We start from the raw sequence: 50,775 nt of genomic DNA on the forward strand, positions 1-50,775 counted from the left end.
GTCGGGGTTCGCCCGGGCCAGGGCGCGGCGGATGGCAACGGCCTCCTCGATGGCGGTCAGGCCCTCCGCCCGCCGGCCCACCTCACCGAGGTCGACGGAGAGGTTGTTGAGGGACATGGCGAGGTCGGGCAGGTAGGTGTCGGGGTTGGCCCGGGCCAGGGTGCGGTAGTGGCCGGTGGCCTCCTCGATGGCGGTCAGGCCCTCGGCGCGTCGGCCTGCCTCGCCCAACCGGATGGAGAGGTTGTTGAGGGCCGTGGCGAGGTCGGGCAGAAAGGCGTCCGGGTCGGCCTCGGCCAGGGCGCGGTAGCGGTCGGTGATGGTGCGGGTGAGGCGGGCCGCGGTGGCGGTGAGGCGGTGGCTGGTGTGGGGGAAGCGACCGTAGAGCGTGTTGAGGGTGTCGAGCGGGGTGGTGGGGTCGGTGGCAAGGGTGTCGAGGGCGGTGGTGAGAGGGGCCGGGTGGTCGGTGCGGGTGGCGGTGGTGATGATGTGCGCGGCCAGGGCCTCGTGGTGGCGGATGCAGAGGCTGGTGAGTTGGGTGTCGAGGTTGCCCCGGAAGACGGGATGGGTGGCGGCGCGGCTGTAGACGGTGAGGAGTTGCTCGGCCTGGGTGTCGTCGGCGCCGTCGAGGAGCTGGTCGGCGAGGCTGGGATCGGCTTCGAGGGCGCGGCCGGTGTGGCGTTCGGCGAGGCGGTCGGGCTGCAGGGCACCCCACGGCGCTCCGCCGCCCCGTCGCGACGCTGCGGGGTAGAGGGCGGCGAGCCAGGCGGTGATCCGGTCGCGGCGGTCGCGGGGCTGGTCCGCCAGTGCAGGCACACGCCGCCACAGGAGGTCGGCGTGTTCGCGATCGACGGCACCGGTGAGGTGGGCCGCGGCCAGTGCGGTCTCCAGGGCGTTCTTGCTGAGGACGGGGGTGAGGCCGTGGGCGGTGGCGCTGCTGTGCCAGTAGCGGCCCTCATGGCCGAGCAGGCGGTCCTCGACGTCCTGCACGTCCTCGTCGTCGGTGCGGTCCGCGGGTTCGGTGCGTGCGGTGTCCAGGAGGTCGGCGAGGGCGGTCATGTGGAGAGTGAGGGCGTTGCCGTAGGCATCCCGGGCCAGCTGCCGCGGCGGTCGCAGGGTGGCGGCGGCCGTGGCCCAGTCGTGCCCGGCGAGGCCCTCGACGGATGGAAGCCCGGCCGCGAGGGCCTGGGCGGCGTCGCGGTAGTGGCCGGCGCGCTGTTCGGGGTCGTCCTCCAGGGGGGTGAGGCAGCGGGTGCGGGCGGTGGCGAGGTGATCCTCGGCCTGGCGGCTGGCGTCGCGGGCCTGTTGCCACCAGTCGCCGGCGGTGCGGGCCAGGAGCAGGAGTTTGAACGGGCTGGTGCCGGGGTGCTCGTCGGCGGCGTCGACGATTGCGGCGAGTTGTTCGGGTCGGGTCTCGGCGTAGTCGAGGACGACCAGCAACGGCCTCGCCGCCCGCCGCACCTCCAGCAGCTGTTCGGGGCGGGCGCCGGCACGCGGCCACAGCACCGCCCAGCCGACGGCGGTGAGCTGTTGGCCGAGGTGGTGGGCGAGGCGGGTCTTGCCCTGTCCGCCGGGGCCGTGCAGCAGCCACGCGCCGAATCCGGCCCGCCCGCACCACGCCTCCAGCTCGGCGACCAGGTCCTCGCGGCCGTGGAAGGGGACGGTCTGGCGGCCGGCCTCCAACAGAGCCGCCGGTGTCACCGGAGCGCGCCGGGCGGTCGGGTTGCCGGTGGGGTCCGCGATGTCCTGGAACTCCACCACCTCCAAACCGCCTGTCGGGCCTCCACCATGCGCCGCCAGGGCGGTGCGGAAGAGGGGGTCGTGGTGGAGGACGTAGGAGGGGACGACGTTGAGCCGGCCGTGGGCGGAGTGGGCTCGGTCGGAGGCGACGGCACCGGTGAGGTAGCGGTCGCAGAACACCGCCGCTCCCGACAGACCGCCCCACGGCGACGTCCCGTCACCCGGCCACCCGGTGGCGGGCATGCGCAGGTCCATGACGTACTGGTTGCCGACGAAGCCGCTGCCCGGGTTCACCTCACCATGGAGCTGCACGGCCTCGACGGCGCGGCCCGGGCGCTGGGCCTCGTCGGGGACACCCCAGGTCTCGCACGCGGTGCCGGGGCGGGCGGTGTCCGGCCGCCCCCACCGAACGGGAGCGGTGGGCGGCTGCCAGTGCGGGGAGTCGTCGACGAGGACGAGCGCCGCGTCGTCGCGCCCACCTGGGGTGCCGGCCCACACCACGGTTCCGGCGGCGGTGCCGCTGCCGCCGGGGTGGAAGACCTTCACCCTGCTGCCGGAGGGGCCGGTGACGTGGGCGGAGGTGAGGACCAGGCGCCCGCCGACCGCGTATCCGGACCCGCGTCCGCCGGGCCCGTTCACCCCGGCCAGCCGTACCCGCTCCACCCACGCCCCCTACCACTCGGTCCCGTGCACGCCACGTGGCCGCGGCCGGACCAGGGGTGCCGGCCGCAGCCCGGTTCTCAGCCGTCGATGCGTCCGGTGGTGTCGCCCGGTCCGTCGGGGCGCTCCTGTACGGAGCTGACCAGAAGGTCGCCGCCCCCGGGGCGCTTGGGGGTGAGGGTGAAGGCGATGCGGTGGGTGCGGGCGCGGGAGAGGCCGGCCTCGGTCTCCGCTCCGACCGCCCAGAGCTTGAACCCGGCCTTCGCCTTCGCGTCGGCGCGCAGCTCGACCTCGAACTCCATCTCCACCGGACCCACCGCGAACACCACCTGCGGATCCTCCCCCGCCCGCGCCGCGGCTTCGAGTAACTCGTCGCGCACCGCCGCGACCGCGTCCGCCAGCGGAACATCCATCAGACCCACCCCTTCGAGCATCCGACCGCGCGGTCCTGCCGATGCGGACACCGTAGAGCCCGCGCGGAGGCCTGCGCAGGGGAAAGCCGACTTCGACCAGGAGCAGAAGGTCGGTGAGCACGCCGACGCCGACGCGCCGGTGCCCGCCGGTACGGGTGTTCCGTACCGGCGGGCACCGAGTGGGCGCAGGGCTCGGGGGCTCCGGGGCTCAGCCGAGGTCCTTGCCCTTGGTCTCGGGCAGCGAGCGCACCACGAGCGCGGTGACCAGCAGGAGCAGCACCGCGTAGAGGTTGAACAGCCAGGGCTGCTTCACGACCTCGGTGAACAGCGTCTGCAGGTAGGCGGCGGTGCCGCCGAAGGCCGCGACGCAGAACGCGTACGGCACGGCGACGCCGACGGTGCGGATCCGCGCGGGGAACAACTCGGCGTACGTGGCCGGGGCGACCGCCGCCAGTGCGCCGACGAAGGTGAGCATCACGGCCATCGACACGGCGAGCTGCCAGGCCGAGTCGCGCAGCAGCCAGGTCATCGGGAAGTGCAGGGCGGCGGCGCCGACGCAGCCGATGGTCATCACGGGCCGGCGGCCGATGCGGTCGCTGAGCTTGCCCCAGAACGGGAGGGAGGCGATGAAGACGAGGTTGGCGGACGTGCCCGCCCACAGGGCGTGCCCGGTGTCGATCTTGAGGCTGGTCGCCGCGTAGGCCGGGGCGGCCACGGCCCACACGTAGTAGATGACGGTGAAGCCGACCGTCATGCCGACGACCTGGAAGCCCTGCTTGCGGTGGTCGATGATGGACCGGATGAGCGAGGGGCCGGCGGCCTTCCCGGCCTCCTCGCGGATGCCCTCGAACGCCTCGGTCTCCGGCATCCGGGCCCGCATGACCAGCCCGTACAGGCCGAGCAGCGCGCCGATGAGGAACGGGATGCGCCAGCCGAAGTCGTTCATCTGGCTCTTGGTCAGGGTCTGGGTGAGGACCGCGCCCAGGAGCGTGCCGGAGATGACGCCGGTGGTGCCGGAGACGTAGATCATCGAGGACCACAGGCCGCGCCGCTCGCGCGGGGCGATCTCGGAGAGGTAGGTCTGGGCCGAGGGCAGCTCGCCGCCGTGGGCGAGGCCCTGGACGAGCCGGGCGAGGAGCAGGAACAGCGAGGCGAACGCGCCGACCGAGCCGAAGGTCGGGGCGAGGCTGATCATCAGGCTGCCGGTGGCGGCGAGCCCGATGGAGAGGGTCATCGACTTCCTGCGGCCGAGCCGGTCGCCGATCCAGCCGAAGACGAAGCCGCCGAGGGGGCGGGTGACGAAGCCGACGGCGAAGATCGCGAGCGTCTGCAGGACGGCGGAGGTCTGGTTGGCGGGGTCGAACAGCTGCTTGGCGAAGAACGGTGCGAAGGTCGCGTAGATCGCCCAGTCGTAGGACTCCACGGCGTTGCCGACGCCGGTGCTGATGACGGCGCGGCGGGGGGACTGGTGCGCCGGGGGTGCGGTCCCGGTGGGGACGGCCGGGGACAGCTGGGTGGTCATGCGCGGCTCCGGAGGGTGGGGGAGGGGTGGAGTCAGGGGGAGGGTGTTCAGTAGCCGAGGAGGAGGTCGGTGAGGACCTCCCGGCCGAAGACCAGCGAGTCGAGGGGGACCCGCTCGTCGACGCCGTGGAAGAGCGAGGGGAAGTCGAGGTCCGCGGGGAGCCTCAGCGGGGCGAAGCCGAAGCCGCGGATGCCCAGGCGGGACAGCGGCTTGTTGTCCGTTCCGGCGGGGAGCAGGTAGGGCAGCACCTCGGCGTCCGGGTCATGACGCCGCAGGGTCTCGGCGATCCGTCCGACGAGGTCGCCGTCGAAGGGGTTCTCCAGGGCGGGCAGGTCGGTCTCCACGTCGACCCGGACACCGGGTCCGGCCAGCCCGCGGATCCGGTCCAGGACGGCGTCGCGGTGGCCGGGCAGGCAGCGGACGTCGAGCACGGCGCCGGCCCGCTCGGGGACCACGTTAGCCTTGTAACCGCCGTTGAACATGGTCACGTTGACGACGTTCTGCAGCGACGGCTTGATGAACCGGGCGCCGAAGCCGGCCGCCTCGGCGATCCTGCTGGGGTCGGTGCCCAGTGGCAGTCCGGCCAGCAGCCTGACCCGTTCGAGGAGTTCCGCGGTGGTGTCGGTGAGCGTCACCGGCCAGGTGGTGCGGCCGATCCGGCCGACCGCCTCGGCCAGCCTCACCAGGGCGTTGTCGTCGTGGAGTTGGGAGCCGTGGCCGGCCGTGCCCTCGGCGGTGAGCTTCGCCCACAGGGCGCCCTTCTCGCCCGTCTGCAGCAGGTAGGCGCGCCGGCCGGCGATGTCGACCGAGTAGCCGCCCACCTCGCTGATGGCGTTGCCGACGCCCTCGAACAGGTGGGGGTGCTCGTCGACCAGCCAGGCCGAGCCGTGGGCGCAGCCGGACTCCTCGTCGGCGAAGAGGCAGAGGACGATGTCGCGTCGGGGCTGTTCGCCCCTGCGGATCGCCTCCCGCACCGAGGCCAGGATCATGGCGTCGGTGCCCTTCATGTCGACGGCTCCGCGGCCCCAGAGCATCCCGTCCCGGACCTCGCCGCCGAAGGGGTCGACGCTCCAGTCCGCCGGGTCCGCCGGGACGACGTCGAGGTGGCCGTGGACCATCAGCGCCGGCAGGCCCGGGTCGCGGCCCGGCCAGCGGGCCACCAGGTTGGTGCGGTCCTTCCCGGCCTCGAACACCTGGCAGCGCAGGCCCGCTTCCTCCAGGAGGGCCCGGCAGTAGTCGGTGGCCTCGGCCTCGCCCTCGGCCTTGCCCGGTCCGTGGTTGGAGGTGTCCATCCGGATGAGGTCCCGGGCGATCCGGACGACCTCGGTGTCCGCGAGGTCCGCCTCGCCGGTGTGCTGGTTCACTGCGCCCGCGCCATGAATGCTCCTGGGGTCCGTGGGCGGAATGTGCCCGCCGTCGGCTTCGGTTGCCGAAGCTTGCACTCGGCGCCCCCCCTGCTTCAAGGACGGTCCCCGGCTAAGCAAGAACATTGCGTCCGGCGGGAGATTCAGCCGAGCGGCAGCGGGGTCATCGGCTTCGTCACCCCGAAGGCGAAGGTCGTCTGCACGGAGGCGAGCGACGGAATGCGGCGCAGCTGGGTGCGCACCAGTTGTTCGTAGGCGACGAAGGAACTCGTCACGACCTTGAGCAGATAGTCCTGGTCGCCGGCCAGCAGATGGGCCTCGACGATGTGCGGGATCGAGCGGATGTGCTGCTCGACGGCGTCCACGACCTCCGGTTGGTGGTTCTCGATGGTGATCCGGACGAAGGCGGTGATCGGGAGGCCCAGCGCCTCCTGGTCGGCGACGGCGGTGTAGCTGGTCAGGATGCCGGCCTCCTCCAGGCGGCGCACCCGGCGCAGACAGGGCGAGGGCGACAGGGCCACCCGGTCGGCCAGCTCCTGGTTGGTGATCCGCGCGTTGAGCTGGAGCTCGTGGATGATGCGGCGGTCGATCTCGTCGAGGGTCGTCATATGGCAGATCATGCCAATTAGTGGGCCGTTCATGGAAGAGACACGTCGTCGACTGTTAGAACACCTCCCGTATCCACCCCACCCCTTCACCCGCCTTCGGGAGCCCTGATGTTCCTCGACACCCCATCGCTCCACTTGGATCCGCTCTGGGGCCTGTCCGCCGCCTACGCGGCGGACACCCGCCCCGAGCGCCTCAACCTGATCATCGGCGTCTACCGCGACGAGTCGGGCGCCTCGCCGGTCCTGCCCTCGGTGCTCGCGGCGGAGGCCAGACTGGCCGACCGCGCCCCGTCCAAGGAGTACCTGGGCCTGTCCGGGAACACCGCCTTCAACGCGGCGATGACCGAACTGCTCCTCGGTGAGGAGGAGCTGGCGGCCCGCGCCACCACGGTGCAGACCGTGGCCGGCACCGGCGCCCTGCGGCTGCTCGCCGAACTCCTCGCCACCACCGGCCCCGGCCGGACGGTGCACCTGGGCACGCCCTCGTACGTGAACCACGCCGCGATCCTGCACGCGGCGCGGCTGAACGTGGCCGAGTACCCCGTCTCGCGCGACGGCGAACTGGACGCGGGGGCCGTCCTCGCGGTCGCCCGGAGCGCGCGCCCGGGCGACGCGATCCTCCTCCAGGGCTGCTGCCACAACCCGACGGGCCTGAGCATGCCGCTCCCGCTCTGGGACGAGCTCGCCGCCGTCATGGCCGAGCGCGGGGTCGTCCCCTTCATCGACCAGGCCTACTTCGGTCTCGGCGACGGGCTGGAGGAGGACCTGGCCGGCATGCGGCGGATGCTGCGGGTGGTGCCCGAGGCGGTCGTCGCGGTGAGCGGCTCCAAGGCCTGGGGCCTGTACAGCGAGCGCACCGGCTGCGCGATCGTGCTCACCCGGGACCGGGAGCGGGGCGACTACGCGCGCGGCGTGCTGGAGGTCACCGCCCGGGCCGACTACTCGCAGCCCCCCGCGCACGGCGCGCTGATCGTCGCCGAGATCCTCGGCGACCCCGGGCTGCGGGCGCGGTGGCGCGCCGAGCTGGAGGCGATGCGGCTGCGGCTGGCCCGGCTGCGCGAGGGGCTGGCGGACGCGCTGGAGGCGGGCCCGAACGGCGCGGCCTTCGCGGCCCTGCGCGACCAGCGCGGGATGTTCCTGCGCCTGCCGCTCGGGCCGGAGCGGATGGACCGGCTCCGCGAGGAGCACGCCGTGTACGGGATCCCGTCCGGGCGGATCAGCCTCGCCGGCGTCCCCGCGGCCCGCATCCAGGATCTTGCGGAGTCGATCGGCGCTGTGGCAGATCCTGCTCTCATCGGCGCCGTTCGCGCATGAATTAGCAATCGCCTGCCCCGCTTCGAAGCATAAAGTCTTGCCATCCCCCACCGATCCAGACGGAGGTCCCATGGACGTTCAGAAGCTCCAGGAGAAGAAGGACAAGCTCTTCGGCAACCACGTCCTGCTGGTCACGCCGATGCGCCCCGACGGCAGCCTGGACGAGGAGTCCACCCGCTCGCTCATCGACTTCGTGGTGGGCCGGGGCGTCCACGGCATCCTCACCCTGGGCAGCACCGGCGAGGTCTTCGCCCTCACCGACGACGAGCGCCGCCGCTTCGCCGAGCTGGTGATCGAGCACACCGCCGGCCGGGTGCCGGTGGGCGTGGGCGTCGCCCACTCCTCCGCCGACGCGAGCGCCGCGCTCGCGCGGCACGCGCAGAGCGCCGGCGGCGACTACGTCTTCACCACCGGCCCCTACTACCACCCGCACGGCGCGGAGGGGATCTTCCGGCACGTGAAGCACATCGGCGACGCCTGCGGGCTGCCGCTCATGGTGTACGACGGCGGCGCCGGTATCGAGTTCTCGCTGCCGCTGCTGCGCCGGATGGCCGAGAACATCCCGACGCTGTTCTCCTCGAAGCTGTTCCTGCCCTACCCCGCCAAGATCGCCCAGTACGCGGACGCGACCGACGGCCGGGTCCAGGCCTGGGCCGGCCACGACCAGCTGAACTTCCTGATGCTCCAGTACGGGGCCGAGGGCATGACCTCCGCCGCGAGCTGCGTGCTCCCGGCCGAGCAGTCGCAGATCTTCGACAGCATCCGCGACGGCAAGCCGGAGGAGGCCCGCCGGCTCTTCCACGAGCGGGTCGGCCCGCTCAACTCGATCGCGTTCGCCAACGTCCTGCAGTACCCGCAGGCCTACAAGCGCGCGCTGAGCTGGATGGGCGTGATCGAGCACGACGCCTGCAAGACGGTGATGGAGCCGCTCGACGACGTCCGCACCCGGGAGCTGCGCGCCGTACTCGAACGGATCGGGGCCATCTCCGAGTGACGGGCACCGGTGGAGGCCGCAGCCGGCCGCGTCCGGCGGCCGTCGTGGTCATCGTCCTCTCGCAATGGCTCGGCACGTCCCTGTGGTTCAGCCCCAGCGGCGCGACCGAGGACCTCTCGCGCTGGCTGCGCCTGGACTCCGGGGACTTCGGCTGGCTGCTGGCCGCCACCCAGCTCGGCTTCATCCTGGGGACGCTCGTCCTCACCCTGACCGGAGTGGCCGACCGGTTCGCCGCGGAGCGCGTCTTCGCGGCCGGCGCCCTCGCCGGCGCCGTCCTCAACTGCGCCTGGACGTGGGCCGATCCGGGCTTCGCGGTGGCGTGGGCGGCCCGCTTCGGGGTCGGGATCGCGCTCGCCGGGATCTACCCGATGGGCATGAAGATGATCGTGCGTCGGGTCGGGCCGAACGCGGGCTGGGCACTGGGCTGGCTGGTGGCCATGCTCACACTCGGCACGGCGATGCCGCACATCCTCAGATCGGCCGGGGCGGCCCTGCCCTGGCAGGCCGTGATCTGGGGCTCGTCCGTCCTGGCCCTGCTCGCCGCGGTTCTGGTGCTGCTGATCCAGGAGCCCCGGCCGGCCGCCCCGCCGCCCTCCTCCGCCACCCCGCCCGAGCGCCCCTCGCGGTCGGTGCGGACGATCCTCGCGCTGGCGGACTTCCGGGCGTCCTGCGCGGCCTACCTCGGGCACATGTGGGAGCTGTACGCGTTCTGGAGCGTCGTCCCGCTCCTGTGCGCCCGGATCACGGCCACCCGGGGCGACATCGCCGCGGTGGCCGCGCTCAGCGCGGGCGTCATCGCCGCGGGCAGCCTCGGCTGCGTCCTCGGCGGCATCCTGAGCCGGCGCCACGGCAGCGAGGCGATCGCCGCGCTGGCGCTGGCCGGCTCCGGCCTGACCTGCCTCGGCTACCCCCTGATCCCCGACGGCGCCGCCGGGCTGAAGACCGGCGTGCTGGCGCTCTGGGGCTTCCTCGTCGTCGCGGACTCGCCCCAGTTCTCCGCGATGAGCGCCCGCTACGTCCCGTCGCGGCTGCTCGGCACCGCCCTGACCGCCCAGAACAGCGCGGGATTCCTGGTCACGGTGGTGAGCATCCTGCTCCTCCAGAACGCCATGGACGCCTGGGGCGACAGCGCCCTGTGGCTGCTCCTGCCGGGGCCGGCCCTCGGACTGCTCGCCATGCGGCCCCTGCTGACCCGGCCGCGCACCGCGGCGGCCGTCCTCGACCACCACCCTCACGCCGCAAGACAGAAGGAGGCACGCTCGTGACGTGCACCCACCTGCCGGACCTCGACAACGCACCCTTCGGCGTGCTGCGCCTGCCGCGCGGCATCCTGGTCGGCGCCGGCCAACTCCGGGCGCTCCCGCACATCGTGCGGGACTTCGGGACCTCGGTACTGATCTGCACGGACCCACGGCTGGCCGCCTCCGACGAACTGCGCGCGCTGGTCACCACCCTCGAAGAGCAGGGCCTGGAGGTCGCGGTCTTCGGCGACACGGAGGCCGAGCTGCCGGTGCCCGGCATCATGAACTGCGTCGAGGCCGTGCGCGGGCGGCGGATCGACGCCGTCATCGGCTTCGGCGGCGGCAGCTGCATGGACATGGCCAAGGTCGTCGCCGTCCTGCTGGCCCACGGCGGCACACCGAGCGACTACTACGGCGAGTTCGCCGTGCCAGGCCCGGTCCTGCCGGTGATCGCCGTCCCCACCACGGCGGGCACCGGCTCGGAGGCGACCGCCATCGCGGTGGTCTCCGACCCCGCCCTCGGCATGAAGACGGGCATCTCCAGCCCGCACATCATCCCCGCCGCCGCGGTCTGCGACCCCACGCTGACCCTGACCTGCCCGCCCGCGCTCACCGCCGCCACCGGCGCCGACGCCTTCGTCCACCTGGTGGAGTCCTACACGGCCGTCGCCCGCCCCGGCACGCCGGAACTCGCCCGGGAGCGCGTCTTCATCGGCCGCAACCCGCTCACCGACACCCTCGCCATCGAGGGCGTCCGCCTAGTGGGCCGCAGCCTGGTGCGGGCCTACCGGGAGCCCGGCGACGAGAGCGCCCGCGGTGACATGATGCTCGCCGCGCTCTACGGCGGCATGGCGCTCAGCAACGCCGGAACCGCCGCCGCCCACGCGATCCAGTACCCCGTCGGCACGCTCACCCACACGCCGCACGGCGTCGGCGTCGGCCTACTGCTGCCCTATGTGCTGCGCCACAACTTCCCGGCGATCCGGCCCCAGCTGGCCCGCATCGCCGAGGCGCTCGGGGCGGACGTGCGCGGGCTCGCCGTCGAGGACGCCGCCCGCGCCGGCGTCGAGGCCGTCGACCGGATCCTCGCCGAGATCGGCATCCCCGCCACCCTCGCCGAACTCGGGGTGCGCGAGGACGACCTGGGGCTGATCGCGGAGCGGGCGCGGAACTCCAGGCGACTCATCGACAACAACCCGGTCCCCCTCGGCCTGGAAGGCCTCACCGCGATCACCCGCGCCGCCTTCGCGGGCGACCGCGCCTTCCGCGCCTGACCGGGACCCGACCGAGAGGACAACCCCATGACCACCACCGACACCACCGAATACGTGGTCGACGGCCTCACCGTCCCGCTGCGGCTGCTCATCGGCGACGAGTGGACCGCCGGCGCAGACGGCGACACCGTCCCCGTCGTCAACCCCTCCGACGGCAGCACGCTCGCGTCGATCGCCGACGCCACGCCGGCCGACGGCACCCGCGCCGTCGACGCCGCCGCGGCCGCCCTCCCCGGCTGGGCGGCCACCCCGCCCCGCGAGCGCGCCGAAATCCTCCGCCGCTGCTTCGAGTCGATGACCGAACAGGGCGAGCAGTTGGCCCGGCTGATCTCCCTGGAGAACGGCAAGGCGCTGCCGGACGCGCGCGGCGAGGTCGCCTACGCCGCCGAGTTCTTCCGCTGGTACTCCGAGGAGGCCGTGCGCGTCATCGGTGAGATCTCCACCTCGCCGTCGGGCGCCAACCGCATCATCGCCCAGCACCAGCCGATCGGCGTCTGCGCCCTGATCACGCCGTGGAACTTCCCCGCCGCGATGGCCACCCGCAAGCTGGCGCCCGCCCTGGCCGCCGGCTGCACCACCGTGCTCAAGCCGGCCACCCTGACCCCGCTGACCGCCCTCGCCATCGCGCGGATCATGACCGAGGCGGGCGTCCCGGCCGGCGTCGTCAACGTCGTCACCACCAGCCGCACCGGCGCGGTGATGGACGTCGTGCTCGCCGACCCGCGGGTGCGCAAGCTGTCGTTCACCGGCTCCACCGAGGTCGGCCGGCACCTGCTGAAGCGGGCCGCCGACAACGTCCTCAGCTGCTCCATGGAACTCGGCGGCAACGCTCCCTTCCTGGTCTTCGACGACGCCGACCTGGACAAGGCCGTCGACGGCGCCATGGTCGCCAAGATGCGCAACGGCGGCCAGGCCTGCACCGCCGCCAACCGCCTCTACGTGCAGCGCGGCATCCACGACCGGTTCGCCCGCCGGCTGACCGAGCGGATGGCGGAGCTGCGGCTCGGTCCCGGCCACGAGCCCGGCGTCGACGTCGGACCGCTGGTCGACGAGGCCAGTGTCCGCAAGGTCGACGAGCTGGTCCGGGACGCCGTCGGGCGCGGCGCGACCGTCGAGGTCGGCGGGGCCGGCGTGGACGGTCCCGGGTTCTTCTACCCCCCGACCGTCGTCACCGGCGTGCCGGCCGACGCGCGCATGGTCACCGAGGAGATCTTCGGGCCGGTCGCCTCGCTGATCCCCTTCGACACCGAGGACGAGGTCATCGCGGCCGCGAACGCCACCGAATTCGGCCTGGCCGCCTATGTGTTCACCGAGGACCTGGCCCGCGGCCTGCGGGTGGCGGAGCGGATCGAGAGCGGCATGATCGCGGTCAACCGCGGGCTCGTCTCCGACCCGGCCGCCCCGTTCGGCGGCGTCAAGCACAGCGGCCTCGGCCGCGAGGGCGCCCACGAGGGCATGCTCGAATTCACCGAGACCAAGTACCTCGCCGTCGACTGGTGACCACCACCGGCGTTCCCGGGCCGGCGTCCGTGACGTCCGCCGCGTCCGCCCGGGAACGCCGTCCGCCCCCACCCGAGAAACCACCTGGAGTTCCCGTGCTCATCCCCGTCGACGACGTCCGATCGACCGCGACCGGCGTGCTGCTGCGCGCGGGCGTGCCGCAGCCCAACACCGAGATCCTGGTGCGCTCCCTGGTGGAGGCCGAACTGCGCGGTCTGCCCTCGCACGGGCTGCTGCGCCTGCCCCGGGTCGTCGAGCGCCTGCGCAACAAGGTCGCCGACGGCGCGACCACCGGGCGGCACACCTGGACCACGGGAGCGCACCTGAGCGTCGACGGGGAGCGCGGCATCGGCCCGGTCGTCGCCCACCACGCGCTGGCGGCGGTCTCCGAGCGCGCGAGGTCGACCGGCATCGCGCTCGCCTCGATCGGCAACAACAACCACATCGGGATGCTGGCGCTCTACGCGGAGGACATCGCGCGGGCCGGCCAGGTGATCATCGGCTTCACCACCAGCGAGGCGCTCGTCCACCCCTGGGGCGGACGGAAGGCGATGGTGGGCACCAACCCGGTGATGATCGGGGTGCCGGCCGAGCCGCACCCGTTCGTGATGGACATGGCCACCAGCCTGGTGTCCATGGGCAAGGTCCACGACTACGCGCACCGCGGCGAACCGCTCCCCGACGGTTGGGCCCTGGACGCGGAGGGCAACCCCACCCGGGACGCCGAGGCGGCGAAGGGCGGCGCGATCGCGCCGTTCGGCGGGCCCAAGGGATACGCCCTGGGCCTGGCCTTCGAACTGCTGGTGGCCAGTCTGACCGGCACCGCCACGGGCCGGGACGTCGCGGGGACGCTCGACTCGACCGAGGTCTGCAACAAGGGCGACGTCTTCATCGTCGCCGAGCCGGCCGGCCCCGTCGAGGCGGTCTCCCGCTACCTCCGGGACATCCGCGCCACCGAGCCTGCCGACCCCGCCCGCCCGGTCCTGGTGCCGGGCGACCGCGCGCTGCGCACCCGGGAGGCCGCCCTCGCGGACGGACTGGACGTCGCCCCCGAGGTCTGGCAGCGGATCACCGCGCTCGCCGGGTAGCGGGTCGGACCGAGAAGACTCCCGCCCGGTTTACGCGCCGTTGCCCGGGCGGGCCCTCTCCGTGGTGCGCGCCCCGACAGTGAAGAAGCCGATGGCCACCGGCGTGGTCCCCGGTGTGCGCGACACCGGTCGGCAGGTGTTCCGCCGGCTGTTCTCCAGCAGCTCCAGGCCCGGCCCGCCGCCGACCTGACCGCGCTCGGTCCGGCCGAGGTCGCGGGTGCCGGGTGAGTGCCGCGCCTCCGGGAAGCGGAACCGGCCCCCGCGAGCTGGACAGGCCCACCGCCCAGCGCGCGCCGCGTGGCCGGGCGGTGGGGTACTCCTCGCGCTGGGCGCCGCCGTGTTCGAGGCCAGATCGAAGCTGTGCGCGTTCGGCGCCGCCGGGATCACCGAGACGCTCGCCGTCGGGCACGTTGCGCACCTGGCCGAGACCGGCCTCGGCCCGGACATCCCGATGGCGACGATTCTGGAAGCGGAGATCTCGGCCGCCATCGGCCAGTACATCGCCGCGGGCGGTCTCCACGACGCCGACGGCGCCGCGCTGCGCGAGCGGGTCCCGGTGCTCCTGCGCGGCATGCTCGACGCCGCCCGCTGACCGTCAGCCCGAGGACGGCGCAGCCCCGACCGGACCGCCCCGCCGGGCGGCGGGCAGCGCACTCCCGATCAGGGTCCCCAAGTCGATGGCCTCGGGTTCGTAGAGCCAGGCGATCAGCCCCCCGAGCGCGAGCGCGACCAGCCACTGCGCGCTCGTGCGCGCTTCCTCCTCACCCAGCGACTGCGCCGCTGCGAGGTCGTCCGCCGTGCTGGCGAGGCTGTGGGCGAGCCGCTTGGCCATCTGGGCGTGCGCAGGGTGGGAGGGCACGGTGGCTTCGCACATGAGCACGATCTCCGCAGCGGCCTGCCAGCGGGGACGGTCCAACAGCACCCGGAGCCGGCCGTAGGGATCCGGCTCGTCCTCCACGGGGGCGATCAGCTCCGCGAGGACCAGGTCCAGGAGTGCGCGCTTGGTGGGGGCGACGTGCACGAGCGCGGCCTTGGTCAGTCCGGCCTCCTCCGCGACGGCCTGCATGGAGGTGTCGTGGTAGCCGTGGCGCGCGTACAGGCGCGCCGCGGCCTCGACGGCCCGTGCGCGTGACGTCCGCTCCGGCGGCGGGTCTGCGTTCACGGTGTCGGCCGGCCGAGGTGCGGGCCAGGGCAGGGCGGGTGCGGGCGGAAGCCCGTTCGCCTTCATCTCGTCTTCGTGGGTGGCGAGTTGGGTGGGGATGTCGATGAGGTCGGGGAAGTAGAGCGAGAGGATCTGCAGGCCGTCCCACGCGGCGCCGAGTTGTTGGACGGCCAGCTTGGCCGAGCGTTCGTCGCCCCCGGAACCGCTGAGCATCTGCACGCCCAGGCGGGTGCCGACCCGTTGGCGCGTGCGCATGAGTTCGTGGCCGGGGTGCTCGGGACTGGTGGCCTCGCCGAGCAGTGCGGTGAACAGGGGGATCCAGCCGCGCGCGTCGGCGTTGCGTCGCGCCGTCTCGGCCGCGGAGGGGGACTTGCCGGCGGCGTCCGCGCCGGCCGCGATCCAGTCGCGGTGCTCGCGGTCGAGGCGGTCGACGAGGGCGGTGAGGATCTCCTGCTTCGTGGCGAAGTGGCGCAGCAGTGCCGGGTGGGAGATCCCCGAGGCCGCGGCGATGTCGCGCAGTGACGTGGCCCGGTAGCCGGAGCTGATGAACAGCTCGTGGGAGGCGTCGAGGATGCGTTCGACGCGCTCTCGTCCGGTCCGGTAACTGCCCCGTTTCATTGCCATCGCTCCAGTATCGCCGCTGTGTTAACCTTCCCAAAACCTACCACCTCGCTGGTAACTTTTCGTTTCCATTGGGACGAACGAAGGAGCGACATGGCCGGCCTGCGCAAGGACTTCCTCTGGGGCGCCTCCACCTCCCCGCACCAGGTGGAGGGCAACAACCTCAACTCGGACTGGTGGGCACTGGAGACCGCCCCCGCCTCCCCGTTCCCGGACCGCAGCGGCGACGCGGTCGACAGCTACCACCGCTACGGCGAGGACATGGCCCTGCTGGCCGGGGCCGGGCTGAACGCCTACCGCTTCGGCTTCGAGTGGGCCCGGATCGAGCCGGCCGACGGTCAGTTCTCCGGTGCCGAGCGCGACCACTACCGGCGCATGATCGACGCGGCACTGCGGCTCGGCCTCAAGCCCGTGGTGACGCTGCACCACTTCACCCTGCCGCGCTGGTTCGCGGAGTCCGGCGGCTGGCGCCGGCCGGACGCGGCGGACCGCTTCACCCGTTACATCGAGTTCATCGCCCCGGCGCTGAAGGACGTGGACTGGATCTGCACGATCAACGAGCCGAACATGCTCGCGGTGTTCGCGACCATCCAGGAGGCCCTCTTCAAGGTGACGGACAGCCAGGGCGCCGCCGCGACGGAACTCGCGACGGCGATGGCCCGGGTCGTCCCCGACCAGGCGCTCGGGGACACGCTCGCGCAGGTGCACCGCCGCGCCGTCGAGGTGGTGCGCGCGACCACGAACGCGAAGGCGGGCTGGACCGTCGCCCAGCAGGCGTTCACCCCCACCGAGGGCAACGAGGACGTCTTCGAGCGCGTCCACCACGAGTGGGAGGGCTTCTACCTCGACGTCGCCCGCGACGACGACTTCCTCGGCGTGCAGGCCTACACCAGCCAGCCGGTCGACGCGAACGGCCCCGTGCCGCACCCGCAGCACCCCGACAACTCCCTGACCGGCTGGGCGTACCGGCCCGACGCGCTGGGCACAGCGCTGCGCCGTGCGTGGCACGGGACCGGCGGCGTTCCCCTGCTGGTCACCGAGAACGGCATCGCCACCGACGACGACACCCGGCGGATCGCCTACACCGCCGAGGCGCTCGGCCACCTGGAGAAGGCGGTCGCGGACGGCGTCGACGTGCGCGGCTACCTGCACTGGTCGGCGCTCGACAACTACGAATGGGGCCGATACGCGGCCACGTTCGGCCTGATCGCCGTGGACCGGGAGACCTTCGTGCGCACCCCGAAGCCCAGCCTGGCCTGGCTCGGCGCCTGCGCCCGCCGCAACGGCCTGCACTGACCCCGGCGACGAAACGGAGACCCCGGATGCCCAAGCACGCCGACCCCGGGCCCGCCCACGACCTCTCCACGACGGCCGCCGCCGCGCCGACCGACCCGCAGGCCGCGCAGCACTCCCGCAAGGTGCCGCCGGAACTGCGGCGACTGTTCCGCACCGCCCCGTTCGTCGCCCCGATGGCCCCGATCGCCTACTCCGTCACGGCCTACTACATCGCCATCCAGGTCGAGCACATGGACCCGGACGCGAAGACCTCGAACCTCGCGCTCATCAACGCGCTCGCCGCGGTGGCCGCGATGGTCGCCCAGCCGGTCGTGGGCGTGCTGTCGGACCGCACCCGCAGCCGCTACGGCGCGCGAAGACCCTGGATGCTCGCCAGCGGCTGCCTCGGCGCCACCGCTCTGCTCACCTGCGGACTCGCACCGAACGTGGCCGCGCTGACCGTGTGCGTCATGCTGGTGCAGTTCGGGTTCAACGCCTTCCAAGGGCCCTTCTCCGCGCTGCTGCCCGACCGGGTCCCCGACCATCTGCGCGGCCGCTACTCCACCGGCGTCGGGCTGGGCATGCTGCTCGGCGCCGTCCTCGGCCCGATCGTCGGCTCGCTGTTCACCGACGACATCCCGCTCGGCTACGCGGTCACCGCCGGTGCGACGCTCCTCGTGATCGTGCTCTTCGTGGCCCTCGTGCCCGACCGCGACAACCGCGGTGAACCGCGCCGGCCGTTCTCGCCGCGCGCCTTCCTCGCCGCCTTCTGGGTCAACCCGGTCCGCAACCCCGACTTCTTCTGGGGCTTCGCGGGACGCTTCCTGCTGTTCGGCGGCTACGCGATGCTGAACACCTACCAGCTCTACCTGGCCCAGGACTACGTCGGCCTGACCCTGGAGGAGGCGACACGGACCGTGCCGCTGCTCAGCCTGGTCGCCCTGCCCGGGATCCTGGTGGCGACCACGGTCGCCGGACCGCTGTCCGACCGCCTCGGGCGACGCAAGCCGGTCGTGCTCGTCTCGGGACTGGTCATCTCCGCCGGCGCCGCGATTCCACTCGCCCTGCCCTCGGTCCTCGGACTCGCGCTGTCCAGCTTCGTCGTCGCGTCGGGCTTCGGCGCCTTCGCCGCCGTCGACCAGGCCCTGATGAGCTCCGTCCTGCCCGACCCGGACGACTTCGGCAAGGACCTCGGGGTCCTCAACCTCGCCGCGACCCTGCCCAACACCATCGCGCCCGTAGCGGCCGCGGGCATCGTGCACACCTTCGGCGGCTACGCCGCGCTCTACCCGGTCGTCGGAGTGACCGGGTTCCTCGGCGCCCTCGCCGTCCTCCCCATCCGCAGCGTTCGCTGACCCGGATCCTCCCCACCTCGCACCCTCACCCCCACCCCCACCCCGCACCTCCACCCCCACCCTCACCCCATCCACCGAAAGGAGCGGCGATGCTCGCCACCCCGCTCGCCACCCCGCTCGTCACGGCGCTGCTGGAGCGCCTCACCCTCGAACAGAAGGTGCGCCTGCTCACCGGCGCCTCCCTGTGGACGCTGCACGACGAACCCGCCGTCGGCCTGCGCCCCATCGCCGTCTCCGACGGCCCCACCGGAGTGCGCGGCGCGGCCCTGGACGACCACGACCCCTCGGCAAGCCTGCCGTCCGCCGGCTGCGTCTGCGCCACCTGGGACCTGGAGCAGGTCCGCCGGCTCGGCGCCCTGATCGCCGCCGAGGCCCGCGCCAAGGACGTCGACGTCGTGCTCGGCCCCACCGTCAACCTGCACCGCTCGCCGCGCGGCGGCCGCCACTTCGAGGCCTACAGCGAGGACCCCTACCTCACCGGCGAGTTCGGCGCCGCCTACGTCACCGCCGTGCAGGCGCACGGCGTGGCGACCACGGCCAAGCACTACGTCGCCAACGACTCCGAGACCGACCGCTTCACCGTCGACGCCCGGGTCGACGAGCGGACCCTGCGCGAGGTCTACCTGGCCCCCTTCGAGCGGATGGTGAAGGAGGGCGCCTGGCTGGTGATGTCCGCCTACAACTCCGTCAACGGCACCACCATGACCGCCAACCCGCTGCTGCGCGACCCGCTGAAGGACGAGTGGGGCTTCGACGGCGTCGTCGTCTCCGACTGGATGGCGGTGCGCGACACCGAGCCGTCCGCCAACTCCGGCCAGGACCTGGCCATGCCCGGCCCGGACGGGGCGTGGGGCGACGCGCTCGTCGAGGCCGTCAAGGCCGGACGCGTCCCCGAGGACGCGATCGACGAGAAGGTCGCCCGGCTGCTCCTGCTCGCCTCGCGCGTCGGCGCCCTGGAGAGCGGTCCGGCGACCGTCCCGGTCGAGCCCTGGGACGACACCGCGATCGCAGGCCTGCTGCGCGAGGCCGCCGCGGACGGCATGGTCCTGGCCCGCAACAACGGGACCCTGCCCGTCCCGCCCCGGGAAGGACTGACCGTCGGCGTGATCGGGCAGCACGCGCTGCGTGCCCGCGCCCAGGGCGGCGGATCGGCGTCCGTGTTCCCGCGCCGCGTCGTCACGCCGCTCGACGGCCTGCGCGAGGCCTACGGTGCGGACGCCATCGGCTTCGCCCCCGGTCTGCCCCCGGTCGACGAGCTGCACCCCTTCGCGGGCGGCACGGTCACCGACCCGCTGACGGGTGCCCAGGGCGTCCGCGTCCGCTACCTCGACCAGGACGGCGAGACGTTCAGCGAGGAGACCATCCCCTCCGGGCGCTTCTCCTCGTTCGGCGACGCGCGACTGGCCCGGGCCGCCCGCATCGAGCTGACCACCCGCTTCACCCCGGACCGCGACGGCCGCCACGACGTCGGCTACGCGGGACTGGGCGGCTTCAGCTTCGAGGTCGACGGCGTCACCGTCGGCACCGGCTCGCTCGGGATCCCCGAGGGCGGCGACTTCATGGCCGCCCTCCTCAACCCCCCGTCGCGTGTGGTCTCCCACGACCTCAGCCGCGGCCGGACCGTCGAGCTGCGCCTGACCTACACCCCGGAGCTCCTCGGCGTCCCCTTCGCCAGCGTCAAGCTCGGCTTCAAGGACCTCTTCGGTGACCCGGAGCAGGAGTTCCAGCGTGCCATCGAGACGGCGGCCGCGAGCGACGTCGCCGTCGTGGTCGTCGGCACCACCGAGGCCATTGAGTCCGAAGGCTTCGACCGGCCGGGCCTCGCCCTCCCCGATGGACAGGACGAGCTCGTGCGCCGCGTCGCCGAGGTCAACCCCCGCACCGTCGTGGTCGTCAACTCCGGCGCCCCGGTGCTGATGCCATGGCTCGACGAGGTCGCCGCCGTCGTCCTGGCCTGGTTCCCCGGCCAGGAGTTCGGCGCGGCCCTCGCCGACGTCCTGACCGGCGCCCGCGAGCCGGGCGGCCGCCTGCCCACCACCTGGCCCGCCCGAGAGGAGGACGTCCCGGTCTGGGAGGTCACGCCCGACAACGGCCGGCTCGCCTACGCCGAAGGCCTCCACATCGGCTACCGCGCCTGGCTCAAGCGCGGGGCCGACGGCGGCAACCCGCCCGCGCTGCCCTTCGGGTCCGGCCTCGGCTACACCACCTGGCAGATCGGCGCACCGGTCCTCACCACCGAGGGCGATCGCGTCGTCGTCCTGGCCGAGGTCACCAACACCGGTGCCCGGCACGGCAAGCAGGTCCTGCAGGCCTACCTGTCCCGTCCGGGCTCGACCGTCGAACGGCCCGTCGCCTGGCTGGCCGGCTTCACCACCGTGCGGGCGGACGCCGGCGAGCGGGTGCGGGCGCGGATCGAGATCGCCCCGCGGGCGTTCCAGCACTGGGACACCGAGGCGCACGCCTGGGTGACCGAACCCGGCGCCTTCACCCTCCGGATCGCGACCTCCGTCGCCGACCCCGGCCACAGCGTGCCCGTCGACCCGGCCGCCCAGGGCTGACACCCACCACCGACCCCTCGTCCCGCCCTCGTGCGCGGGGGCGGGGCAGGACACCACCGCTGCGGGACCGGAACCTGACGCCGGTCCCGCGGCAACCCCGCTGACTGATCAGGAGTTCCACATGACGACGTCCCCGGAGACGGCGCTGCTCCGCCTCCTCCCCGTTCCCCGCACGGCCGTCCCGGGCGAGCGCGGCTTCCCCCTCCGCGCGGGCACCCCCGTCGTGGTCGCCGACTCCGAGCTGCTGACGAGCGCCGCCCTCTTCGCAGAGCGCCTCGCGGCGGAGACCGGGCTGGTGCTCGGCCGGGCCGAGGTCGGCGCCGCGCGGCCCGGCGCGATCAGCGTCCGCGTGGATCCCGCCGACCCGGCGATCGCCGCAATCCCCGTGGCGCGCGGCGTATCCGCGTCCGGGGACGACCTCGGCGCGGAACGCCACACCCTCACCGTGGACGGCGACGGCATCCGCGTCGTGGGCGCGTCCGCGGCCGGCGTGCACCGCGCGCTGACCACCCTGGTCGCGCTCGCCGAACAGCTCCCGGCCGACTCGACGGGTGTCGGGCTGCCCGCCCTTGCCCTCACCGACGGCCCGGCCCTCGCCTGGCGCGGTCTCTCACTGGACGTGGCCCGCGCGAGGTTCTCGGTCGCCGAGGTGTGCCGGGTGATCGACCTGCTCGACCGCTACAAGCTCAACGTGCTGCACCTGCACCTGACCGACGACCAGGCCTGGCGCCTGGAGATCGGCTCCCGGCCGGAGCTCACGCACGGCCAGGAGCCCGACGCCTTCTTCACGCAGGCGCAGTACCGCGAGGCCGTCGCCTACGCAGCCGCGCGCCACGTCACCGTGGTGCCCGAGATCGACATGCCCGGCCACAGCACCGCCGCGATCGCCGCCTACCCGGAGCTGAGCTCGGCGGAAGCGACGGCCCTACCGGGCTCGACCGAGGAGATGTGGGCCAAGCTCGTCGCGGGCGAGCTCCGGCCGCTGTGGCTGGAGCCCGGACGACCGGAGGTGTGGCAGTTCGTCGAGGAGGTGATCGCCGAGCTCGCGGCGCTCACGCCCGGGCGATTCCTCCACATCGGCGGGGACGAGGCCTTCGGCATGCCCGTGGCGGACCACCGGGCGTTCGTGGCCCGTGCGCGCGAACTGGTCCGCTCCCACGGCAAGGAGCCGATCGGCTGGCAGGAGTCGGTCAGGGTGGCGTCCGCCCCCGGCGAGCTCGTCCAGCTCTGGATCGACGAGGAGGTGGCCCCCGACCCGGCGCACCCGTTCCTGACCGTGCTCCCGCCGCAGGTGAGGGACATGCTCCTGGCGGCCTCCCGCGAGGCCACCGAGGACACCGCCCTGATGGCCGAGCAGCAGGCGCGGGTCCTGGTCTCCTCCGGTGGACGCGCCTACCTCGACCGCCCCTACGCGGAGGCCGTCACCGGCGAGGCCGAGGAGCGCCGCGCCCGCCTCGGCCATCCGCTCTACCCGCCGGTGACGCTGCGCGACGCCTGCACCGCGCCGATCGCGGGCCTCGACGCCGAGACCGCCTTCGAGGTCGCGGGCTTCGAGGCGGTGGTCTGGTGCGAGTCCGTGAACGGCGCCGACGACCTGTTCTTCCTGCTGCTGCCCCGCCTCCCCGCGCTCGCCGCCCGCGCCTGGTCCCCGGGCCCCGCCCGCAGCTGGGACGACCTGCGCACCCGCCTCGCCGCCCAGTCCCCCGCCTGGCGCCGCCACGGGCTCACCTGGTTCCCGGCGCCGTCGGTCGACTGGACTTGACCGGAGCCTGTGGGGTGGCCGGCTGATTACGCCGTGCTGATGGTGGACGGCATCCTGATCCCGCGCTGTTGTTCCGCACCCGCGATCATGGCCCGCACCCGTGATCGCGGCCCGCCCCCGGGATTCGCCGTCCGGCTGCGGACTCAGACGTGCTGGGCCACCGGGTCGGCTGCCGCCGGGTGGGCTGCCGTGGTGTGGTCTGTCGAGGTCTGCCCGGCGGTGTGGCGGCGGTGGGTGAGGAGGAAGACGGACAGGCCGAGCAGTGTCATCGCGGCGCCGGCCACGGCCAGCACCGGATACGCCGGTGCCCGGTCCAGGACGATGCCCCCGACCGCGGAGCCGAGCGCGACGCCGGAGTTGAACGACGCGGCGGCGAGCGTGGACACCAGGGCGGATGCCGTGCCGGCCAGGTGCAGGGCGTAGGACTGCAGCGGCGGCACCATTCCGAAGCCCGCGCCGCCGAGCAGCACCAGCAGGACGAGGACAGCGGGCAGGACGGAACCCAGGGCCCACAGAGCCAGCAGCGAGACGGTCAGGGTGCCGAGGATGACGACCACGGTGCGGGTCACCGACCGGTCCGCGTAGCGGCCGCCGAGAGCGTTGCCGCCGATCAGCCCCGCACCGAACAACAGGAGCAGCCAGGTGACGGAGTCGGCGGCGACGCCGGTGACGGTCGTCAGGAAGGGGGCGATGTAGGTGTGGACGACGAAGAGCCCGCCGTAGCTGAGTGCGATGGCGAGGAAGGCCGCCCACAGGGCGCCGTTGCCCAGAACACCGAAGCCGCGGTCCTCCGCCCGGACTTCACTGCCTGCGGTGCTGCCGGGCAGGAGCATCCACATGGCGACGGCGCCGACGAGCGCCAGGGCGGACACGACCCAGAAAGCAGCCTCCCATCCTGCCGCGCGTCCCATGATGTTGCCGATGGGGACGCCGATCACGTTGGACACGGTGAAGCCGGTGAACACCACGGCGATGGCCGTGGCCCGACGGGAGGGTGCGACCAGGCTGCCGGCGATGGTGATCGCGATCCCGAGGAAGCTGCCGAGCATCGCCCCGGCGAGCGCCCGCGAGGCCGATACGACCAGCAGGGAGCCGGTGGCCGCGGTGAGGGCGTTGGCGGCCATGAACACCAGGGCAAGGCCGATCACCAGGGGCTTGCGAGGCAGACGCATCGTGGCGGCCGCGACAAGCGGTCCGCCGATCATCGCGCCGAGCGCGAAGCTGGTGGTGACCCAGCCGGCCCGGGACACGGACACTCCCAGGTCGTCGCTGACGAGCGGCAGCAGACCGTTGGGGACCAGTTCGGCCGTCCCCAGGGCGAAGGCGGTCAGAGCGAGGGCGATGATGGGCAAAGGCATGCCCTCGATCCTGGGAGAAGCCCTGGTCAGCTACCAGTTCCCTTCTTCTGCACGCCCCGGGAAGGGTGGCACTCATGGGGATATGGTTCGCCCGCACGCATCGCTCTAGGGTTGGTTCATGAACGATCCGGGTGATCTGGCCGTCTTCCTCCGGGCCAAGCGCGCCGTGCTGCCGCCGGAGGCCACTCCCTTGAACGGGTTCGGAGTCCGCCGCCGGGTTCCGGGCCTGCGACGGGAAGAGGTCGCCCAGCTGGCGGGCGTCAGCGTCACCTACTACACCCGGCTGGAACAGGGCCACAGCCGCCACGCCTCCGACGAGGTCCTGCTCGCGCTGGCCCGGGCCCTGCAACTCTCGGTCACGGAGACGGAACACCTGCTCGACCTCGCGCGGGCCAAACGCATCCCTGCCGCGGCAGACCACGGCCCGGAGACGGCCAGCCCGAACGCCCGGACACTGCTCTCCCTGGTCGCCACCCGGCCGGCCGTGATCCTGGGACGCCGCAACGACGTCCTGGCCTGGAACGACCTGGGACACGCCCTGATCGCCCCGCACCTGCCCGCCGACGCTCCCGACCACCCCAGCACCCAGCCGTCCCTGCCCCGCCTGCTCTTCCTCGACCCCCAGGCCCGTGCCCTCTACCGGGACTGGGGCAAGGAGGCGGCCGACTACGTCGCGTACCTACGGCTGATCAGCGGGAAGTACCCGGACGACGAAGTCCTGACCCGCATGATCGGCGAGCTGTGCGTGAGGGACGACGCCTTCGCCGCGCTGTGGGCGTCCGGACGCGTCGGCGAATGCGTCGCCGGAACGAAGCGCATGATCCACCCGGGCGCGGGCCACGTGACCGTCGACTTCCAGCTCTGGGCCCAGTCCGACCGGCCCGACCAGCGCCTGGAGATCTACGAACTCCGCAACGATCCCGACGACTCGCGCGTCCGCGCGCTCCTCACCGCGCCCGCCCTGCTGGCAGGAACCCGATGAGCCTGCCACAGCCGACGCCGGGCCGGCCACCGTTCTACCCAGGGCCGCCCGTGCGTGACCCGCGAAAAGGCATCGGAGTGCGCAAGTGCGGAGACCGGCTGGTGCTCGACTCAGCCTTCTACGTGCTGCGCTCGGGCTGCCGGTGGCGGATGCTCCCGCGCGACCTCATGCCCTGGGACGCGGTCCACCGTTGGTGCACCGAGTGGCGCCGGACGGCACCTGGGACCGCGCCCACGACGAGCTCCGCCGCCGGGTCCGGCTTCCTGGCAATCGGTCAGTGTTCCAGGTCGTAGACCACGGTGACGGGGGCGTGGTCGCTCCACCGTTCGGCGTGGGTGTCGGCGCGTTCGACGTAGGCCTCGACGGACTTGGCGGCGAGGGTGGGGGTGGCGACCTGGAGGTCGATGCGCCAGCGGAACGACGGCTTTTGTAAAAGGTCCACCCGTTCGAGTGCAGGTTGTTCGAGGGTGTCTGCTGGCCTTGGCGGTAGGGGAGGCCCATGGGCAGCATGACAGTTTTGGCGCCGGTTCGGGCGGTGGTTGGTTCGCGTGTCTCGGACACGCACGGGGACGAGGGCAAGGTCTCGCACCTGGTCCAGGCGGAGTCGGCGACGCGGCACGCGGTCTCGAAGGAGTGGGAGATCGTCGGGTCCTTCGAGGACCTGGACGTCTCTGCCCAGATCACGCCGTGGAAGCGTCCCGACCTGGGTCCGTGGCTCACCGAGCGGCAGGGCGAGTGGGACGCGCTGGTCTGGGCGAAGGTCGACCGGGCGTTCCGCTCGGCAAAGGACTGCGCGGACGTCGCCCACTGGGCGGAGGAGAACCACAAGGTTCTGGTCTTCACCGACGACGGGATCACCCTGGACTACCGGGAGGGCCGCGAGTCGTCGTTCGGGAACGAGCTGGCCAAGACATTCCTGATGCTGGCGTCGATCTTCGCGGAGATGGAGCTCAAGCGGATCAAGGCCCGCGTCTCGGCCGCTCACAAGCACCTGCGCAAGACCGACCGGTGGGCGGGCGGGCAGCCGCCGTACGGGTACCGGATCATCGACCGCCCGGGCGGCGGCCGCACACTCGAACCGGACCCGGTCACCTCCGAGGCCGTCCGTTACATGGGCAAGCTCCTGCTGGAGGGGCAGAGCCAGTGGATGATCGCCACCGCGCTGGAGGCCGCCGGCTTCGACACGCCGTCGACGCACGCGTTCAAGAACCAAGGCGAGTCGTACTCGAGCAAGCGCAAGACTGCTCCGTCGAACCATTGGAACCCGACCAGCGTGGGGAAGATCCTGCGCTCGCCGGCGACGATGGGCCTGAAACTGACCGGCCGCTCCGTGAAGGCGCGCAAGATCGCCCGCGACGCCAAGGGGCTGCCGATCCGGATGGCGAAGCCGCTGTTCACGGAGGAGGAGTGGGCCGCGGTCCAGGCGGTGATGGACGAGCGCTCGGTGACGAAGGAGCGCTTGAACGGTGCCTCGCCCTGGCTGGGCGTTGCGCTCTGCGACCGCTGCGGCGACCGGTTCTACCGGCAGGTGAACCTCGCCAAGAACGGTCGCATCTACGAGTACTACCGCTGCGCGAAGACGGCCGGCAAGCCCGCCTGCAAGGGCCAGTCCGTCAAGGGCGAGCGCGTCACCGCAGCGATCACCGCCCTGGTCGAGCGCCTGGCCGGGCTGGCGATGACGGTGCGCAGGTTCATCCCCGGCGAGGACCACACCGAACAGCTCAACCACGTCACCCAGGCCATGAATGACCTCCGGGAGGAGAAGCGCCGCAACCTGTTCGACTACCCCGGCGGCGACGACGAGTACTCCGAGGCCCTCGAAGTCCTCGTCGACGAACGCCGCCGCCTCGCCGCCCTCCCACAACGCCCCTCCGCCTGGGTCGAGGTCGAGACAGGCCAGACCTTCGCCGACGCCTGGGCTCAGGCCGACCAGGAACAGCGTCGCCAGCTCCTTCTCGGCCTCAAGGCCCGCCTCTACATGACACCGGCCATCGAGGGCTGGTACCTGCCCGCCGAACTTCAAGAGCGAGTACGACAGCTTGAGTGCGTGGATGGCTCGGCGTCCGTCGGGTGACCCGAATCGCCAGTGAGACCGGCCAGAGCCTTGCCGCCACCCGCAACCTCGCCCGGACGTGCTGCGACGTTTCTCGCGGCCAGCCAGACATGTTGATGTCTGAGTGAGAGCGGAATGTCCCAATAGCCCTCCGCACGGCGTACCAGCCGTCCATCATGTAGGCATGACGTCCAATGACTCCGACCCAGCGCACGCTCGACCAGAGATCACTGCGGTGACGCGGCAAGACATCTTCAAGTACCTGCGCGGGATGTCGAGCCCCTGGTGGGGAAAGCTGGACGAGGTCACGTTCCTGGAGGGCCTATACGACCTGGACCATCGTCAGCCTGAGAACAGCCAGCTTCCGACTGTCCGGGACGATATCCAGCAGCACCGATTCAACAACTACGACCTGCCCGACGACTGGATCTTCGAGGACCCCAGGTTGGAGCTTGCCCACGGGCCGGACGAGGTACTGCTCGCCTTTCTGGCACGGATGGTCCATCCCGAGGTGGCAGCCGATGTCGAGGAGGCGATGGCGTACGTCGATGAACTGAATCGGCTTCTGGCGCCGGACGGATGGGGCCTGCGCTCCTACGAGCTCGTCTCCGGCCGACCGCTGTACACCCCGGTCCGCGTCACCCCGACAGGCCCGTTGATCCCGCTGCCACTGGGCGACGAAGACACTGGCAAGCTCGACCTGGTCCTCGGTCAGACCTACAGCCTCTTGGACTGCGCCGGCGAGGAGAGCGTACGCGACCTGCTGCGCACCGCGGTCCTGACCCTGCGCCGCGACGGCGGGTTCTTCCATCCCATGCCCGGTGACAGCTGGACGGCGGACACGTACGAGGCGGTCTTGACGGTGGAGCGCGAGCTCCTGCACACCGTCACCGAAGAGACGAAGGGGTTGATCTGGCGGACGCTGGAGACCGTGCTCGGCCAGCTCGGTCGCACCGACGTCCAAGGCCTCGTGGTCGAGGGCGATCCCCGGCCGATGCCCAACATCGCGCCGGACTGGCGGACCCAGGCCGCTGCACCTGCCACCCCCATCGTTCGCGGCTTCCGTCTCCCCTTCACCACCACCGAGTTCGACGTCACCCGGGGGGACTTCGCCAGCCTGGAGATCCGCGGTTCCCAAGACGGCGATGGGCTCCAGCACCTCTACGACACCCGCGCACGCCGAATGATCACCGACTTCGTCCTCGACGATCGGCCCCAGGTAGCGACCCTGCTCAACGTCACCATCATCAAGAAGGGCGACAGCTACACGCCGAGGGTCAAACTCTGGAAGAAGGACAAGAAGAAGGCGGGGGACACCCCTATCTTCCTGATGGTGCCTGATACCGGCGCCACCCGGGCCGTCAAGGCGCTCGTCGACACCGGCGACGTTCACGAGAACTTCTGGAAGGTCATCAACTTCCTCCAGGGCTGCGCCGGCCTGAGCACCCCGGGTGACCTCCACCAGCTGGTGACCGGGGACGAAGCGCAGCTGGTGCAGCTGTTGACCGGTCAGGACCGGACGATGGTTCTCGGTGCGGTCAGGACCGCGATCGGCGGCGGACTCACGGAAGAGGACATCCGGCTGATCAGCAACCGCAAGGAACAGCTCCAGAGGTTCGAGCGGTTGCTTACCGATCCGGGCTACTTCCAGCGGGCGGAGAGCCTGGCCACGACACGCGGGCCGGAGGCGGTCTGGCAGGCCTTCTTCGAGGAGAACCAGTGGATCTTCGGTTACGGCCTCAACCTCATCGCCTGTGAGTCCATCGACGACGGCAAGCTGGAACGCATCACCACAGGCGCCAGTATTTTCGGCGGGGCCGGGAAGCGCATCGACGCCATCATGCGTTCCAAAGGCCTGATCAGCAGCATGCTCTTCTGCGAGATCAAGACCCACAAGACGGAGCTACTCGCCGGAACCCCGTACCGATCGGGCGTCTATCAGGCATCGAAGGAGCTGGGCGGGGGCGTGGCTCAGGTGCAGAAGACCGCCAACAAGGCCCAGCAGCTCATCTCCCGACAGTTCCTCGATCGCATCTACGAGGACGATGGCACCCCGATCGAAGTCGGGCTGTCCACCACCCGCCCCCGGCAGGTCGTGGTGATCGGGAGCCTGCAGGAGTTCATCCAGAACGGCGCCGTGAACCCGGAGAAGATCAGCTCCTTCGAGCTGTACCGGACGTCCATCCAGGACGTCGAGATCATCACGTTCGACGAGCTCTACCAGCGGGCGTGCTTCATCGTTGAGGACCGCTGAGCCTGGTTGGCGGAAGAGCATCGGACCTGGCTCCATCGCGTGAGCATTGCGACGGACAAGACCTTTACCCCCGGTGCCGGCGGGGCTGGTGACCTGGGCGGAGGTGAGGACCAAGCGTCCGCCGACCGCGTACCCGGACCCTCGTCGGCCCGGCCAGCAGTACCCGCTCCACCAACGCCCCCTACCGTCCAGCCTTACGCACCACCACGTGGCTGCGGCTGAACCATATGGCCGGCCGCAGGCTCGGTTCTCAGCCGTCGATGCGCCCGGTGCTGTCGCCTGGGCCCTCAGGGCCTGGCGCGGGGGAGTGGACCAGTAGGTCGCCACCGTCGGGACGCTTGGGAGTGAGGGTGAAGGCGATGCGGTGGGTGCGGGCGCGGGAGAGCCCGGCCTCGGTCTCCGCTCCCACCGCGAACAGCTTGAAACCGGCCTTGGCCTTCGCGTCGGCGCGCAGCTCGACCTCGAACTCTATCTCCACCGGGCCGACCGCGGACACCATCTGAGGGTCGCCACCGGTCCGCGCGGCGGCTTCGAGCCGTTCGTCGCGTACCGCCGCGACCGCGTCCGCCAGCGGAAGATCCATCAGACCGACCCACCCCTTCGAGCACACGACCGTGCGTGGCCTTGCCGATGCGGACACCGTAGGATCCGCGCGGGGGCTCTCGCAGGGGAAAGACGACTTCGACCGGACCGGCCCGCCCATCGGAATACAGGCGGGCCGGCCCAGTGGCGCCGTTAGGCGCAGGTGTCGAGCATCTCGGTGAGCGCGGCCTTCTCGGGCTCGGTGACGTTGAGGCCGTAGAGGTGCTTGATGTCGGTCCAGGCAGCGGTAGTAGGTGCACCAGCTCGATCGCAGCGGCGGCCGCCACTGATCGGGCGACTTGTCGGCCTTCGCGCGGTTCGAGGCCGCGGACACCGCGACCAGCTGGGAGTGTTCCAGGTCGTTGGCGAACTGCTTTCGCTTGTCCGTGGTCCAGGTGTCGGCGCCAACTGGCAGGGAGCGTCATTCCGAATGTGCCATGTTCCTGGTGCTGGAGGATCAGCGGTAGCCGTCCTACCCGCCTACGGATCGAGTCCTTCGAGCCAGGAGGCCACGTCCAACGACTCCTGCAGGGCTGGTCCGAAGTGGTCGAGGTTCGTTTCGGTGAGGGTGCGGTAGTAGCCGGTGGCTTCTTCGACGGTGGCCAGGCCCTCCGCCCGTCGGCCTGCCTCGCCCAGCTGGATGGAGAGGTTGTTGAGGGCGCTGGCGAGGTCGGGCAGGTAGGCGTCGCGGTCGGCCTCCGTGAGGACGCGGCGGATGGCGACGGCTTCTTCGATGGCGGCCAGACCTTCGATCCGCCGGCCTGCCTCGCCCAACCGGAGGGAGAGGTTGTTGAGGGCCATGGCGAGGTCGGGCAGGTAGGCGTCCGGGTTGGCCTCGGCGAGGGTGCGATAGTGACCGGCGGCTTCCTGGATGGCGGCCAGACCCTCCGACCGCCGGCCTGCCTCGCCCAGCTGGACGGAGAGGTTGTTGAGGGCCATGGCGAGGTCGGGCAGGTAGGCGTCGCGATTGGCCTCGGTGAGGGTGCGGTAGTGACCGGCGGCTTCTTCGATAGCGGCCAGGCCCTCCGACCGCCGGCCCGCCTCGTCGAGGTCGATGGAGAGGTTGTTGAGGGCGCTGGCGAGGTCGGGCAGGTAGGCGTCCGGGTTGGCCTCCGCGAGGACGCGGCGGATGGCGGTGGCTTCTTCGATGGCGGCCAGGCCCTCGGGCCGCCGGCCTGCCTCGCCCAGCTGGACGGAGAGGTTGTTGAGGGCGCTGGCGAGGTTGGGCAGGTAGGCATCGGGGTTGGCCTCGGTGAGGGTGCGGTAGTGACCGGTGGCTTCTTCGATGGCGGCCAGGCCCTCGGGCCGCCGGCCTGCCTCGCCCAACCGGATGGAGAGGTTGTTGAGGGCGCTGGCGAGGTTGGGCAGGTAGGCGTCGCGGTTGGCGGCGGCGAGGGTGCGGTAGTGGCCGGTGGCTTCCTGGATGGCGGCCAGGCCCTCGGCCCGCAGGCCCACCGCGCCGAGGTCGACGGAGAGGTTGTTGAGGGTCATGGCGAGGTTGGGCAGGTAGGCATCGGGGTTGGCGGCGGCGAGGGTGCGGTAGTGGCCGGTGGCTTCCTGGATGGCGGCCAGGCCCTCGGCCCGCAGGCCTGCCTCGCCCAACCGGATGGAGAGGTTGTTGAGGGCGCTGGCGAGCTTGGGCAGATAGACGTCCGCGTCCGCCTCAGCCAGAGGGCGGTAGCGGTCAGTGATGGCGTGGGTGAGCCGGGCCGCGGTAGTGGTGAGGCGGTGACTGCTGCGGGGGAAGAGACCGTAGAGTGCGTCGAGGGTGTCGAGCGGGGTGCCGAGGTCGGCGGTGAGGGTGTCGAGAGCGGCCCTGAGGGGCTGGGGGTGGTCGGTGCGGGTGGCGATGGTGACGATGTGTGGGACCAGAGCTCCGTGGTGGCGGACGCAGAGGTCGGTGAGACGGGTGTCGAAGCGGCCCTGGAACACCGGGTGGGCGGCGGCGCGGCTGTAGACGGTGAGGAGTTGCTCGGCCTGGGTGTCGTCGGCGCCGTCGAGGAGGCGGTCGGCGAGGCGGGGGTCGGCTTCGAGGACGCGGCCGGCATGGCGTTCGGCGAGGCGGTCGGGCTGCAGGGAGCCCCAGGGCGGTCCTCCCGGCGATGAGGTGGCGGGGTAGAGGGCGGCGAGCCAGGCGGTGACCTGGTTGCGGCGGTCGCGGGGCTGGTCGGCGAGGGCGGGAAGGCGCCGCCACAACACGTCGGCTTGTTCGCGGTCGGTGGCACCGGTGAGGTGGGCGGCGGCGAGCGCGGTCTCCAGGGTGTCCATGCTGAGGGCACGGGTGAGGCCACGGGCGGCGGCACTGCCCTGCCAGTAGCGGCTTTCGTGGCCGAGCAGCCGGTCCTCCACGTCCTGGACGTCGTCGTCTCCCGTGGGGTCCGACGGTTCGGTGTGGGCGGTGTCGAGGAGGTTGGCGAGGGCGGTCATGTGGAGGGTGAGCGCGTTGCCGTAGGCATCGTTCCGGTCCAGCCGGTGGGGTGGTTGCAGGGCGGTGGCGACCGCGGTCCAGTCGTGACCGGCCATGCCCGGGACGGCCGGAAGAGCAAGGGCGAGGGCGCGGGCGGCGTCGCTGTAATGGGCGGCGCGTAGTTCGGGCCTTTCCTCCAGCGGTTCGAGGCGGCGCGTGCGGGCGGTGGCGAGCAGCTCTTCGGCCGGCCGGCTTCCTGTACGGGCCTGGCGCCACCAGTCGCCGGCGGTGCGGGCGAGGAGGAGGAGCTTGAACGGACTGGTCTCGGGGTGTTCGGCGGCGGCGTCGACGAGGGCGCCGAGTTGTTGGGGGCGGGTCTCGGCGTAGTCGAGGACGACCAGCAGCGGCCTGGCCGCGCGCCGCAGTTCGCGCAGCTGGTCGGGGCGGGCGCCGGCCCGCGGCCACAGCACGGTCCAGCCCTGGGCGGTGAGCCGCCGGCCGAGATGGTGGGCGAGGCGGGTCTTGCCCTGCCCGCCCGGACCGTGCAGCAGCCACGCCCCGAACCCGTCCCGTCCGCACCACGCCTCCAGCTCGGCGAGCAGAGCCTCCCGGCCATGGAAGGGCACGGTCTGGCGTCCGGCCTCCAGCAGGGCGGCCGGTGTGACGGGGGTCCGCCGGGCGGCGGGGTCGCCGGTGGGGTCGGCGAGGTCCTGGAACTCCACCGCCTCCAGCCCGGCCGCCGGGCCGCCACCGTGTTCCGTGAGGGTGGTGCGGAAGGCGGGGTCGTGGTGGAGGACGTAGGAGGGGACGACGTTGAGCCGGCCGTGGGCGGAGTGGGCCCGGTCGGAGGCGACGACGCCGGTCAGGTAGCGGTCGCAGAACACCGCCGCCCCCGACAGGCCGCCCCACGGCGACGTCCCGTCCCCGGGCCACTCGCCGGCGGGGGTGCGCAGGTCCATGACGTACTGGTTGCCGACGAAGCCGCTGCCCGGGTTGATCTCCCCGCTCAGTTGGACCGCCTCGACGGCGCGGCCTGTGCGTTGGGCCTCGTCGGGGACGCCCCACGTCTCGCACGCGGTGCCGGGACGGGTGGTGTCCGGCCGCCCCCACCGAATCGGAGTGGTGGGCGGATGCCAGTGCGGGGAGTCGTCGACGAGCACGAGCGTGGCGTCGTCGCGCCCTCCCGGGGCCCCGGCCCACACGACCGTCCCGCCCGCGTCGCCGGTGCCGGCCGGATGGAACACCTTCACCCTGGTGCCGACGGGTCCGGTGACGTGCGCGGAGGTCAGGACCAGGCGCCCGCCGACCGCGTACCCCGACCCCCGCCCGCCCGGACCGTTCACCCCGGCCACCCGTACCCGCTCCACCCCAGCCCCCCTACCGTCCGTCCTTGCGTACCCTCACGTGGCCGCGGCCGGACCAGGGCGCCGGCCGCGATCCCGGCTTTCAGCCGTCGATGCGCCCGGTGCTGTCACCCGGGCCTTCCGGGCCCGGGGCGGCGGAGTGGACGAGCAGGTCGCCGCCGTCGGGGCGTTTGGGTGTGAGGGTGAAGGCGACGCGGTGGGTGCGGCCCCGGGAGAAGCCCGCCTCCGCCTCCGCCCCGACCGCGAACAGTTTGAAGCCGGCCGTGGCCTTGGCGTCGGCGCGCAGCTCGACCTCGAACTCCATCTCCACCGGCCCCACCGCGAACACCACCTGCGGATCGTCACCGGCCCGGGCGGCTGCCTCCAGCAGTTCGTCGCGTACCGCCGCGACCGCGTCCGCCAGCGGAACACCCATCAGACCCACCCCTTCAAGCACCTGACACTGTGCGGTCCTGCCGATGCGGACACCGTAGAGCCCGCGAGCAGGCCCGCGCAGGGGGAAAGACGACTTCGACCGGACCGGGCCCGCCCACCAGACCGCTGGGTGGGCCAGGCCGATCCGGGTGGTGGTTATGCGCAGGTGTCGAGCATCTCGTTCAGCGCGGCCTTCCCCGGCTTCGTGACGGACAGGCCGTAGAGGTGCTCGGTGTCGGTCCAGGCCCGGCTGTAGGTACACCAGTAGGAGGCGGCCGGTGGGCGCCAGGCGTCCGGGGTCTTGTCGCCCTTGCTGCGGTTGGAGGCGGCGGAGACGGCGATCAGCTGGGAGTGCTCAAGGTCGTTGGCGAAGGCGCGGCGGATCCAGGTGTCGGCCCCGACTTCCGAACGTGCCATATTCCTCTGCCGAAGCGTGCGGCGGTAGGTAGCCACCTCACCCGTCTACGGTGCGAGCCCTTCGATCCAGGCCGCCACATCCAGAGACCGTTGTAGCTCTGGGCCGAAGGCGTCCGGGTTGGCTTTGGCCAGGTTGCGGCGGATGGCAACGGCTTCTTCGACGGCGGTCAGAGCCTGGGTCCGCCGACCCACCTCACCGAGATTGACGGAGAGGTTGTTGAGGACGCCGGCGAGGTTGGGCAGGTAGGCGTCGGGGTTCGCCTGGACCAAGGCGCGGTAGTGGTCGGTGGCCTCTTCGACGGCGGTCAGAGCCTCCGGTAGTCGGCCCGCCTCGCCCAACCGGTTGGAGAGGTTGTTGAGGGCGCTGGCGAGGTCGGGCAGGTAGGCGTCGGGGTTCGCCTCGGCCAGGGCGCGGCGGATGGCAACGGCTTCTTCGACGGCGGTCAGAGCCTCCGGTAGTCGGCCCGCCTCGCCCAGCCGGGCGGAGAGGTTGTTGAGGGCGCTGGCGAGGTCGGGCAGGTAGGCGTCGGGGTTCGCCTCGGCCAGGGCGCGGTAGTGGTCGGTGGCCTCTTCAACGACGGTCAGCGCCTCCGGCCGTCGGCCTACCTCGGCGAAATTGACGGAGAGGTTGTTGAGGACGCCGGCGAGGTTGGGCAGGTAGGCGTCGGGGTTCGCCTCGGCCAGGGCGCGGCGGATGGCAACGGCTTCTTCGACGGCGGCTAGGCCCTCCTCCCACTGGCCCGCCTCGCCCAGCCGGGCGAAGAGGTTGTTGAGGGAAGTAGCGAGGTCAGGCAGGTAGGCGTCGGGGTTCGCCTCGGCCAGGGCGCGGCGGATGGCAACGGCTTCTTCGACGGCGGTCAGAGCCTCCGGCCGTCGGCCCACCTTGGCGAGATTGATGGAGAGGTTGTTGAGGGAAGTAGCGAGGTTGGGCAGGTAGGCGTCGGGGCTCGCTTCCGCGAGGGTTCGGTAGTGGTCGGTGGCTTGTTCGCTGGCGGTCAGGGCCTCGGTCCGTCGGCCCGCCTCGCCCAACCGGACGGAGAAGGTGTCAAGGGCCGCAGCGAGGTCAGGCAGGTAGGCGTCGCGGTTCGCCTCGGCCAGGGCGCGACAGATAGCGACGGCTTCTTCGATGGCGGTCAGGGCCTCCATCCATCGGCCCACCTTACCCAGGCGGTGGGAAAGGTTGTTGAGAATGCTGGCGAGGGCAGGGAGGCGGGCATCCGGGTTCGCGTCGGCGAGGGTGCGGTAGCGGTCGGCGAGGGTGCGGGTGAGGCGGACGGCGGTGGTAGTCAGGCGGTGGCTGGTGTGGGGGAGTTGGTCGTGGAGTGCGGTGAGGCTGTCGAGTGGGGTGGCGGGGTCGGTGGCGAGGGTGTCGAGGGCGGCGGTGAGAGGGGCCGGGTGGTCGGTTTGGGTGGCTGTGGTGATGATGTGTGCGCAGAGTCGGCGGTGGTGGCGGACGCAGAGGTCGGTGAGGCGGGTGTCGAGACGGCCCTGGAAGACGGGATGGGTGGCGGCGCGGCTGTAGACGGTGAGGAGTTGCTCGGTCTGGGTGTCGTCGGCGCCATCGAGGAGCTGGTCGGCGAGGTGGGGGGCGGCCAGGAGGGTACGGCCGGTGTGGCGTTCGGCGAGGCGGTCGGGCTGCAGAGCCCCCCAGGGCGCCGCTCCCGAGGCCGTGGTGGGGTAGAGGGTGGCGAGCCAGGCGGTGACCTGGTTGCGGCGGTCGCGGGGCTGGTCGGCGAGTGCGGGCAGGCGCCGCCACAGCAGGTCGGCGTGTTCGGGGTTGGTGGCGCCCGTGAGGTGGGCGGCGGCGAGCGCGGTCTGCAAGGTGTTCATGCTGAGGGCGGGTGTGAGGCCGCGTGCGGTGGCGCTGCTGTGCCAGTAGCGAGCTTCGTGGCCGAGCAGCCGGTCCTCAACATCCTGTACGTCCTCGTCCTCGGTTCGGTCCGCGGGTTCGGTATGTGCGGTGTCGAGGAGGTCGGCGAGGGCGGTCATGTGGAGGGTAAGCGCATTGCCGTAGGCACTGTGCCGGGCCAGCTGCCGGGGCGGTTGCAGGGTGGTGGCGGCTACGGTCCAGTCGTGCCCGGCCATGCCCGGGATGTTGGGGAGCGTCGTGGCGAGGGCGTGCGCGGCGGCGCGGTAGTGGTCGGCGCGCTGTTCGGGGTCGTCCTCCAATGGGGTGAGGCGGCGGGTGCGGGCGGTGATGAGGTGGTCCTCGGCCTGTCGGCTGGCGTCGCGGGCCTGTTGCCACCAGTCACCGGCGGTGCGGGCGAGCAACAAGAGTTTGAACGGGCTGGTGCCAGGGTGGTCGGCGGCCGCGTCGACGAGCGCGCCGAGTTGTCCGGGACGGGTCTCGGCGTAGTCGAGGACGACCAGCAGGGGCTTCGCCGCCCGCCGCACCTCCAGCAGCTGTTCAGGACGGGCACCGGCCCGCGGCCACAACACCGTCCAGCCCCGGCCGACGAGTTCGCGGCCGAGGTGGTGGGCGAGGCGGGTCTTGCCCTGCCCTCCTGGGCCGTGCAGCAGCCATGCCCCGAACCCGTCTAGCCGGCACCACGCCTCCAGTTCGGCGAGCAGAGCCTCGCGGCCGTGGAAGGGGACAATCTCCCGCCCTGCTTCCAGCAGCGCCGCCGGTGTCACTGCGGCGCGCCGGGTGGCGGGGTTGCCGGTGGGGTCGGCGATGTCCTGGAACTCCACCGCCTCCAACCCGCCCGACCGGCCGCCCCCGTGTTCCGTGAGGGCGGTGCGGAAGACGGGGTCGTGGTGGAGGACGTAGGCGGGGACGACGTTGAGGCGGCCGTGGAAGGAATGGGCGCGGTCGGAGGCGACGACGCCGGTCAGGTAGCGGTCGCAGAACACCGTCGCCCCCGACAGGCCGCCCCACGGCGACGTCCCGTCGCCCGGCCACCCCGCGCCGGAAGTCCGCAGATCCATGACGTACTGGTTGCCGACGAAGCCGCTGCCAGGGTTCATCTCGCCGTGCAGTTGCACGGCCTCAATGGCGCGGCCGGGGCGCTGGGCCTCGTCGGGGACACCCCAGGTCTCGCACACGGTGCCGGGGCGGGTGGTGTCCGGCCGCCCCCACTGGACGGGATCGGCGGGTGGTTGCCAGTGCGGCGAGTCGTCGACGAGGACGAGCGCCGCGTCGTCACGCCCGCCCGGCGTGCCAGCCCACACGACCCGGCCTTCCACGGTGCCGGTGCCAGCCGGTTGGAAGACCTTCACCCTCGTACCGACGGGTCCGGTGACGTGCGCGGAGGTCAGGACCAGGCGCCCGCCGACCGCGTACCCCGATCCGCGTCCGCCCGGACCGTTCACTCCGGCCAGCCGTACCCGCTCCACCCACGCCCCCTACCGTTCAATCCTGCGTACCGCCACGTGGCTGCGGCCGGACCAGGGAGCCGACTGCGGTCCGATTATCAGCCGTCGATACGCCCGGTGCTGTCGCCTGGGCCCTCCAGGCCCGGGTCGGCGGAATGGACCAGGAGGTCGCCGCCGTCGGGACGCTTGGGGGTGAGAGTGAAGGCGATGCGGTGGGTGCGGGCTCGGGAGGGGCCGGCCTCGGTCTCTGCCCCCACCGCGAACAGCTTGAACCCGGCCTTCGCCTTGGCGTCCGCGCGCAGTTCGACCTCGAACTCCATCTCCACCGGCCCCACCGCGAACACCACCTGCGGGTCGTCCCCCGCCCTCGCGGCTGCCTCCAACAGTTCGTCGCGCACCGCCGCCACCGCATCCGCCAGCGGAACATCCATCAGACCCACCTCTTCAAGCACCTGCCCTGTCTATTTGCCGGTGCGGACACCGTAGGGGCCCACCCAAGCGTCTACGCAGGGAAAATACGACGTCGACCGGACCGGCCCACCCAACAGAACGCGGAGCGGGCCAGCCTACCGGGTCAAGTGGCTAGGCGCAGGTGTCAAGCATCTCGTTCAGCGCCGTCTTCTCGACGGTGGTGATGGACAGGCCGTAGACGTGCTTGGTGTCGGTCCAGGCCCGGGAGTAGGTGCACCAGTAGGAGGCGGCCGGCGGGCGCCAGACGTCCGGCGACTTGTCGCCCTTGCTGCGGTTGGAGGCGGCGGACACCGCGATCAGCTGGGAGTGGGCGAGGTCGTTGGCGATGGCGCGGCGCTTGGCGGTGGTCCAGGTGTCGGCCCCGACTGGCGGGGAGCGTCGTTCCAAGCCTGCCACATTCCTCGTGCCGGAGGATCGGCGGTAGCCGCCTTACCGGCCTACGGATCGAGTCCTTCGAGCCAGGCGGCTACGTCCAGTGACTTTTGTAGTGCTGGTCCGAATAGGTCGGGGTTGGTGTCGGTGAGGGTGCGGTGGATGGCGATGGCTTCCTCGGCGGTGGTCAGGCCCTCCGTCCGCCGGCCCACCTCACCGAGGTCGACGGAGAGGTTGTTGAGGGCCAGGGCGAGGTCGGGCAGGTGGGCGTCCGGGTTTGCTTCGACCAGGGTGCGGTAGTGGTCGACGGCTTCCTCGATGGCGGCCAGGCCCTCCGCCCGCCGGCCCACATCACCCAGCCGGACGGAGAGGTTGTTGAGAGCTGCCGCGAGCTCAGGCAGGTAGGCGTCCGGATTCGCGTCAACCAAGGCGCGATAGTGGCTGGTGATGCTGTGGGTGAGGCGGGTGGCAGTGGTGGCGAGGCGGTGGCTGGTGTCCGGGAGTTGGTTGTGGAGTTCGTTGAGGGTGTCAAGCGAGGTGTCGGGGTGGGTGGCGAGGGTGTCGAGGGCGGTGGTGAGTGGGGTCGGGTGGTCGGTGCGGGTGGTGGTGATGATGTGGGCGGCCAGGGCCTGGTGATGGCGGAGGCAGAACGCGGTGAGGTTGGTGTCGAGGTGGCCGTGGAAGACGGGGTGGGCGGCGGCGCGGCTGTAGACGGTGAGGAGCTGGGCGCTTTGGGTGTCGTCGGCGCCGTCGAGGAGTTGGTCGGCGAGGCGGGGGACGGCCAGGAGGGTGCGTCCGATGTGGCGTTCGGCGAGGCGGTCGGGCTGGAGCGCTCCCCAGGGTGACCCGCCGGGACCGGCGCCCGCCGGAGGGTAGAGGGCGGCGAGCCATACGGTGACCTGGTCGCGGCGGTCGCGGGGCTGGTCGGCGAGGGCGGGCAGGCGCCGCCACAGAAGATCGGCGCCTTCGTCGTCGGTGGCGCCGGTGAGGTGGGCGGCGGCGAGCGCGGTCCTCAGGGTGTTCATGCCGAGGGCGGAGGTGAGGCCGTGGGTGGTGGCGGTGTCGCGCCAGTACCGGCTCTCGTGGCCGAGGAGTCGGTCCTCGACGTACTGGACGTCCTCATCGTCGCTGCTGCCCGCGGGTTCGGTGTGGGCGGTGTCGAGGAGGTCGGCGAGGGCGGTCATGTGGAGGGTGAGCGCGTTGCCGTAGGCGTAGTCGCCGAGTCGCCGGGGCGGTTGCAGGGTCGCGGCGGCCGCGCTCCAGTCGTGGCCAGCGGTGCCGGGGACGGTGGGAAGCGCAAGGGCGAGGGCGTGGGCGGCGGCCCGGTAGTGGCTGGCGCGCAGGTCGGGGTCGTCCTCCAGGGGGGTGAGGCGGCGCGTGCGGGCGGTGGCGAGGAGTTCTTCGGCCTGCCGGCTTCCTGTTCGGGCCTGCTGCCACCAGTCGCCGGCGGTGCGGGCCAGGAGGAGGAGCTTGAGCGGGCTGGTGCCGGGGTGTTCGGCGGCGGCGTCGACGAGGGCGCTGAGTTGTTCGGGGCGGGTCTCGGCGTAGTCGAGGACGACCAGCAGCGGCTTCGCCGCGCGACGCAGTTCGAGCAGCTGTTCCGGGCGGGCGCCGGCGCGCGGCCAGAGCACGGTCCAGCCCCGGGCGGTGAGCTCGTGGTCGAGGTGGTGGGCGAGGCGGGTCTTGCCCTGTCCGCCGGGGCCGTGCAGCAGCCACGCACCGAACCCGCCCCGGTCGCACCACGCCTTCAGCTCGGCGAGCAGAGCGTCGCGGCCGTGGAAGGGCACGGTCTGGCGTCCGGCCTCCAGCAGCGCCGCGGGTGTCTGTGGGGCACGTCGGACGGCGGCGTGGACGGTGGGGTCGGCGATGTCCTGGAACTCCACCGCCCGCCAGCCCGCCCGCCGGGCCGCCGGCATGATTCGCGAGAGCTGCCCGGAAGGCGGGGTCGTGGTGGAGGACGTAGGCGGGAACGACGTTGAGCCGGCCGTGGGCGGAGTGGGCCCGGTCGGAGGCGACGACACCGGTGAGGTAGCGGTCGCAGAACACCGCCGCCCCCGACAGGCCGCCCCACGGCGACGTGCCGTCGCCCGGCCACCCGGCAACAGGGGTGCGCAGGTCCATGACGTACTGGTTCCCGACGAAACCGCTGCCCGGGTTGATCTCCCCGCCCAGCTGGACCGCCTCGACCGGCAGGCCGTTGCGCTGGGCCTCGTCCGGAACTCCCCAGGTCTCGCACGGGGCGCCGGGCGCGGAGGTGGCCGGGCGCCCCCACCGGACGGGGTCGGTGGGCGGTTGCCAGTGCGGGGAGTCGTCGACGAGGACGAGCGCGGCGTCGTCGCGCCCACCGGCGGTGCCGGCCCACACGACCCGGCCCTCCGCGGTGCCGGTGCCGGCCGGGTGGAAGACCTTCACCCCGGTGCCGAGCGGTCCGGTGACGTGGGCGGAGGTGAGGACCAGTCTGCCGCCGACCGCATACCCCGATCCGCGCCCGCCCGGTCCGTTCACCCCGGCCAGCCGTACCCGCTCCACCCCAGCCCCCTTATCGCTCGGTTCCGCGTGCCGCCACGTGGTCGCAGCCGAACCAGATCGCCGGCCGCGGGTTCGGTTCTCAGTCGTCGATGCGCCCGGCGCGGCGGAGTGGACCAGCAGATCGCCGCCGTCGGGGCGCCTGGGGGTGAGGGTGAAGGAGACGCGGTGGGTGCGGGCGCGGGAGAGGCCGGCCTCGGTTTCCGCGCCGACCGCCCAGAGCTTGAAGCCGGCCTTGGCCTTGGTGTCGGCGCGCAGCTCGACCTCGAACTCCATCTCCACCGGCCCCACCGCGAACACCGCCTGAGGGTCGTCACCCGCCCGCGCGGCGGCTTCGAGTAGTTCGTCGCGTACCGCCGCGACCGCGTCCGCCAGCGGAACATCCATGAGACCCACCCACCCCTTTGAGTACCCGACCGCGTGGTCGTTCCGATGCGGACACCGTAGAGCCCGCGCGGAGGCCTGCGCAGGGGAAGGCCGACTTCGACCGGACCAACCCGCCCACCAGAACACAGGGCGGGCAGGCCGAGTGAAGTCGTTAGGCGCAAGTGTCGAGCATCTCGGTCAGCGCGGCCTTCTCCGGCGCGGTGACGGACAGGCCGTAGAGGTGCTTGATGTCGGTCCAGGCCCTGCTGTAGGTGCACCAGTACGATCGCAGAGGCGGCCGCCACTGGTCCGGCGACTTGTCGGCCTTCGCCCTGGTCGAGGCGGCGGACACCGCGCACGATCTACGTTAGCCTCGTGCCGGGCCCGGACGGGATGCTCATCCTCACGCTCTCCATCCACGCCGGCGGCGTCGAGTACTCTCCGGATTTCATCAGGCCCACCGAGACCCTCCGGCCGGATGCCGAGGACACCCACTGGTCGACGTGACCTTCCGTCGCCCCGCCGCCGGTGAGCGAACGACCCGGACCTCGTGACGTACTGCGCCTGTCCCGGCCGAGGTTGTCGGCTTCGGTCAGCGCGGCGCCTAGCGCAGGAGGTTCGCGCGGCTGGTGATCAGGTCGCTGCCGTGCAGCTGGTGGCGGAGGTCGAGGCCGCTGTCGAGCATGGCGAGGACGTCGAGGTGGCGGTCCGCCGGTACGGTCGCCACCCGGCGCTTGTCCCGGACGATGCGGATGGTCGGCCTGTCCTTGCTAGGGCGGGCGAGGGTGACCGGCCCGTCGGGCGTGCCCGGGACGAGCCGGGTCAGGGGGGTGGTGGCGGTGCCGCCGTCGATGATCCGGTTGATCAGGTCGGCGGGGGTGCGGACGTACTCCAGGAGGTCCTGGACCTCGTACTCACCGGCCCTGTAGAGCTCCGTCCAGCCGTCGATGTGGTGTTGGGCGGTCCACTGCCGCAGCGCGTCCGCTCGGTGCCCGAGGAGTGCGGCTTCGCGGCCCAGGAGATGGGCGATGCGCCGGGAGGTGACGCCGGCGGAGAGCAGAGTCAGGGCCTGCTCGGTGTCGACGCCGTGGCGGATGTGCCAGGCGGCGTGGGTGTTGAGCCGGGGCGCGGTGGGGGAGAGCGCGGGGCTGGTGTTGACGAGGTTGATCAGCGCGCCCACGGTCCAGCTCAGGGCGTGTCCGAAGGCGGTGCTGATGTTGCGCACCGCCTGGTCCAGCGCCCAGGCGGCGGGGACGCCGGGCTGCCAGGAGCGGGCGAGGTCGGGGACGGCGACACCGGAGACCCACTCGCGCAGCGCGGGCGCGATGGCGACGGTCATCGCCGTGCCCCTGGTCTCCTTGTCCTTGAAGGCCCAGTGCGGGGTGACTTCGGGGCAGTGTTCGAGGAGAAGGTCGAAGACCTGGTGCTCGGTGAGGAAGTCCAGGGTCCGCTGCAGCGGCCACTCCTGCGGCTCGGCGGGCATCCCGTCGGCGTTCTCGGTGGCCCACCGCTCGAGGTGCACGGCCAGGCGCTTGGCGAGCCAGTCCAGGTAGCGGGCGGATCCGAGGCTGGTGCCGGTGGCGGCCCACCGGCCGGCCGGGGCGGGATCGGTGTTCTCGAACTTCTCCGCGACCCGGTCCGCGAGGGCGTACCACCGGCCGGCGGCGCGAGCGTTGCCGGTCCGGGAGAGGCCGAACAGCCCCTCCAGGGCATCGAGGGGGTGGCCCTGCGGCTGGGCGGCGGTGGCGTGCAGGTGCAGTACGAGCCAGACGAAGGAGGCGAAGTCTGCGGCGGTGCTGTCCGCCAGGGCGAAGATGCCGTCGGCGTCGTCGCGCAGGGTCTGCTCGGCGGCGGCGAGCGAGGCGAGCGCCTCATCGGTCATCAGGGTGGAGGCGACGCGCAACTGTTCCGGGTCGGGGTCGAGGTGCTCGAACTCGGCGGGCCGGGGCTCGTAGGGGCGGGTCAGGAAGATCCAGCCCTCGCTCTCGCGGCCGGCGCGCCCGGCGCGGCCGATGGCGTTGAGGAGCTCGGCGGGCGACAGCGTGCGCTCGCCGTCGTAGGTGAGCGGGTCGCCGTCGACCTTGTGGTGGACGATGACGGTGCGCACGGGCAGGTTGACGCCGTCGGTGAGGGTGCTGGTGCTGGCGATCGCCAGGAGGTCGCCGCGGCGCAGCGCGCCTTCGACGGCGCGCAGGACGTCTTCGGGCAGGGCGCTGTGGTGGTAGGCGGCGCCGTGCCGGACGCAGCGCACCAGCGGGTGCTCCTCGCCGAGGGCTTCGGCGAGGTAGTCGGCCAGGGCGGCGGCTTCGGGGCGTTCGGGGAGGTGCTCGGCGATGGCGAGCGCGGCGTTGCGGGCATCACGGCGGGTGCCGACGACCATGAGGACGCTGCCGGCGTTGGTGAGTTCGGCGGCGCCGGCGGCGAAGACCTTGTAGGTGACGATCCCGTTCGGAAGGGCCTTGCGCCACTGGCGGGGGTTGCGGCCGCGGTAGCGCCGGGTTCCCACCTCGCCGGTGGTCACCCGGCTGATGTCGGAGGTGGCGGTCGGCCGGACGGCGAAGATGGCCTCGACCGGCACCGTGGCGGTCACCTGCGAGGGGGTTCGCGCGGTCGCCGGGCGATCGGTCAGTTCGGCCTGGTCCTTGATGAGGTTCGGGTAGATGAGCCCGTGCATCCGGCGCGGGCCGCGCCAGGTGTCGGTGAAGTAGACCTCCCGCTCGTCGCGGGTCGGGTCGAGCCAGGAGGCGATGTCGCCCTTGTTGCCGACCGCCGCGGAGAGCAAGATAAGCCGGATGTCGGCGCGGGCCTTCAGCAGCGCGAGCAGGCTCTCCAGCACGAAGCCGCGGTCGCCTTGGCCCAGGTGGTGGGCCTCGTCGACGACGACCAGACCGACATCCTCCAGCGCCCCTTCGGGGTTGTTGCGGATCATGTGCATGAGCCGCTCGGGGGTGACGATCTCCACGTCCCCGCCGTCCGGCTCGGCCGCCGAGGCCCACGTGCTCAGCGGGAACTCCGGCTGCTGCGCGGCCAGGCGCCGCCCCAGCACTCGCAGCCGGCCCCGCAGGGCCGAGCGCATCTCCCGCCCCAGGCTCCGCATCGGTGACACGTACACCACCCGACCGGGCCGCTGCGCCAGGTGCGAACAGATCACCAGCTGGGCCATCAGCGTCTTGCCCGCACTGGTGGGCACACTGATCAGGCTGCGCGACGTGGCCGGGTCGAGCGGGTTGCCCCGCTCCAACTGCAGGAGCTGGCGCTGCGGCGGCCACAGGGTCATCACCGGCGGCTCCGACATGGCGAAGCTGCGCGCCACCACCGCAGGAGTACCCGCAGGCAGCAGCCGGTACAGGCTGCTGCGCGCCATCTCGTCGCTCAACTGGAACAGGTGAGCGGCCACCCACCGCGCCAGACCGTCGCCGCGGCCCGCCGTCTCGGTCATCACGTCCACCAGCAGCCGCCGCGCGCTCGCCAGGTGCACTTCCTCGCCGGTCCCCAGGTACTGGTACAGGTGGAAGACCGCCTCCACGACGGCCTCCGCCGGTCCGTACATAGTCCGCGCCAGGGAGTCGCGGCGCATCACCGCACGTACCTCGCGAAGTTGCCGCCGCCACCTCCGCAGCGCCCGGTCCAGATCCGTCCTCTCGAAGCCGAGGAAGACGACACCGGCCTCGACCGCCAGCGTGCCGATGTGCAGGCGGAGTTCCCCGCTGGTGTCGATCAGGCGGCGCACCTGCCGGTAGACGGCGGTGGCGTTCGGATCCTGCTCGCAGCGCCGGTAGCCGGCCTGCGCGGCGAAGGCGATCTGGAGCCGCTCGGCCACCGGGCGGCGCCTGTCGCCGACGGCGAGGTCCATCAGGTGCGCGCTGGCGGCGAACGCCCGACGCACGCGCTCCGCGTCGTAGCCGGGCGTGTCCGGGTCGAGGGCGGCGAGGCCGTGCAGGTACCACGCGGTGGCGAGGGTCTCATCCTCGATCTCGCGCTCGCCGCGGAACGCCGCGATCTCCAGCTCGGTCATCGCCCTGAGCAGGTCCTGCGCGCTGGGCAGCACGCCGCCCGGCCGGTACTCGCCGAGTGCCGAGGCGAGCACCTCCGGATCTAGAGTGCGCTCCATATGTACCTCCTCACGTCCTTCGCGAAGTTCTCGAGATCGTCGATCGCCACCATCAGGCCCTGCAGCGCACCCTCGTGGGTATGGGTGGTGAAGTGGGTGTGTGAGAGGTCGAAGGCGGTGGGCGGGGTGTCCGTGGCGTTGAGCGCGATGCTCACACCGCCGTTGCCCGACTCCTTCCGATCCACCCACTGACGCGGCATCGAGCCGACGAAGATCCGCAGGTCGGGGGCGAGCGCCCGCCCGCCCCACGAGAACTGGCCCATGTAGCGGGAGCCCTCGTTGTTGATCTGCTGCCACGCCTTGCGGATCGTGTCGGCCGGCGTGGCGGACTTTCCGGTGAACTTCTTCATCTCCCACAGCCGGAAGACGAACCCCAGCTCACTGCCGGGCACCCGGTGGATCACCAGCCCGTCCGGCCCTCCGTCGTTCACCGCCGACTTCGGCGGATCCAGCACCACCACGCTGCGCCCCGGCTCAGGCGGCAGGTCGCGGGTCAGGAGGTACCACAGCCACTCGCCCACGTACCCGGTCACGCCGGTGGTGTCGTTGGCCTCGAACACCGGGGACGCGTGCAGCAGGACGTGCTCGTAATCGCGGCCCACTGGCTTGGTGCCGGCCAGGACGTTCTCGCGCCAGAGCCGGTAGCCGAGGTCGTCCAGGTCGGTGCGGGCCTTCATGATCTCGTCCGCGATGACCCAAGCCGCCGCCGCACGGTCCTCGGGCTCCTGCCCGATGGTCACCACCAGCTCCCAGCGGCACACCTGCTCCTGGCCGCGGGGCTCGCGCCGGGTGAGGTCGACCAGGCGGTTGCCGGCGGCAAGGGCGCGCTCCATCGCCCGCTGCGCAGGTACCGTCACCCGCCCCACCTCCCGTTCCACCTACATCGAGCCCCACCGCAGGGCACACGCCGTCAGCCTACCGATGCGGGGAACCGCGCCCGACGTCCAAGCGGATCGAGCCGCTGATCCGGCTGCTGCCCGCCGACGGCTACCAGCGACCGGGCGCCCGGCAGTGGCCTGTCGGTCTGCTGTTGCCGCACCTGCCCCCCTGCGACGGGTCAGCCGGCCGCCCAGGCGCTCCAGGTTTCCGCCGTGGTGAAGACGTCCGCCGGGATTCCGGCGCGTTCCCAGGCCCCGGGGTAGACCTCGGCGTAGCGGCGACCGTAGACCGCAGCGAGGGCAGGCGGGTAGAGCAGCCACAGCGCCGGGACCGCGTGGAGCTCCAGCGTGCCGGACGGCTCGCCGGGGTGGGTGAGGTCGCCGTGCAGGAGGCCCTTGTTGTGCAGGCCGACCCAGATCCGGGCGACCTGCTCCGAAGCACCACACCCGGCACCGTCGCCGCACACCGCGGTCGGCGTCAGCCGCCGGGGGAGAGCGGTGGCCTCGACCCAGGCGTACAGCCCCGGCAGGTCCAGGACGCGCCACAGGTGCAGGCGGTGGGTGCCGTCCATGTGCGAGGTGTGCAGCGGACCGGCGGGCCCGTCCAGGCGCCGGAGCTGGACAGGCGCGGAGTCGATCATGGCCTCCCGCAGCAGCGCGGGGACGTCGCCGCAGGCCAGCCACTCGCGGATCGCGTTCGGGATCCAGACCGAGCCGGCCCGCTCCCCGTCCCGGGCGATCGTCCCCCACGCCACCGGGTCGGCGGTGCGCACCACCGACGCCGGGTTGACCCAGGTATAGCTGCCCGCCAGCACGTGCGCCTCCTCCAGGCCGTCCGGGTCGGGCAGCAGATCGGGCAGTTGCGCTGCCTCCGTGTTCAGCGCGGTGCATCTCGCGGCGAAGAACGCGGGGACCTGCGCCGGGGCGAGGTGCTCGCGCAGGCCCTGGAGGGCGGCGGCGACCTGGTCGGCGTGGCCGCCCCGGTCGTAGTCGTCGTCGGCGAGGTCGCCGTGCTCGGTGTCCCAGGGCGAGGGCGCCGAATCCCGCTCCGCGAAGCTCAAGGCGAGCTGCGCCGGCAGCAGGGAGGGGCGCCCGGCGGGGTAGTGGGCCTCGGGCGCGGAAGGCAGGCAGCTCCACCGGACGAGTTCCGCTTCGAGGGCGGCGGGCAGCACGGCCGTGGCCCGGACGCGGACGCCCTGCTCGGAGAGGGCCTCGAAGGCTCGGTTCGGGCCGGTGGTGACGCTCCAGCGGGTGGCTGCGGGGAAGTGCTCGCGGGCCAGAGCCAGGCGCTGCGCGAAGGCGGACTCGGCGGCCAGGATCTCGCCCCGGGTACGGGCCGCGAGGAGTTCGGCGACGGTGGGCGCGCGGCCGGTGGGGAGGGCGTCACGGTCCACCGGCATGCCCGTCGCGATCTCGCACAGGACGGCGATGGCGGCGTCGAGGTCCGCGGTCACCCGGCGGGCACCGGCCGCCAGTTGACCGGTGTCAGCCTGCTCGCTGTCCAGCGCCGTCAGCCACCGGGCGACGTAGTCCTCCAGAGCCCGCAGGTTGCGCAGAGCCCGCAGCCGGCCGACGGCATCCAACGCCGGGACGCGCAGTTCCTCCCGCCCGCCGGCGATCGCGGTGCCGACCGTGTGCAGCAGCCGCTCGAAGTCCCCGGTCTGCGCCAGCCAGTCCTCGACCACCGCCCCGCTGCGGGCCAGTCTCCACCGTCGCCAGTGCGCGATCCGCGCGGTTCCGGCGGCCGTTCGGCAGTCGGCGGGGGGTGCGGCGGCGCACCGGGGGCACGGCCAGTTCCTGGTGCTCATGGGCGAGATCGTAAGGGGCGCGGGCGGTGCGCTGTACGCCGCTCGCACGGATCCGAGCCGCGCCGGCGCCGTCAACGTCCGGCTTTCACCGCCGGGCGGCGCCGGGCTCCAGACACGGTGCTCAGGAGTGCTCGGCCACCAGGTCCGCGACCCATCCTGTGACCCTCACGCCACCGACGGCTTCCTCCCACCGCACCTCCCGGCCTGGGTGGGCAGCGCACTCCAGCCGGGCCAGGAAGCCCCCGTCGGGGAGTTGCTCAAGTACGGCCAAGGGTTCGGCGGTGCATTGGTCGTGCCGCGCGGTGGCGCGGAGCCGGGCGGCGGCCAGCGCGGACAGGTGCCGGGGCGGAAGGGTGCCAGCGGTGCGGCAGCTGGTGCACTCCAGCAGGTGTCGTACCGCCGGGCCGTGGTTCCAGAAGTTCCGCCAGAGGCCCTTCTGCGCACGTTCGTCCTGGTTGCAGCTCCCGCAGGCCGGCCCGCGGACGAAGTCGTGGCCGGGCTCATGACAGTGGTCCCAGGCGGCAGCCCGCCGCAGCCCGCACACCGCGCAGAGGTAGCCGTCGGCGCGTGTCGCCCGCCGCCGCTCGCTGGTGTAGCGCACGCCCCGCATCGAACCGCCGTACAGGGGGTGCTCGCCGCCCGCGCAGGCTGGGCACTGGGTGATCCAGCCGTCCGCGCCGGAGGACCGCCAGTCGCGGTTCTGCTGAGCCCGGGCCGCCGCCGTCCGCGAGGAGCGGTCCTCCACTGCGCCGCATCCCGCGCACCGCTGCGCCCGCGCCAGCAGCGCCACGTGCTCGGCACGCCACCGGTCAAGGACGTCCGCCCACCGCTCGGGAATACTCCACCGGCCGGCCCGGCGGCGCACCACGTCCATCACCACCACCCCCGCGACCACGAGCGGGTCACGGCCGTCGGGCTCCCGCGCGGCCCCGAGCAGCCGGCTGAGCTCCTTGACCGCCAGACGCTGCTCCGCTGGGCCGAGTCCGGCGTCGAGGAGGTCGGCTGCGGACGGGCGGCGGCGGGCCCGCGCGGCGCGGTCGACGAGTTCGCCCTGGACGGCCAGGCGCCAGTCGTCGTCGAACCGGGAGTCGCGGTTCAGCTGCGTCCAGGGCAGTCCCAACGGGACGAGTCGGCCTGGTTTCGCCGCCACCGCAGCGAGCTGCTGCAGCGCCCCATCGAGCAGGGCTTGGTCGACGTGCCACACCCCGCTGCGCTTCACGCCAGGCAGGGCTGCGGCGCCCAGGTACAGGTGGCCGGTGTCGCGGACGAAGGCCGAGTGGAGGCCGGCGGCGGCAAAGCGCAGCGGGGGCGCGGTGAGGACGGACGCAGCAATCGCCTGGGCGGCGGCGAGGGGTATCAGCACGCTGGCAGGGTGCCAGTAGGTACTGACACACCCCGTGGGGTGGCCAGAACCAACGGACGCCCTGCGGCGACGGTCGTCAGACAGACTCGCTCGGCCGCAGCCGGTCGGGCTGCCGATGAACCTGGCCCCATCGATCCGTCGGTCAGTCCCCGGCCGAGCCGGCCGACGGGACGCAGACCCGTCCGGCCGGCCGGCTGCCGGCCGAGCGCGCTACCGGCGCCAGCTACAGCTACGGGACAGGTGCGTAGGCGCGCCTGGGTGGTCCACATCGCCGCGTACTCCCCGTCAGTGGCCAGGAGCTCCTGGTGGGTTCCCTCTTCGCGGACGCGGACGCGGACGCGGACGCGGCCGTGGTCGAGGACGATGATGCGATCCGCGTGCTGGGTGGAGCCGAGCCGGTGCGTGATCAGGATGACGGTCCGACCGGCGGCGAGTTCGCGGACGCGGTCGTAAGCGGCCTGCTCGGCCCGCGGATCCATCGTTACCTATAGCTGTTAAGTATCTGTCCACGTCGGACGGCACGGCTGCCCGCAGGCATGTTAGGCACGTTCCCGGCCAGCAAACAGAAAATTGGTTGAGCCTCGGGTGGGCATGTGGCAGGCTCACCCGCCGTGACCGAGGTCATCAAGTCGCAGGACGACGAGGTGGACATCGATGTATCTCTTGCGGTCACACGCGCATTTGAGGGAGAAACGTGCCAGGTGAGCGGCTTGACGCGGAGTGGGTCCGATCCTGGTGGAAGCAGGCCGATGCGGCGCTGACGAAGCTGATGCAGTCGTTCTTCCCGACGCACAACTTCCCGCCCGGCCACAACGCAGTGGTGCTCGCAAGCGACGTCAGCCACCAGGCGACGAGCGCACTTGTGGACCTGACGCCGATCCCCTCCGACCTGACCACGCTCTACTGGGTGATCAGCGAGGCTTCCCTGCCTGATGTCGATAGCGGGTACTTCATCCACTCACCCGCGATGGTGGCGGGACACTTTCGCGAGTACGGCCCTGTGCCGATCGACGGCGAATAGATCGCACTGGTATTCGCCAGCGACGGCGGGGGCCGTCTGTTCGCGATCGGCGACAGCGGACAAGTCTGGAAGTCCACCACGGCTTCCTGGTCGGGCGACTTCGAGGTCGCCGCGACCGGCCAGCAGGAGTTCCTCGAACAGCTTGGCAGACGGATCGCCAACCAGCTCTGAGAGGTCGTTTTCGTCTTTTTAGCCCGCGTATGAGCTGATTCTCGGAGTGCGTGGGCGTGGTGCGGAAGCAGCTGTAGACACGGTTGGGGTCTGT

39 protein-coding genes and 2 pseudogenes are annotated in these 50,775 nt (G+C 72.2%); 19 read left to right on the forward strand and 22 right to left on the reverse strand.

What is annotated here, in order from left to right:
• From ACFU74_RS10720 to ACFU74_RS10740, 5 genes are all read right to left on the reverse strand, one after another.
• Positions 1-2,400, reverse strand: a 2,400-nt coding sequence (locus ACFU74_RS10720) for a tetratricopeptide repeat protein (RefSeq protein WP_380754895.1), incomplete at its 3' end; no start/stop codon positions are given.
• 77 nt (positions 2,401-2,477) lie between these two features.
• A complete protein-coding gene (locus tag ACFU74_RS10725) occupies positions 2,478-2,810 on the reverse strand; it encodes a trypco2 family protein (RefSeq protein ID WP_380754898.1) in 333 nt (110 codons plus the stop codon).
• 208 nt (positions 2,811-3,018) lie between these two features.
• Positions 3,019-4,332, reverse strand: a complete 1,314-nt coding sequence (locus ACFU74_RS10730) for an MFS transporter (protein ID WP_380754900.1) — start codon at positions 4,330-4,332, stop codon at positions 3,019-3,021.
• A gap of 47 nt (positions 4,333-4,379) precedes the next feature.
• Positions 4,380-5,696 (reverse strand): M20/M25/M40 family metallo-hydrolase, encoded by a 1,317-nt coding sequence (locus ACFU74_RS10735; RefSeq protein WP_380754902.1) that lies wholly within the window; start codon positions 5,694-5,696, stop codon positions 4,380-4,382.
• Positions 5,697-5,839: 143 nt separating this feature from the next.
• Positions 5,840-6,304 (reverse strand): Lrp/AsnC family transcriptional regulator, encoded by a 465-nt coding sequence (locus ACFU74_RS10740; RefSeq protein WP_380754905.1) that lies wholly within the window; start codon positions 6,302-6,304, stop codon positions 5,840-5,842.
• A 108-nt stretch (positions 6,305-6,412) separates the two neighbouring features.
• Here ACFU74_RS10740 and ACFU74_RS10745 point away from each other — a divergent pair, with 108 nt between their 5' ends.
• The 8 genes from ACFU74_RS10745 (at position 6,413) to ACFU74_RS10780 (ending at position 14,307) form a co-directional block, all read left to right on the forward strand.
• Entirely contained in the window at positions 6,413-7,618 is a 1,206-nt protein-coding gene (locus ACFU74_RS10745) for an aromatic amino acid transaminase (RefSeq protein WP_380754907.1), read from the forward strand.
• Between the two features lie 70 nt (positions 7,619-7,688).
• Entirely contained in the window at positions 7,689-8,612 is a 924-nt protein-coding gene (locus tag ACFU74_RS10750; RefSeq protein WP_380754909.1) for a dihydrodipicolinate synthase family protein, read from the forward strand.
• The gene (locus tag ACFU74_RS10755; protein WP_380754911.1) at positions 8,609-9,877 is read left to right on the forward strand and encodes an MFS transporter; all 1,269 of its coding nucleotides are present in this window, start codon (positions 8,609-8,611) and stop codon (positions 9,875-9,877) included. The genes ACFU74_RS10750 and ACFU74_RS10755 overlap by 4 nt, the downstream gene beginning before the upstream one ends.
• The gene (locus tag ACFU74_RS10760) at positions 9,874-11,127 is read left to right on the forward strand and encodes an iron-containing alcohol dehydrogenase (protein WP_380754913.1); all 1,254 of its coding nucleotides are present in this window, start codon (positions 9,874-9,876) and stop codon (positions 11,125-11,127) included. Before ACFU74_RS10755 ends, ACFU74_RS10760 begins: the two co-directional genes overlap by 4 nt.
• A gap of 27 nt (positions 11,128-11,154) precedes the next feature.
• Positions 11,155-12,627: an NAD-dependent succinate-semialdehyde dehydrogenase gene (locus ACFU74_RS10765; RefSeq protein WP_380754916.1), complete on the forward strand. Its 1,473-nt coding sequence runs from the start codon at positions 11,155-11,157 to the stop codon at positions 12,625-12,627.
• 95 nt (positions 12,628-12,722) lie between these two features.
• Positions 12,723-13,715 carry an Ldh family oxidoreductase gene (locus ACFU74_RS10770; RefSeq protein WP_380754918.1) on the forward strand — a complete coding sequence of 331 codons (993 nt, stop codon included), beginning with the start codon at positions 12,723-12,725 and terminating at the stop codon, positions 13,713-13,715.
• 64 nt (positions 13,716-13,779) lie between these two features.
• A complete protein-coding gene (locus ACFU74_RS10775; protein WP_380754920.1) occupies positions 13,780-13,905 on the forward strand; it encodes a hypothetical protein in 126 nt (41 codons plus the stop codon).
• 147 nt (positions 13,906-14,052) lie between these two features.
• A complete protein-coding gene (locus tag ACFU74_RS10780; protein WP_380754923.1) occupies positions 14,053-14,307 on the forward strand; it encodes a hypothetical protein in 255 nt (84 codons plus the stop codon).
• A 3-nt stretch (positions 14,308-14,310) separates the two neighbouring features.
• Here the strand turns inward: ACFU74_RS10780 and ACFU74_RS10785 are convergent, their stop codons facing one another.
• Entirely contained in the window at positions 14,311-15,501 is a 1,191-nt protein-coding gene (locus tag ACFU74_RS10785; RefSeq protein WP_380754926.1) for a TetR/AcrR family transcriptional regulator, read from the reverse strand.
• A 90-nt stretch (positions 15,502-15,591) separates the two neighbouring features.
• Here ACFU74_RS10785 and ACFU74_RS10790 point away from each other — a divergent pair, with 90 nt between their 5' ends.
• From ACFU74_RS10790 to ACFU74_RS10805, 4 genes are all read left to right on the forward strand, one after another.
• Positions 15,592-16,794, forward strand: coding sequence for a glycoside hydrolase family 1 protein (locus ACFU74_RS10790; RefSeq protein WP_380754929.1), 1,203 nt, complete (start codon positions 15,592-15,594; stop codon positions 16,792-16,794).
• Positions 16,795-16,820: 26 nt separating this feature from the next.
• A complete protein-coding gene (locus ACFU74_RS10795) occupies positions 16,821-18,128 on the forward strand; it encodes an MFS transporter (protein ID WP_380754932.1) in 1,308 nt (435 codons plus the stop codon).
• Positions 18,129-18,217: 89 nt separating this feature from the next.
• Entirely contained in the window at positions 18,218-20,686 is a 2,469-nt protein-coding gene (locus tag ACFU74_RS10800) for a beta-glucosidase (protein WP_380754935.1), read from the forward strand.
• 121 nt (positions 20,687-20,807) lie between these two features.
• Positions 20,808-22,448 (forward strand): family 20 glycosylhydrolase, encoded by a 1,641-nt coding sequence (locus tag ACFU74_RS10805; RefSeq protein ID WP_380754938.1) that lies wholly within the window; start codon positions 20,808-20,810, stop codon positions 22,446-22,448.
• Positions 22,449-22,591: 143 nt separating this feature from the next.
• Here ACFU74_RS10805 and ACFU74_RS10810 read toward each other — a convergent pair whose 3' ends face one another.
• Complete coding sequence (locus ACFU74_RS10810) at positions 22,592-23,806, reverse strand: MFS transporter (RefSeq protein WP_380754941.1); 1,215 nt, start codon at positions 23,804-23,806, stop codon at positions 22,592-22,594.
• A gap of 118 nt (positions 23,807-23,924) precedes the next feature.
• Here ACFU74_RS10810 and ACFU74_RS10815 point away from each other — a divergent pair, with 118 nt between their 5' ends.
• Positions 23,925-24,788: a helix-turn-helix domain-containing protein gene (locus ACFU74_RS10815; protein ID WP_380754944.1), complete on the forward strand. Its 864-nt coding sequence runs from the start codon at positions 23,925-23,927 to the stop codon at positions 24,786-24,788.
• Entirely contained in the window at positions 24,785-25,081 is a 297-nt protein-coding gene (locus tag ACFU74_RS10820; protein WP_380754947.1) for a transposase, read from the forward strand. Before ACFU74_RS10815 ends, ACFU74_RS10820 begins: the two co-directional genes overlap by 4 nt.
• Here the strand turns inward: ACFU74_RS10820 and ACFU74_RS10825 are convergent.
• Positions 25,063-25,200, reverse strand: a pseudogene (locus tag ACFU74_RS10825) (exodeoxyribonuclease III); the annotation flags it as partial. The gene ACFU74_RS10820 and the pseudogene ACFU74_RS10825 sit on opposite strands and share 19 nt — an antisense overlap.
• Positions 25,201-25,323: 123 nt before the next feature.
• On the opposite strand from ACFU74_RS10825, the gene ACFU74_RS10830 reads away from it, so the two are divergent.
• Positions 25,324-26,862 carry a recombinase family protein gene (locus tag ACFU74_RS10830; protein WP_380754950.1) on the forward strand — a complete coding sequence of 513 codons (1,539 nt, stop codon included), beginning with the start codon at positions 25,324-25,326 and terminating at the stop codon, positions 26,860-26,862.
• Between the two features lie 163 nt (positions 26,863-27,025).
• Entirely contained in the window at positions 27,026-29,095 is a 2,070-nt protein-coding gene (locus ACFU74_RS10835; protein ID WP_380754953.1) for a Shedu anti-phage system protein SduA domain-containing protein, read from the forward strand.
• Between the two features lie 250 nt (positions 29,096-29,345).
• On the opposite strand, the gene ACFU74_RS10840 is transcribed toward ACFU74_RS10835, so the two are convergent.
• From ACFU74_RS10840 to ACFU74_RS10885, 10 genes and pseudogenes are all read right to left on the reverse strand, one after another.
• The gene (locus ACFU74_RS10840) at positions 29,346-29,678 is read right to left on the reverse strand and encodes a trypco2 family protein (RefSeq protein WP_380754956.1); all 333 of its coding nucleotides are present in this window, start codon (positions 29,676-29,678) and stop codon (positions 29,346-29,348) included.
• Between the two features lie 479 nt (positions 29,679-30,157).
• The gene (locus ACFU74_RS10845) at positions 30,158-33,451 is read right to left on the reverse strand and encodes a tetratricopeptide repeat protein (protein WP_380754959.1); all 3,294 of its coding nucleotides are present in this window, start codon (positions 33,449-33,451) and stop codon (positions 30,158-30,160) included.
• A gap of 79 nt (positions 33,452-33,530) precedes the next feature.
• The gene (locus ACFU74_RS10850) at positions 33,531-33,863 is read right to left on the reverse strand and encodes a trypco2 family protein (protein ID WP_380754962.1); all 333 of its coding nucleotides are present in this window, start codon (positions 33,861-33,863) and stop codon (positions 33,531-33,533) included.
• Between the two features lie 155 nt (positions 33,864-34,018).
• The gene (locus ACFU74_RS10855) at positions 34,019-34,279 is read right to left on the reverse strand and encodes a hypothetical protein (protein ID WP_380754965.1); all 261 of its coding nucleotides are present in this window, start codon (positions 34,277-34,279) and stop codon (positions 34,019-34,021) included.
• Between the two features lie 45 nt (positions 34,280-34,324).
• Positions 34,325-37,450 (reverse strand): tetratricopeptide repeat protein, encoded by a 3,126-nt coding sequence (locus tag ACFU74_RS10860; protein WP_380754968.1) that lies wholly within the window; start codon positions 37,448-37,450, stop codon positions 34,325-34,327.
• 242 nt (positions 37,451-37,692) lie between these two features.
• Complete coding sequence (locus ACFU74_RS10865) at positions 37,693-38,025, reverse strand: trypco2 family protein (protein ID WP_380754971.1); 333 nt, start codon at positions 38,023-38,025, stop codon at positions 37,693-37,695.
• A gap of 151 nt (positions 38,026-38,176) precedes the next feature.
• On the reverse strand, positions 38,177-38,452 hold the full coding sequence (locus ACFU74_RS10870) for a hypothetical protein (protein WP_380754974.1): 276 nt from the start codon (positions 38,450-38,452) through the stop codon (positions 38,177-38,179).
• Between the two features lie 50 nt (positions 38,453-38,502).
• The gene (locus tag ACFU74_RS10875; RefSeq protein WP_380754977.1) at positions 38,503-40,353 is read right to left on the reverse strand and encodes a tetratricopeptide repeat protein; all 1,851 of its coding nucleotides are present in this window, start codon (positions 40,351-40,353) and stop codon (positions 38,503-38,505) included.
• An 814-nt stretch (positions 40,354-41,167) separates the two neighbouring features.
• Positions 41,168-41,350 (reverse strand): annotated as a pseudogene (locus tag ACFU74_RS10880) (trypco2 family protein); the annotation flags it as partial.
• Positions 41,351-41,501: 151 nt separating this feature from the next.
• Positions 41,502-41,681 (reverse strand): hypothetical protein, encoded by a 180-nt coding sequence (locus ACFU74_RS10885; RefSeq protein ID WP_380754980.1) that lies wholly within the window; start codon positions 41,679-41,681, stop codon positions 41,502-41,504.
• Between the two features lie 23 nt (positions 41,682-41,704).
• Between ACFU74_RS10885 and ACFU74_RS10890 the strand changes: the two genes are divergently transcribed.
• A complete protein-coding gene (locus ACFU74_RS10890) occupies positions 41,705-41,836 on the forward strand; it encodes a hypothetical protein (RefSeq protein ID WP_380754983.1) in 132 nt (43 codons plus the stop codon).
• A 97-nt stretch (positions 41,837-41,933) separates the two neighbouring features.
• Here ACFU74_RS10890 and ACFU74_RS10895 read toward each other — a convergent pair whose 3' ends face one another.
• The 4 genes from ACFU74_RS10895 to ACFU74_RS10910 form a co-directional block, all read right to left on the reverse strand.
• The gene (locus tag ACFU74_RS10895; RefSeq protein ID WP_380754986.1) at positions 41,934-45,440 is read right to left on the reverse strand and encodes a DEAD/DEAH box helicase; all 3,507 of its coding nucleotides are present in this window, start codon (positions 45,438-45,440) and stop codon (positions 41,934-41,936) included.
• Positions 45,425-46,297 (reverse strand): hypothetical protein, encoded by an 873-nt coding sequence (locus ACFU74_RS10900; protein WP_380754989.1) that lies wholly within the window; start codon positions 46,295-46,297, stop codon positions 45,425-45,427. Before ACFU74_RS10900 ends, ACFU74_RS10895 begins: the two co-directional genes overlap by 16 nt.
• A gap of 200 nt (positions 46,298-46,497) precedes the next feature.
• Positions 46,498-48,126: a hypothetical protein gene (locus tag ACFU74_RS10905; protein WP_380754992.1), complete on the reverse strand. Its 1,629-nt coding sequence runs from the start codon at positions 48,124-48,126 to the stop codon at positions 46,498-46,500.
• A gap of 121 nt (positions 48,127-48,247) precedes the next feature.
• The gene (locus ACFU74_RS10910; protein ID WP_380754995.1) at positions 48,248-49,489 is read right to left on the reverse strand and encodes an endonuclease domain-containing protein; all 1,242 of its coding nucleotides are present in this window, start codon (positions 49,487-49,489) and stop codon (positions 48,248-48,250) included.
• 305 nt (positions 49,490-49,794) lie between these two features.
• On the opposite strand from ACFU74_RS10910, the gene ACFU74_RS10915 reads away from it, so the two are divergent.
• Together ACFU74_RS10915 and ACFU74_RS10920 are read left to right on the forward strand one after the other, a co-directional pair.
• Complete coding sequence (locus ACFU74_RS10915) at positions 49,795-49,980, forward strand: hypothetical protein (RefSeq protein WP_380754998.1); 186 nt, start codon at positions 49,795-49,797, stop codon at positions 49,978-49,980.
• Between the two features lie 203 nt (positions 49,981-50,183).
• Entirely contained in the window at positions 50,184-50,510 is a 327-nt protein-coding gene (locus ACFU74_RS10920; RefSeq protein ID WP_380755000.1) for a hypothetical protein, read from the forward strand.
• The last annotated feature ends 265 nt before the right edge of the window (positions 50,511-50,775 follow it).

The organism is Kitasatospora sp. NPDC057500 (assembly GCF_042802195.1).
Lineage (GTDB): Bacteria > Actinomycetota > Actinomycetes > Streptomycetales > Streptomycetaceae > Kitasatospora.

Coding starts and splice junctions, on each gene's coding strand:
- ACFU74_RS10725 (WP_380754898.1), bottom strand. CDS start 2,810: ATGGATGTTCCGCTGGCGGACGCGGTCGCGGCGGTGCGCGACGAGTTA.
- ACFU74_RS10730 (WP_380754900.1), bottom strand. CDS start 4,332: ATGACCACCCAGCTGTCCCCGGCCGTCCCCACCGGGACCGCACCCCCG.
- ACFU74_RS10740 (WP_380754905.1), bottom strand. CDS start 6,304: ATGACGACCCTCGACGAGATCGACCGCCGCATCATCCACGAGCTCCAG.
- ACFU74_RS10745 (WP_380754907.1), top strand. CDS start 6,413: ATGTTCCTCGACACCCCATCGCTCCACTTGGATCCGCTCTGGGGCCTG.
- ACFU74_RS10750 (WP_380754909.1), top strand. CDS start 7,689: ATGGACGTTCAGAAGCTCCAGGAGAAGAAGGACAAGCTCTTCGGCAAC.
- ACFU74_RS10765 (WP_380754916.1), top strand. CDS start 11,155: ATGACCACCACCGACACCACCGAATACGTGGTCGACGGCCTCACCGTC.
- ACFU74_RS10785 (WP_380754926.1), bottom strand. CDS start 15,501: ATGGCAATGAAACGGGGCAGTTACCGGACCGGACGAGAGCGCGTCGAA.
- ACFU74_RS10790 (WP_380754929.1), top strand. CDS start 15,592: ATGGCCGGCCTGCGCAAGGACTTCCTCTGGGGCGCCTCCACCTCCCCG.
- ACFU74_RS10795 (WP_380754932.1), top strand. CDS start 16,821: ATGCCCAAGCACGCCGACCCCGGGCCCGCCCACGACCTCTCCACGACG.
- ACFU74_RS10800 (WP_380754935.1), top strand. CDS start 18,218: ATGCTCGCCACCCCGCTCGCCACCCCGCTCGTCACGGCGCTGCTGGAG.
- ACFU74_RS10805 (WP_380754938.1), top strand. CDS start 20,808: ATGACGACGTCCCCGGAGACGGCGCTGCTCCGCCTCCTCCCCGTTCCC.
- ACFU74_RS10810 (WP_380754941.1), bottom strand. CDS start 23,806: ATGCCTTTGCCCATCATCGCCCTCGCTCTGACCGCCTTCGCCCTGGGG.
- ACFU74_RS10815 (WP_380754944.1), top strand. CDS start 23,925: ATGAACGATCCGGGTGATCTGGCCGTCTTCCTCCGGGCCAAGCGCGCC.
- ACFU74_RS10820 (WP_380754947.1), top strand. CDS start 24,785: ATGAGCCTGCCACAGCCGACGCCGGGCCGGCCACCGTTCTACCCAGGG.
- ACFU74_RS10835 (WP_380754953.1), top strand. CDS start 27,026: ATGACGTCCAATGACTCCGACCCAGCGCACGCTCGACCAGAGATCACT.
- ACFU74_RS10840 (WP_380754956.1), bottom strand. CDS start 29,678: ATGGATCTTCCGCTGGCGGACGCGGTCGCGGCGGTACGCGACGAACGG.
- ACFU74_RS10850 (WP_380754962.1), bottom strand. CDS start 33,863: ATGGGTGTTCCGCTGGCGGACGCGGTCGCGGCGGTACGCGACGAACTG.
- ACFU74_RS10855 (WP_380754965.1), bottom strand. CDS start 34,279: ATGGCACGTTCGGAAGTCGGGGCCGACACCTGGATCCGCCGCGCCTTC.
- ACFU74_RS10865 (WP_380754971.1), bottom strand. CDS start 38,025: ATGGATGTTCCGCTGGCGGATGCGGTGGCGGCGGTGCGCGACGAACTG.
- ACFU74_RS10875 (WP_380754977.1), bottom strand. CDS start 40,353: ATGCCGGCGGCCCGGCGGGCGGGCTGGCGGGCGGTGGAGTTCCAGGAC.
- ACFU74_RS10895 (WP_380754986.1), bottom strand. CDS start 45,440: ATGGAGCGCACTCTAGATCCGGAGGTGCTCGCCTCGGCACTCGGCGAG.
- ACFU74_RS10905 (WP_380754992.1), bottom strand. CDS start 48,126: ATGAGCACCAGGAACTGGCCGTGCCCCCGGTGCGCCGCCGCACCCCCC.